The 41,277-nt window shown below is 41.8% G+C and carries 39 protein-coding genes; 30 read left to right on the top strand and 9 right to left on the bottom strand.

Features of this window, described 5'->3' with window-relative positions; translation table 11 throughout:
* The first annotated feature begins 337 nt into the window (after window positions 1-337).
* Window positions 338-751 carry a preprotein translocase subunit SecE gene (gene secE / locus ACNAV8_RS10050; protein ID WP_103854411.1) on the top strand — a complete coding sequence of 138 codons (414 nt, stop codon included), beginning with the start codon at window positions 338-340 and terminating at the stop codon, window positions 749-751.
* Between the two features lies 1 nt (window position 752).
* Complete coding sequence (gene nusG, locus ACNAV8_RS10055) at window positions 753-1,304, top strand: transcription termination/antitermination protein NusG (protein ID WP_103854984.1); 552 nt, start codon at window positions 753-755, stop codon at window positions 1,302-1,304.
* Between the two features lie 404 nt (window positions 1,305-1,708).
* On the opposite strand, the gene ACNAV8_RS10060 is transcribed toward nusG, so the two are convergent.
* Window positions 1,709-1,996 (bottom strand): helix-turn-helix domain-containing protein, encoded by a 288-nt coding sequence (locus ACNAV8_RS10060; protein WP_415777667.1) that lies wholly within the window; start codon window positions 1,994-1,996, stop codon window positions 1,709-1,711.
* Window positions 1,997-2,150: 154 nt separating this feature from the next.
* Between ACNAV8_RS10060 and ACNAV8_RS10065 the strand changes: the two genes are divergently transcribed.
* The 7 genes from ACNAV8_RS10065 to rpoC all read left to right on the top strand — a co-directional run bounded on the left by ACNAV8_RS10065 (window position 2,151) and on the right by rpoC (window position 13,834).
* Window positions 2,151-2,531, top strand: coding sequence for a hypothetical protein (locus ACNAV8_RS10065; protein ID WP_126371128.1), 381 nt, complete (start codon window positions 2,151-2,153; stop codon window positions 2,529-2,531).
* A gap of 152 nt (window positions 2,532-2,683) precedes the next feature.
* Window positions 2,684-3,112, top strand: a complete 429-nt coding sequence (rplK, locus tag ACNAV8_RS10070) for a 50S ribosomal protein L11 (RefSeq protein WP_103854413.1) — start codon at window positions 2,684-2,686, stop codon at window positions 3,110-3,112.
* Between the two features lie 3 nt (window positions 3,113-3,115).
* On the top strand, window positions 3,116-3,805 hold the full coding sequence (gene rplA / locus ACNAV8_RS10075) for a 50S ribosomal protein L1 (protein ID WP_103854986.1): 690 nt from the start codon (window positions 3,116-3,118) through the stop codon (window positions 3,803-3,805).
* A 370-nt stretch (window positions 3,806-4,175) separates the two neighbouring features.
* Complete coding sequence (gene rplJ, locus ACNAV8_RS10080; protein ID WP_103854415.1) at window positions 4,176-4,667, top strand: 50S ribosomal protein L10; 492 nt, start codon at window positions 4,176-4,178, stop codon at window positions 4,665-4,667.
* 51 nt (window positions 4,668-4,718) lie between these two features.
* Window positions 4,719-5,090, top strand: a complete 372-nt coding sequence (gene rplL / locus ACNAV8_RS10085) for a 50S ribosomal protein L7/L12 (RefSeq protein WP_103854416.1) — start codon at window positions 4,719-4,721, stop codon at window positions 5,088-5,090.
* A 354-nt stretch (window positions 5,091-5,444) separates the two neighbouring features.
* Window positions 5,445-9,473, top strand: a complete 4,029-nt coding sequence (gene rpoB, locus ACNAV8_RS10090) for a DNA-directed RNA polymerase subunit beta (RefSeq protein ID WP_103854987.1) — start codon at window positions 5,445-5,447, stop codon at window positions 9,471-9,473.
* A 98-nt stretch (window positions 9,474-9,571) separates the two neighbouring features.
* The gene (gene rpoC / locus ACNAV8_RS10095; protein ID WP_415777679.1) at window positions 9,572-13,834 is read left to right on the top strand and encodes a DNA-directed RNA polymerase subunit beta'; all 4,263 of its coding nucleotides are present in this window, start codon (window positions 9,572-9,574) and stop codon (window positions 13,832-13,834) included.
* 3 nt (window positions 13,835-13,837) lie between these two features.
* Here rpoC and ACNAV8_RS10100 read toward each other — a convergent pair whose 3' ends face one another.
* On the bottom strand, window positions 13,838-14,047 hold the full coding sequence (locus tag ACNAV8_RS10100) for a hypothetical protein (protein WP_415777668.1): 210 nt from the start codon (window positions 14,045-14,047) through the stop codon (window positions 13,838-13,840).
* 110 nt (window positions 14,048-14,157) lie between these two features.
* On the opposite strand from ACNAV8_RS10100, the gene ACNAV8_RS10105 reads away from it, so the two are divergent.
* The 12 genes from ACNAV8_RS10105 (at window position 14,158) to ACNAV8_RS10160 (ending at window position 26,715) form a co-directional block, all read left to right on the top strand.
* Window positions 14,158-14,736, top strand: coding sequence for an acetate uptake transporter (locus ACNAV8_RS10105; protein ID WP_341476370.1), 579 nt, complete (start codon window positions 14,158-14,160; stop codon window positions 14,734-14,736).
* Window positions 14,737-14,907: 171 nt separating this feature from the next.
* A complete protein-coding gene (gene nudC / locus ACNAV8_RS10110) occupies window positions 14,908-15,708 on the top strand; it encodes an NAD(+) diphosphatase (RefSeq protein WP_415777680.1) in 801 nt (266 codons plus the stop codon).
* An 11-nt stretch (window positions 15,709-15,719) separates the two neighbouring features.
* The gene (gene hemE / locus ACNAV8_RS10115) at window positions 15,720-16,784 is read left to right on the top strand and encodes a uroporphyrinogen decarboxylase (RefSeq protein WP_415777669.1); all 1,065 of its coding nucleotides are present in this window, start codon (window positions 15,720-15,722) and stop codon (window positions 16,782-16,784) included.
* Window positions 16,785-16,793: 9 nt separating this feature from the next.
* Window positions 16,794-17,384, top strand: coding sequence for a YjaG family protein (locus ACNAV8_RS10120; protein WP_103855028.1), 591 nt, complete (start codon window positions 16,794-16,796; stop codon window positions 17,382-17,384).
* Between the two features lie 151 nt (window positions 17,385-17,535).
* Complete coding sequence (locus tag ACNAV8_RS10125) at window positions 17,536-17,808, top strand: HU family DNA-binding protein (RefSeq protein WP_017805492.1); 273 nt, start codon at window positions 17,536-17,538, stop codon at window positions 17,806-17,808.
* Window positions 17,809-17,966: 158 nt separating this feature from the next.
* Window positions 17,967-18,749, top strand: coding sequence for a DeoR/GlpR family DNA-binding transcription regulator (locus ACNAV8_RS10130; RefSeq protein ID WP_103855029.1), 783 nt, complete (start codon window positions 17,967-17,969; stop codon window positions 18,747-18,749).
* 41 nt (window positions 18,750-18,790) lie between these two features.
* Window positions 18,791-20,623, top strand: coding sequence for a glutamine--fructose-6-phosphate transaminase (isomerizing) (gene glmS / locus ACNAV8_RS10135; RefSeq protein ID WP_415777670.1), 1,833 nt, complete (start codon window positions 18,791-18,793; stop codon window positions 20,621-20,623).
* 156 nt (window positions 20,624-20,779) lie between these two features.
* The gene (locus ACNAV8_RS10140) at window positions 20,780-22,009 is read left to right on the top strand and encodes an MFS transporter (protein WP_103855030.1); all 1,230 of its coding nucleotides are present in this window, start codon (window positions 20,780-20,782) and stop codon (window positions 22,007-22,009) included.
* A 149-nt stretch (window positions 22,010-22,158) separates the two neighbouring features.
* A complete protein-coding gene (gene ftsE, locus ACNAV8_RS10145) occupies window positions 22,159-22,809 on the top strand; it encodes a cell division ATP-binding protein FtsE (RefSeq protein ID WP_126371162.1) in 651 nt (216 codons plus the stop codon).
* 279 nt (window positions 22,810-23,088) lie between these two features.
* Complete coding sequence (ftsX, locus tag ACNAV8_RS10150; RefSeq protein ID WP_415777671.1) at window positions 23,089-24,003, top strand: permease-like cell division protein FtsX; 915 nt, start codon at window positions 23,089-23,091, stop codon at window positions 24,001-24,003.
* A gap of 324 nt (window positions 24,004-24,327) precedes the next feature.
* A complete protein-coding gene (gene asd, locus ACNAV8_RS10155; protein WP_103855032.1) occupies window positions 24,328-25,443 on the top strand; it encodes an aspartate-semialdehyde dehydrogenase in 1,116 nt (371 codons plus the stop codon).
* Window positions 25,444-25,725: 282 nt separating this feature from the next.
* Window positions 25,726-26,715 (top strand): alpha/beta fold hydrolase, encoded by a 990-nt coding sequence (locus ACNAV8_RS10160; protein WP_103855033.1) that lies wholly within the window; start codon window positions 25,726-25,728, stop codon window positions 26,713-26,715.
* On the opposite strand, the gene crcB is transcribed toward ACNAV8_RS10160, so the two are convergent.
* Together crcB and ACNAV8_RS10170 are read right to left on the bottom strand one after the other, a co-directional pair.
* Window positions 26,675-27,058, bottom strand: coding sequence for a fluoride efflux transporter CrcB (gene crcB / locus ACNAV8_RS10165; protein ID WP_330933947.1), 384 nt, complete (start codon window positions 27,056-27,058; stop codon window positions 26,675-26,677). The genes ACNAV8_RS10160 and crcB overlap by 41 nt on opposite strands.
* Window positions 27,059-27,076: 18 nt before the next feature.
* Window positions 27,077-27,895: a Cof-type HAD-IIB family hydrolase gene (locus tag ACNAV8_RS10170; RefSeq protein ID WP_103855034.1), complete on the bottom strand. Its 819-nt coding sequence runs from the start codon at window positions 27,893-27,895 to the stop codon at window positions 27,077-27,079.
* On the opposite strand from ACNAV8_RS10170, the gene ACNAV8_RS10175 reads away from it, so the two are divergent.
* The 7 genes from ACNAV8_RS10175 to ilvA all read left to right on the top strand — a co-directional run bounded on the left by ACNAV8_RS10175 (window position 27,890) and on the right by ilvA (window position 35,001).
* On the top strand, window positions 27,890-28,153 hold the full coding sequence (locus ACNAV8_RS10175; protein WP_146256864.1) for a hypothetical protein: 264 nt from the start codon (window positions 27,890-27,892) through the stop codon (window positions 28,151-28,153). The two genes, ACNAV8_RS10170 and ACNAV8_RS10175, sit on opposite strands and share 6 nt — an antisense overlap.
* A 94-nt stretch (window positions 28,154-28,247) precedes the next feature.
* Window positions 28,248-29,894, top strand: coding sequence for an acetolactate synthase 2 catalytic subunit (ilvG, locus tag ACNAV8_RS10180; RefSeq protein WP_103855035.1), 1,647 nt, complete (start codon window positions 28,248-28,250; stop codon window positions 29,892-29,894).
* 25 nt (window positions 29,895-29,919) lie between these two features.
* The gene (gene ilvM, locus ACNAV8_RS10185) at window positions 29,920-30,150 is read left to right on the top strand and encodes an acetolactate synthase 2 small subunit (protein WP_103855036.1); all 231 of its coding nucleotides are present in this window, start codon (window positions 29,920-29,922) and stop codon (window positions 30,148-30,150) included.
* Between the two features lie 127 nt (window positions 30,151-30,277).
* Entirely contained in the window at window positions 30,278-30,793 is a 516-nt protein-coding gene (locus ACNAV8_RS10190; RefSeq protein ID WP_415777672.1) for a GNAT family N-acetyltransferase, read from the top strand.
* A gap of 38 nt (window positions 30,794-30,831) precedes the next feature.
* Window positions 30,832-32,673: a dihydroxy-acid dehydratase gene (gene ilvD / locus ACNAV8_RS10195; RefSeq protein ID WP_415777673.1), complete on the top strand. Its 1,842-nt coding sequence runs from the start codon at window positions 30,832-30,834 to the stop codon at window positions 32,671-32,673.
* 92 nt (window positions 32,674-32,765) lie between these two features.
* Window positions 32,766-33,443, top strand: a complete 678-nt coding sequence (locus tag ACNAV8_RS10200) for a DUF1345 domain-containing protein (RefSeq protein ID WP_103855936.1) — start codon at window positions 32,766-32,768, stop codon at window positions 33,441-33,443.
* Window positions 33,444-33,453: 10 nt separating this feature from the next.
* Entirely contained in the window at window positions 33,454-35,001 is a 1,548-nt protein-coding gene (gene ilvA, locus ACNAV8_RS10205; protein ID WP_103855937.1) for a threonine ammonia-lyase, biosynthetic, read from the top strand.
* Between the two features lie 167 nt (window positions 35,002-35,168).
* Here ilvA and gdhA read toward each other — a convergent pair whose 3' ends face one another.
* Window positions 35,169-36,518, bottom strand: a complete 1,350-nt coding sequence (gene gdhA, locus ACNAV8_RS10210; protein ID WP_415777675.1) for an NADP-specific glutamate dehydrogenase — start codon at window positions 36,516-36,518, stop codon at window positions 35,169-35,171.
* Between the two features lie 109 nt (window positions 36,519-36,627).
* Here gdhA and ACNAV8_RS10215 point away from each other — a divergent pair, with 109 nt between their 5' ends.
* Complete coding sequence (locus ACNAV8_RS10215; RefSeq protein WP_415777676.1) at window positions 36,628-36,762, top strand: hypothetical protein; 135 nt, start codon at window positions 36,628-36,630, stop codon at window positions 36,760-36,762.
* 1 nt (window position 36,763) lies between these two features.
* Here ACNAV8_RS10215 and ACNAV8_RS10220 read toward each other — a convergent pair whose 3' ends face one another.
* The 4 genes from ACNAV8_RS10220 to metN all read right to left on the bottom strand — a co-directional run bounded on the left by ACNAV8_RS10220 (window position 36,764) and on the right by metN (window position 40,147).
* Window positions 36,764-37,390, bottom strand: a complete 627-nt coding sequence (locus tag ACNAV8_RS10220) for a YchE family NAAT transporter (RefSeq protein WP_103854439.1) — start codon at window positions 37,388-37,390, stop codon at window positions 36,764-36,766.
* A 171-nt stretch (window positions 37,391-37,561) separates the two neighbouring features.
* Complete coding sequence (locus tag ACNAV8_RS10225; protein ID WP_415777677.1) at window positions 37,562-38,392, bottom strand: MetQ/NlpA family lipoprotein; 831 nt, start codon at window positions 38,390-38,392, stop codon at window positions 37,562-37,564.
* 38 nt (window positions 38,393-38,430) lie between these two features.
* Window positions 38,431-39,120 carry a methionine ABC transporter permease gene (locus ACNAV8_RS10230; protein ID WP_103854440.1) on the bottom strand — a complete coding sequence of 230 codons (690 nt, stop codon included), beginning with the start codon at window positions 39,118-39,120 and terminating at the stop codon, window positions 38,431-38,433.
* Window positions 39,110-40,147, bottom strand: a complete 1,038-nt coding sequence (gene metN / locus ACNAV8_RS10235) for a methionine ABC transporter ATP-binding protein MetN (RefSeq protein WP_103855328.1) — start codon at window positions 40,145-40,147, stop codon at window positions 39,110-39,112. Before metN ends, ACNAV8_RS10230 begins: the two co-directional genes overlap by 11 nt.
* Before the next feature lie 170 nt (window positions 40,148-40,317).
* On the opposite strand from metN, the gene gmhB reads away from it, so the two are divergent.
* Window positions 40,318-40,872 (top strand): D-glycero-beta-D-manno-heptose 1,7-bisphosphate 7-phosphatase, encoded by a 555-nt coding sequence (gene gmhB / locus ACNAV8_RS10240; protein WP_415777678.1) that lies wholly within the window; start codon window positions 40,318-40,320, stop codon window positions 40,870-40,872.
* Window positions 40,873-41,277 lie beyond the last annotated feature (405 nt).

Below are 41,277 nucleotides of genomic sequence, written 5' to 3' on the forward strand. Positions count from 1 at the left end.
CAGTAGGTGCGGGTGTTGTAGCGAAAATCATCAAATAATGATGATTGCTAGGTAACACTAGAAAAGCTAAAAGCTAAGAGAGGGCATCGAAAGATGCCCTTTTGTTTTGCTTGGATTTTGCAATGAAAAATCTGGAAAAAATCACCGCACTTTTGTTATAAAAGAATAAATAAAGTGCGGTATAAATTTTAGGAGTTTTTTCTTTGCGCAGATTTATGTCCTTATTGTATGAAATCACGAAAATTTCTCTTATTTTTAATAGGCAACAAAATAAGAAAATGCTACAATTCCCCGTTCAAAACAGCATCCCGATTTTAATTGAATAATGGATACAATTATGGCGTCAAATATTGATAAAAAGAAACACGCTGAACAAGCGGAACATCTTCAAAAATCGAAAGGACTAAATACCTTTTTATGGCTACTCGGCATTGTCATTATTGCCGTTGCAGCAGTGGGAAATATTTATTTTGCAGATCAATTTTCTACTCCAATCCGCGTGGTTGCGGTAGTGATCTTATTACTTGTTGCTTTGGGAATTTTAGCAATTACGAACCAAGGAACAAAAGCACGAGCCTTTTTAAAAGACTCTAGAACAGAATTAAGAAAAATTGTATGGCCAACACGTTCTGAGGCGATGCAAACAACCTTGATTGTAATGGCTGTTACAATGATTGTTTCCCTAATTTTATGGGGGCTTGATTCTATTATTGTTTCTGTAATTAATTTCTTAACAAATTTGAGGTTCTAAGATGACAGAGAATACTCCAAAAAAACGCTGGTATGTGTTACAAGCATTTTCTGGCTTTGAAGGCCGTGTAGCAGCAACATTACGCGAATATATTAAATTGCACCAAATGGAAGATCAATTTGGTGAAGTGCTTGTGCCGACAGAAGAAGTGGTTGAGAATGTTGGTGGTAAACGCCGTAAAAGCGAACGTAAATATTTCCCAGGCTATGTATTAGTGCAAATGGAAATGAATGATTACACTTGGCAGCTTGTGCGCAGTGTGCCACGCGTAATGGGTTTTATTGGCGGTACGCCAGATAAACCTGCCCCGATCAGCAATCGCGAAGCAGATATTATCTTAAATCGCCTTGAGCAAAATTCTGATAAACCGAAACCAAGAACCGTATTCCAGCCGGGTGAAGATGTACGCGTTAAAGAAGGTCCATTTGCTGACTTTAACGGAACAGTGGAAGAGGTCGATTACGATAAAGGTCGCCTAAAAGTTTCTGTTTCAATCTTTGGTCGTGCAACACCTGTTGAGTTAGAGTTTGGACAAGTAGAGAAAAATAATTAGTGTACAAAAAGGTAAGCAATGCTTACCTTTTTTATTTGGTTTTTATCATTTTGAACAGAATAAAAATATTTGAAACTATTTTTTGTGGAAGCTGTCCTTCTTCTTTCTTGATAAAAGATTCCATTCTGAAAAATGGAATAGTGTGAGGAGGAAGATTTATAGTCTCTAAAAGACAATATTGTTATGTTTTGTTTGAAGCAGAAAACTGTTCAGGTGGTGATTATGAGCTTAGCAAAAGAGTACCACCTCTAAAAGTAATAAAGAAATCTAGTCTCTTGGGAATGTTTTTTAAAGAAAAAATGACCGTATTTTAAAGAAATAAAGGTATTGTTTTATTCTTTTTTCAATAATAGGATAATTTCTTCTAATTGTTTAATCTCTTTCTCTTTTTGTTTTAGCAGTTCTTACTTGTGTGTGATGATAAGCTTGAGTTTTTCATTTTCTTGTGCAACGGCATCGCTGTTTGCATAATATACAGAATTATTTTGGCTATTTTCGCTGAATAAACAAAAAAATCCTTTTTCTGTTGCAGAGTATAATTCAGAAACGTTAATGTGAAAAATTTCAGCAATCTTTTCTAATTTTTCTAGGCTTAATTTTGAAATGCCGCGTTCCAGTTTCGAATATCCATTCAGTGAAATTCCCAACTTCTCAGCCATTTCTTCTTGGGTGAATTGGTTGATTTCTCGCATTGTCCTTACTGTTTCGTGGATTTTCATATTTATCTCTCTTAAGTTGAATTTTTCTTACTAATACGGTCAAATTTAATACTTTGAGTTGGTGTTGTCTATGGTTATAAGAGTATATCATATAATCTCATTAATCATGTATTACATAGAGGTCATTATGGGATTTTTAGGGACAATTTTTTCTACGATAACTAATAAATGGACTGACACAGCCACTTATCTTGAAGCCACAGATTGTAGAGGTGAAGGGCACAGAGTTAGAATTATGAAAGAGGATGGTAAGTTTAGGATTTATCCTAATTACCAGCTTTTGAATTTATTGAAAAAAGATCCAGAGATAATTATGCAATTCTCAGTTAATGGTAGTATATTAAATGCAATGAATTTTAATATGGTAATTAAAGGCGATTATCTTGAGTCTAAATTTGCAAGTGCATTATTATTTGATTTTGAGAGAGTATTATATAAGCATGGGGTGATTCAAATTGGGTTAAATGGAATTAGTGCTGGAATGTATAATAGCAAAGGTTATTTCTAATATTTTTGTTGTAACTCTGCTTAAAGTTATTGTATAATTCGCAGTCTATCACGAGCAAGTCATCTTGCTCGTGGTTTTTTGTAAAGCATCTTTGATGTGTTTCAATTAACGGGGAGCTGAAAAGCGTTATCACCCATAACGAGGAAATTAAAATGGCAAAGAAAGTTCAAGCCTATATTAAGTTGCAAGTTGCAGCAGGTATGGCTAACCCTTCACCACCAGTTGGTCCTGCATTAGGTCAACAAGGTGTGAACATTATGGAATTCTGTAAAGCATTCAACGCACGTACTGAGAGCTTAGAAAAAGGTTTACCGATTCCAGTAGTGATCACTGTATATGCAGACCGTTCATTCACTTTTGTTACTAAAACTCCACCAGCAGCGGTATTATTGAAAAAAGCAGCTGGCATTAAATCTGGTTCTGGTAAACCGAACAAAGATAAAGTAGGTAAAGTAACTCAAGCACAAATCCGTGAAATCGCAGAAACTAAAGCAGCGGATATGACTGGTGCAACAATCGAAACTAAGATGAAATCTATTGAAGGTACTGCGCGTTCAATGGGTTTGGTAGTGGAGGACTAATCAATGGCTAAACTAACCAAACGTATGAAAGCAATCAAAGCGGGTGTTGATTCAACCAAAGCTTATGAAATCAATGATGCGATCGCAGTATTAAAACAATTTACTAGCCCTAAATTCGTAGAAAGCGTTGATGTGGCAGTAAATTTAGGTATTGATGCACGTAAATCTGACCAAAACGTTCGTGGTGCGACTGTGTTACCAAACGGTACAGGTCGTAACGTTCGCGTTGCTGTGTTCACTCAAGGTGCTAACGCAGAAGCTGCGAAAGAAGCGGGTGCAGATTTAGTGGGTATGGAAGATTTAGCAGAGCAAATCAAGAAAGGCGAAATGGACTTTGATGTTGTTATCGCTTCTCCTGATGCAATGCGTGTTGTAGGTCAGTTAGGTCAAATCTTAGGGCCACGTGGCTTAATGCCAAACCCGAAAGTGGGTACTGTAACTCCAAACGTTGCTGAAGCAGTGAAAAATGCAAAATCTGGTCAGGTTCGTTACCGCAATGATAAAAACGGTATCATTCACACCACAATCGGTAAAGCAGACTTCACCCCTGAGCAATTAAAAGAAAACTTACAAGCATTACTAGCCGCCTTAACAAAAGCAAAACCTGCTTCTGCGAAAGGTGTATTTATTAAGAAAGTAAGTCTTTCTACCACTCAAGGTGCAGGCGTTGCAGTAGATCAAAGCAGCCTATAATTTGAGTTTTGAAAACGGCTTATCAAATGGAATAAGCCGTTTTTTATGATTGGCATTTAGATATAAAAATTAATGGTTAGAACTTTTTGTTTACATTGATTATAAATATATCTATAATGCCCGACCTAAATCTGCTTAGGTAGATTTTTGATGGTGCTTACTATCAAGCCCCATCCAAGACCGTAGGCGAAATGATGCGAATCATTTCTTAATTTTAACGCCTGCGTAGATGGTGGACAGACAGAATTTTCTGCTTCTGGACACCTCTTAGCCTCAAAAAAAGAAATTGCCTTGCAGTAAAAGTGCGGTGGATTTTTTGAGATTTTTTAGAAGTTCCGCTTAGGCGGAGTGTATCAGGAGCTAACAGCCAATGGCATTAAATCTTCAAGACAAACAAGCAATTGTTGCTGAAGTAAATGAAGCAGCCAAAGGTGCCCTATCAGCAGTTATCGCGGATTCTCGTGGTGTAACCGTTGATAAAATGACTGAATTACGTAAAGCAGCTCGTGAAGCTGGTGTTTCAATGCGTGTTGTGCGTAACACTTTATTACGCCGTGCAGTTGAAGGCACTGATTACGAGTGCTTAAAAGATGCGTTTGTAGGTCCAACACTTATCGCATTCTCTACTGAACACCCAGGTGCAGCAGCACGTTTGTTCAAAGATTTTGCAAAAGCAAATGATAAGTTTGAAATTAAAGGTGCAGCCTTTGAAGGTAAGATCCAAGATGTTGAATTCTTAGCAACATTACCGACTTACGAAGAAGCAATTGCACGTTTAATGGGTACAATGAAAGAAGCTGCGGCAGGCAAACTTGTTCGCACTCTTGCAGCATTACGCGACAAATTACAAGAAGCAGCTTAATCCAAGCGTTTCTTACCAGGTTTAACTTATTTACTTTAGGAATTGATTGTTATGTCATTAACTAACGAACAAATTATTGAAGCGATCGCTTCTAAATCAGTAACTGAAATCGTAGAATTAATCTCTGCGATGGAAGAAAAATTCGGTGTTTCAGCAGCAGCGGCTGCAGTAGCAGTAGCAGCTGGCGGTGACGCTGGTGCAGCTGAAGAAAAAACTGAATTCGATGTAGTTCTTGCAGCAGCAGGTGCTAACAAAGTAGCAGTTATCAAAGCAGTACGTGGTGCAACTGGCTTAGGCTTAAAAGAAGCTAAAGACTTAGTGGAATCTGCTCCAGCAACCTTAAAAGAAGGTGTAGCGAAAGCTGAAGCTGAAGCACTTAAGAAAGAATTAGAAGAAGCTGGCGCGCAAGTAGAAATCAAATAATTTTGATTTTTCAGCGACCAATTCTGGTTCTAAAAACCCCGATAGTGATATCGGGGTTTTTGTTTATATGATTTTTAGTTGCTTGACTTTTATTTATTTATTCTTATATAATAACCAGCCATTTTTAATTCACTAACCTTTTTGGATTAAAAATATACTGAATAATCACCGTTTTGTTGCGTGAATCAGGCTAGTTTTCTGGTAGTTTGATGGCAACCCGCTCATCAGAAGTAAGGTTCAGAGTGCGGTATCTGAAAACGGATTCATCATTGATATGATAAAAATGCGTGAAAAAATCACCGCACTTTTCTTTTATATCAACTCGGTCTCACTAAAATTTACTGAGGAAAACCAATGGGTTACTCCTATACTGAGAAAAAACGTATTCGTAAAGACTTCGGCAAACGTCCGCAAGTTTTAAATGTACCTTATTTATTAACTATTCAACTTGATTCTTTCGATAAATTTATCCAAAGAGATCCAGATGGTCAGCAAGGCTTAGAAGCGGCATTCCGTTCGGTATTTCCAATTGTCAGCAACAATGGCAATACGGAATTACAATATGTGAGCTATCGCTTAGGCGAGCCAGTATTTGATGTGCGTGAATGTCAAATTCGCGGCACCACTTATGCTGCACCATTGCGTGTGAAATTACGTCTTGTTAGCTATGACAAAGATGCCGCGCCAGGCACAATTAAAGATATTAAAGAGCAAGAAGTTTATATGGGTGAAATCCCATTGATGACAGATAACGGAACATTTGTGATTAATGGTACAGAGCGTGTAATCGTTTCGCAATTACACCGTAGCCCAGGCGTATTCTTTGATAGCGACAAAGGTAAAACGCACTCATCAGGAAAAGTGCTTTATAACGCACGCATTATTCCTTACCGTGGTTCTTGGTTAGATTTTGAGTTTGATCCAAAAGATAACTTATATGCGCGTATTGACCGCCGCCGTAAATTGCCGGCAACCATTATTTTGCGTGCATTAAACTATACAACAGAAGAAATTTTAGACTTATTCTTCGATAAAGTTGTTTTCCAAATTGAAGATAACAAATTATTAATGACCTTAGTGCCAGAAAGATTGCGTGGTGAAACGGCAACTTTCGATATTGTGGCAAATGGAAAAACTTATGTTGAAGTCGGTCGCCGTATTACTGCTCGCCATATTCGCGCCCTTGAAAAAGACAATGTGACTCAGGTTGAAGTACCAACCGAATACATTGTGGGTAAAGTGGCAGCGAAAGATTATGTTGATCTTGAAACTGGCGAAGTGATTTGTCCTGCCAATGGTGAAATTACGCTAGAGATTTTAGCGAAACTCGCTCAAGCAGGTTACAAAACGATCGAAACCCTATTTACTAACGATTTAGACTACGGCCCGTATATTTCAGACACTTTACGCGTTGATCCAACTACTGATCGCTTAAGTGCATTGGTTGAAATCTATCGTATGATGCGTCCAGGTGAGCCGCCAACAAAAGAAGCGGCAGAAGGTTTATTTGATAACCTGTTCTTCTCACCAGATCGCTATGATTTATCTGCGGTGGGTCGTATGAAATTCAACCGCTCTTTAGGCATTGAAGAAACGACTGGTAGCGGCATTTTAAGCAAAGAAGATATCGTTAATGTAATGCGTAAATTAATCGATATCCGTAACGGCCGCGGCGAAGTAGATGATATTGACCACTTAGGTAACCGCCGTATTCGTTCTGTAGGTGAAATGGCAGAAAACCAATTCCGTATTGGCTTAGTGCGTGTTGAGCGTGCGGTGAAAGAGCGTCTTTCTTTAGGTGATCTTGAAGCTGTAACTCCACAAGATTTAATTAATGCCAAACCAATTTCGGCAGCGGTGAAAGAATTCTTTGGTTCATCACAACTTTCTCAGTTTATGGATCAAAATAACCCGCTTTCAGAAGTAACCCATAAACGCCGTATTTCAGCCTTAGGGCCAGGTGGTTTAACCCGTGAACGTGCAGGCTTTGAGGTGCGAGATGTTCACGCAACTCACTATGGTCGTGTGTGTCCAATCGAAACCCCTGAAGGTCCAAACATCGGTTTGATCAACTCTTTAGCGGTGTATGCGCGTACTAACGATTATGGTTTCTTAGAAACACCATACCGCAAAGTGGTAAACGGCCAAGTTACAGAAGAAATTGAATATTTATCGGCCATTGAAGAAGGCAAATATATTATCGCGCAGGCGAACTCAAACTTAGATGATGAATTACGCTTTACCGATACTTTCGTAACCTGTCGTGGTGAGCACGGTGAGTCTGGTTTATATCGTCCAGAAGAAATTCACTATATGGACGTATCCACACAGCAAATTGTTTCTGTGGCAGCAGCGCTTATCCCGTTCCTTGAACACGATGATGCGAACCGTGCTTTGATGGGTGCGAACATGCAACGCCAAGCGGTACCAACCTTGCGTGCGGATAAACCATTAGTCGGTACAGGTATGGAAAAACCGGTGGCGTTAGACTCTGGTGTTGCGGTTGTAGCAAAACGTGGCGGAACAATCCAATACGTTGATGCTTCGCGTATTGTTGTAAAAGTAAACGAAGATGAAACCGTTGCAGGTGAGGCAGGGATTGATATTTACAACCTTGTGAAATATACCCGCTCTAACCAAAATACCTGTATTAACCAAATTCCTTGCGTGAAATTAGGTGAGCCAATTGAACGTGGTGAAATCCTTGCCGATGGTCCATCAACGGATCTTGGTGAACTTGCCCTCGGTCAAAATATGCGTGTGGCATTTATGCCTTGGAATGGTTATAACTTTGAAGACTCAATGTTAGTGTCTGAGCGTGTGGTGCAAGAAGATCGTTTCACCACCATTCACATTCAAGAGCTTTCTTGTGTGGCGCGTGATACCAAATTAGGCTCTGAAGAAATCACTGCGGATATTCCAAACGTAGGTGAAGCGGCATTAAGCAAACTTGATGAATCAGGGATCGTCTATATCGGTGCGGAAGTGAAAGGCGGTGATATTCTTGTGGGTAAAGTTACGCCAAAAGGTGAAACCCAATTAACCCCAGAAGAAAAATTATTGCGTGCGATCTTTGGTGAAAAAGCCTCTGACGTGAAAGACTCTTCATTACGCGTACCAAACAGCGTATCAGGTACGGTTATTGACGTTCAAGTGTTCACCCGTGATGGCGTAGAAAAAGATAAACGTGCCTTAGAAATCGAAGAAATGCAGCTAAAACAAGCGAAGAAAGACCTCGTTGAAGAATTAGAGATCTTAGAAGCAGGCTTGTTTGCACGCGTTCGCAATGTGTTGATTTCAGGCGGAATTGACGCTGCGCAATTAGATCAATTAGAACGCACCAAATGGTTAGAACAAACCCTTTCAGACGAAGCGAAACAAAGCCAGTTAGAGCAATTAGCTGAGCAATATGAAGAACTTCGTAAAGACTTTGAGCATAAACTTGAAGTGAAACGCGGCAAAATTATCCAAGGTGATGATCTTGCGCCGGGCGTATTGAAAGTGGTGAAAGTGTACCTTGCGGTGAAACGTCAAATCCAACCAGGGGATAAAATGGCGGGTCGTCACGGTAACAAAGGGGTTATCTCAAAAATCAACCCAGTTGAAGATATGCCGTATGACGAAAATGGTCAGCCAGTAGATATCGTATTGAACCCACTGGGCGTACCTTCTCGTATGAACATCGGTCAGATCCTTGAAACGCACTTAGGTTTAGCGGCGAAAGGAATTGGTGATCAAATTAATGCAATGATCAAACAAAAACAAGATGTTGAGAAATTGCGTGGTTATATCCAAAAAGCCTACGACTTAGGTGGCGGTTCACAAAAAGTGGATCTTTCAACCTTTACCGATGAAGAAGTAATGCGTTTAGCGCAAAACTTACGCAAAGGTTTACCATTGGCAACGCCAGTATTTGATGGTGCGCACGAAGAAGAAATTAAAGGCTTATTAGAGCTAGGTGGATTGCCAACTTCAGGTCAAATCACCTTATACGATGGTCGCACAGGTGAGAAATTTGAACGTCCAGTAACCGTAGGTTATATGTATATGCTCAAATTGAACCACTTAGTTGATGACAAAATGCACGCGCGTTCAACAGGTTCTTATAGTCTTGTTACGCAGCAACCATTGGGTGGTAAAGCACAGTTCGGTGGTCAGCGTTTCGGTGAGATGGAGGTTTGGGCGCTTGAAGCTTATGGTGCCGCTTACACCTTACAAGAAATGCTCACGGTGAAATCCGATGATGTGAACGGCCGTACGAAGATGTACAAAAACATCGTGAGCGGTAACCAACAAATGGATCCGGGTACACCAGAATCTTTCAACGTAATTATGAAAGAAATTCGTTCACTCGGTATCAACATCGACTTAGACGAAGAATAATCTGATAAGCGAAAGCTAAAGTACGCTCAAGTGCGGTGAAAAAATTCAAAATTTTACACCGCACTTGGATAAGTTTAACTCCGACAGGAGCAAAATCTGTGAAAGACTTAGTTAAGTTTTTAAAAGCACAATCTAAATCCAGCGAAGATTTTGATGTGATCAAAATTGGTTTAGCCTCACCGGATATGATCCGTTCTTGGTCATTTGGTGAAGTTAAGAAACCTGAAACCATCAACTACCGTACGTTTAAACCAGAGCGTGACGGGCTTTTCTGTGCGCGTATTTTCGGGCCAGTAAAAGACTACGAATGTTTATGCGGAAAATATAAACGCTTAAAACACCGTGGGGTAATTTGTGAAAAATGTGGCGTAGAAGTGACACAAGCAAAAGTTCGCCGTGAACGTATGGGTCATATTGAGCTTGCTTCACCTGTTGCTCATATCTGGTTCTTAAAATCTTTACCGTCCCGTATCGGCTTATTATTAGATATGCCGTTGCGTGATATTGAACGTGTACTTTATTTTGAATCTTACATTGTTACTGAGCCGGGAATGACTGATCTTGAAAAAGGTCAATTATTAACGGAAGAACAATATATGGACGCAGAAGACCGTTGGGGCGATGAATTTGAAGCTAAAATGGGTGCAGAAGCGATCCAAGCGTTATTGCGTGATATGGATCTAGAAGTGGAATGTGAAACCTTGCGTGAAGAATTGCAAGAAACCAATTCAGAAACCAAACGTAAAAAAATCACTAAGCGCTTAAAATTATTAGAATCTTTCATTCAATCAGGTAATAAACCTGAATGGATGGTGATGACCGTATTGCCAGTGTTACCACCAGATTTACGTCCATTAGTTCCACTTGATGGCGGACGTTTTGCCACTTCAGATTTGAACGATTTATATCGCCGAGTGATCAACCGTAATAACCGTTTAAAACGCTTATTAGACTTGATCGCGCCGGATATTATCGTGCGTAACGAAAAACGTATGTTACAAGAATCTGTTGATGCGTTATTGGATAATGGTCGCCGTGGCCGTGCAATTACTGGTTCTAACCGCCGTCCATTGAAATCACTTGCGGATATGATCAAAGGTAAACAAGGTCGTTTCCGTCAAAACTTATTGGGTAAACGTGTAGATTACTCCGGCCGTTCTGTAATCACCGTAGGGCCATACTTACATCTACATCAATGTGGTTTACCGAAAAAAATGGCGTTGGAATTATTCCGTCCATTTATTTATGCCAAATTAGAAAGCCGTGGCTTTGCAACCACAATCAAAGCAGCGAAGAAAATGGTTGAGCGTGAAGACGCAATCGTATGGGATATTTTGGCAGAAGTAATTCGCGAACACCCAATCCTATTGAACCGTGCGCCAACTTTGCACCGTTTGGGTATTCAAGCCTTTGAGCCGATCTTAATTGAAGGTAAAGCGATTCAATTACACCCATTAGTGTGTGCGGCGTTCAACGCGGACTTCGATGGTGACCAAATGGCGGTTCACGTGCCATTAACCCTTGAAGCACAGCTTGAAGCGCGTGCCTTAATGATGTCAACCAACAACATTCTTTCACCAGCAAATGGTGAGCCGATTATCGTACCATCACAGGACGTTGTATTAGGTCTTTACTATATGACCCGTGATAAAGTGAACGGTAAAGGCGAAGGAATGTTATTGCAAGATCCACGCGAAGCGGAGAAAGCTTATCGTACAGGTCAAGCGGAATTACATTCTCGTGTGAAAGTGCGTATCACAGAATATGTGAAAGATGCTTCTAACGAATTTGTACCGCAAACCAGCCTTGTGGACACCACAATTGGTCGTGCCATTTTATGGATGATCGCACCAAAAGGTATGCCATTTAGCTTGTTCAACCAAACCTTAGGCAAAAAAGCGATTTCAAAATTAATTAACGAAAGCTATCGCCGTTTAGGATTGAAAGCGAGCGTATTGTTTGCTGACCAAATTATGTACACCGGTTTTGCTTACGCAGCACGTTCTGGTTCATCAGTAGGGATTGACGATATGGTGATCCCAGCGAAGAAATACGAAATTATTTCAGCCGCAGAACAAGAAGTTGCAGAAATCCAAGAGCAATTCCAATCAGGTTTGGTAACAGCAGGTGAGCGTTATAACAAAGTAATCGATATTTGGGCGGCGGCGAATGAGCGCGTAGCCAAAGCGATGATGGAAAACCTTTCTCAAGAAGAAGTGGTAAACCGTGAAGGCGAGCTAGAAAAACAAGCTTCATTTAACAGCATCTTTATGATGGCAGATTCTGGAGCGCGTGGTTCTGCTGCACAGATTCGTCAGCTTGCAGGTATGCGTGGTTTGATGGCGCGTCCAGATGGCTCAATTATCGAAACACCAATTACCGCAAACTTCCGTGAAGGCTTGAACGTACTTCAGTACTTTATTTCAACCCACGGTGCGCGTAAAGGTTTGGCCGATACGGCATTAAAAACGGCGAACTCAGGTTACTTAACCCGTCGTTTAGTAGATGTGGCACAAGATTTAGTGATCATCGAAGATGACTGTGGCACTTACGAAGGTATCGTAATGACCCCATTAATCGAAGGGGGAGATGTAAAAGAACCTCTGCGTGATCGTGTATTAGGTCGTGTGGCGGCAGAAGACATCTTAAAACCGGGTACAGATGAAGTTTTAATTCCGCGTAATACCTTATTAGATGAAAAACTTTGTGATCTGATTGATGAAAATTCCGTAGATAGCATCAAGGTACGCTCTGTTGTAACCTGTGATACCAACTTTGGTGTGTGTGCGAAATGTTACGGACGCGATCTTGCACGCGGACACCTTATCAACCAAGGTGAAGCCGTGGGTGTTATCGCTGCGCAATCAATCGGTGAGCCGGGTACACAGCTAACGATGCGTACGTTCCATATCGGTGGTGCGGCATCTGCGGCAGCGAAAGAATCAAGCATTCAAGTTAAGAATAACGGTACGTTACGTTTAGCCAACGTGAAATTCGTAACGAACAAAGAAGGCAAATTGGTCTTAACTTCGCGTAACACGGAATTAACCATTATTGACGCATTTGGTCGTACCAAAGAGCATTATAAAGTGCCTTACGGTGCAGTGTTAAACAAAGCAGATGGCGATGAAGTGAACGCAGGCGAAATCGTAGCGAACTGGGATCCACATACAATGCCAGTGGTTTCTGAAGTATCAGGTTTCGTGAAATTCGTAGATATTACTGACGGTGTAACTGTAACTCGTCAAACTGATGAATTAACTGGTTTATCTTCAATCGTAGTACAAGATGTGGGTGAACGTGCAACAGCAGGTAAGGATTTACGTCCAACCATTAAACTTGTTGATGCGCAAGGCAACGACATTCTTGTTGCAGGTTCAGATATACCAGCACAGTACACCTTGCCAGGTAAAGCGATTGTTACTCTTGAAGATGGTGCGGAAGTTCACGTGGGGGATTCTCTTGCGCGTATTCCACAAGAATCAGCGGGAACAAAAGATATTACCGGTGGTCTTCCACGCGTAGCGGATCTCTTTGAAGCGCGTAAACCGAAAGAGCCTGCAATCCTCGCAGAAATTTCGGGTATTGTTTCCTTCGGTAAAGAAACCAAAGGTAAACGCCGCTTACTCATCACACCAACTGAGGGTGAAGTGTACGAAGAAATGATTCCAAAATGGCGTCAGCTCAACGTATTTGAAGGCGAAATGGTAGAACGTGGGGATCTTATTTCTGATGGTGCAGAAACGCCACATGATATTCTACGCTTGCGCGGTGTACACGCCGTTACGGATTACATCGTAAACGAAGTGCAAGAAGTTTACCGCTTGCAAGGGGTAAAAATTAACGATAAACATATCGAAGTGATCGTTCGCCAAATGTTGCGTAAAGCCATCATCACTAAAGCGCATGACTCTGAATTCTTAGAGGGTGAGCAAGTGGAAGTAGCACGTGTGAAAATGGTTAACCAAAAACGTGAAGCAGAAGGTAAACCATTGGTTGAGTTTGAACGTGAGTTATTGGGTATCACCAAAGCTTCATTGGCGACAGAATCCTTTATCTCAGCGGCCTCATTCCAAGAAACCACTCGTGTGCTTACAGAGGCAGCCGTGGCAGGTAAACGCGATGAATTGCGTGGCTTGAAAGAGAACGTTATCGTTGGTCGTTTGATCCCAGCAGGTACAGGTTTTGCGTATCACCAACAACGCCAGAAAAACCGTGCAGCAGGTATCATTGAACCTGAACAGCCAACCAAAGCATCAACCATCTCTGATGAAGAAATTGCATCAGAATTTACATTTACCGCAGACGATGCAACCGCAAGTCTTGCTGAAATGTTAAATATGGCGGAAGATGCAGAATAATCGCTAACAAGCAACCAAAAGCCCGAACATTGTGTCGGGCTTTTTTATTTGCACGAATAAATAAGTGCGGTCAAAAATTCGTAAATTTTCTACCGCACTTAGCAAATAAACCGATTTTAATAATGGATAGAACAGAAGATATTGGCTGTACTTTGGTACTACATAACGTTTTGTATGTTTAACAAAGCACATAAAGTGCGGTGAAAAATTCATAAATTTTCCACCGCACTTAAAAAATTATCTTAGCCAAACTTTTCTGCTTCATTTCTACAAAATTGCTTTATTTTCAAAGCAATATCAAGCATAATCCGCCCTTTGATTTTATTAACAAACTAGGAAAACAAATGACAACTCAAACAACAGAAAAATTGGCAAACCCAGGCCCATTAGGGTTATGTGGTTTTGCTTTAACTACTTGGCTATTAAGTTTAATTAACGCAGGCATTTTTGATAAACAAGACGGTATTTCTATTGTGCTTGCAATGGCATTCGCGTTTGGTGGAACGGCACAATTAATCGCAGGCATTATGGAATACCGCAAAGGCAACACCTTTGGTTTCACTGCCTTTATCAGCTACGGCTCATTTTGGTGGTCTTGGGCATTGTTCGTACAATTTATGCCAACAGCCAGCCCTGCATTTTTAGGCTGCTATTTAGCCGCGTGGGGAACATTCACCCTAATGATGTTCATCGCCTCTTTCAGCAAACCCAAAGCCCTGCGTGTGGTGTTCTTTTTCTTAGTATTAACCTTCTACGCACTAGCAATCGGTGATGGTTTTGGCTATCACGGTTTAGTACAAATCGGCGGCTGTCTAGGCCTAATCACCGCACTCAGCGCTTTCTACCTCGCCGCAGCAGAAATGATTAACGAAAATTTCGGTAGAGAGGTTTTACCGATTTAATATGTAAAAGTAGTGCGGAAACGCACTATTTTTTTACGTAAATTTTAATAGTTTTTCATTGATAAAGCGGTAAAATACTCCAAACCCTAATAAGCTTAAACTATTAATCCCCTTAAGCGATTAAACTAGCAACCAAAACCAAAGTGCGGTGAAATTTTTATGAGTTTTTCAATGCGACCTATTGAGCCAGCAACACAAGGTGCTTGGCTTTTAACCCAAGGATCGAATATTTTTCTTATCGAGGGAAAATTGCCCGAAGGAAAGGCGGAGGATTTTCAATTAACGGGGCGTTTGGCGATGGAAATTGGGCGTTGGAATGGCGCGCCGCTTTGGCTTGTTGCCGAGCAGGAAGATGGCCGAGAATATACTTCATTGCGTAGCCAGCTTCATTTGCCAGAAGCACAATTTAATTTGCTCAATCGTGGCGTGGAGATTAATCATTTTCTGAAAACCCATCGCTTTTGTGGGAAGTGCGGTTCAAAAATGGCAATGACAAAAGAAGAATTAGCTGTGCAGTGCAAAAATTCTGCCTGTGGATACCGCACTTATCCCGTGATTTGCCCTTCGATTATTGTGGCAGTTCGCCGTGGTAAGCAGATTTTGCTCGCCAATCATCAGCGTCATCAACAGGAAAAAATGTACACCACGTTGGCGGGATTTGTGGAAGTGGGGGAAAGTTTTGAGCAAACCGTGCAACGGGAAGTGTTTGAAGAAACTGGGATTCAGGTGAAAAATATTCGTTATTTTGGCAGCCAGCCTTGGGCGTTCCCCAATTCTCAAATGGTAGGATTTTTAGCCGATTATGCGGCGGGTGAAATTCGCTTACAAGAAGCAGAACTGCAAGATGCTCAATGGTTTAATTATGATAAACCCTTGCCAAATTTGCCGCCACAAGGCACTATTGCGTTGAAATTAATTAATGCCACACTGGCACTTTGTGCCGATGATGATAAAAGTGCGGTAGAAAAATAAAGGAATTTAAGATGTTTGAATTAAAAAATGATCGTCATTTGCGTGCGCTTCTGCGCGAACCTGTGGATATGACCCCCGTTTGGATGATGCGCCAAGCAGGGCGTTATTTGCCAGAATACAAAGCCACGCGTGCGCAAGCAGGGGATTTTATGTCCCTTTGTCGCAATGCAGAGTTGGCTTGCGAAGTGACACTACAACCTTTACGCCGCTATGATTTAGATGCCGCCATTTTGTTTTCTGATATTCTCACCATTCCTGATGCAATGGGGCTAGGATTGAGCTTTGGCGCAGGCGAGGGGCCTAAATTTGCGCGCCCTATCGAAAATAAAAGTGCGGTGGAAAATTTGCCAATTCCCGATCCGGAACAAGAATTGCAATATGTGATGAATGCGGTGCGCACCATTCGCCGTGAACTCAAAGGTGAAGTGCCGTTGATCGGTTTTTCTGGCAGCCCTTGGACGCTTGCCACCTATATGGTGGAAGGGGGCAGTAGCAAAGCTTTCACAAAAATCAAAAAAATGCTTTATACCGATCCACAAACCTTGCATTTGTTACTCGATAAATTAGCGGATTCCGTTGCCCTTTATCTCAATGCACAAATTAAAGCGGGTGCGCAATCAGTGATGATTTTTGATACTTGGGGCGGTGTGCTAGCTCATCGTGAATACCTTGAGTTTTCGCTGCAATATATGCAGAAAATTGTGGAAAATCTCATTCGTCATAATGAAGGGCGTAAAGTGCCGGTTACCCTCTTTACCAAAGGTGGCGGCTTATGGTTAGAAAATATCGCCAATACAGGCTGTGATGCAGTGGGCTTGGATTGGACAGTGGATCTTGCAGATGCCAAAAAACGTATCGGGCATAAAGTGGCGCTACAAGGCAATATGGATCCTTCTGTGCTTTATGCTTCACCAGAGCGCATTGAACAAGAAGTGCGGTCGATTTTAGCGGATTTTGGCGAAGGCAGCGGCCACGTTTTCAATCTCGGACACGGTATTCATCAAGATGTGCCAGAAATCAGCCCGAAAATTTTTGTGGACGCAATCCATCAATATTCTCAGCCTTACCATAAATAAGGATAAACAATGCGAAATCCTATTCATAAACGCTTAGAAAATTTAACCAGTTGGCAACATCTCACTTTTATGGCGTGTCTGTGTGAGCGAATGTTGCCGAATTTTCAGCTTTTTTGCCAAGTTACGGAACAGCCCGCGCAAAGCCGAATTTATCAAAATATTCTGAATTTAACCTGGGAATATTTAACCGTGAAAGATGCCCACATCAATTTTGATAATCAGCTCGAAAAATTTGAGGCGATTATCCCTGATGTGAATAATTATGATTTTTATGGCGTTGTACCTGCGATTGAGGCCTGCGAGGCACTTTCTGAATTATTGCATAGCCTAATTGCAGGTGAAACCTTAGAGCACGCCGTGCAAGTGAGTTTGATTTCTTTACAAACTGTTATCGGATTATTAGAAACCAATTTAGACCGAGAATTATCCGAGCAAGAACTCAAAGCAAGTGAAGAAATTGAACAAGAATTAGATGTGCAATGGCAGATCTACCGTGCGCTGCGAGAGAGCGAAGAACGCGATGTTTCCTTGATTTTAGCGCTTAAAAATGAAATTCGCGCAGAAGGAATCTCAAATATTGGTATAGAAATTAGCCAATAATGTGATTTAGATTACATTTTTGCTATTTATTGCTTTGCTTTATATAGAAGTTGATTTATTCTTTACCACACTGTGCATACAGTATTTATTATTGAGTTAGGCGTATCCTAACACTGTTAATTTAATCACAAAATAGAGAAGGTACTAATTTATGAACAAAACGGATTTAATTGATGCAATTGCAAGTGCAGCAGAGTTAAACAAAAAACAAGCTAAAGCTGCATTAGAAGCAACTTTAGATGCTATCGCAGGTAGCTTAAAAGCAGGTCAGCCAGTTCAATTAATCGGCTTTGGTACATTCAAAGTGAACGAGCGTAAAGCGCGCACAGGTCGTAATCCACAAACTGGTGCAGAAATCCAAATTGCAGCATCTAAAGTGCCTGCATTCGTTGCTGGTAAAGCATTAAAAGACGCGATCAAATAATTAATTGCCCTTATTTTTCTAACCCTGCATAATGCAGGGTTTTTTGTTTATACGATTTAGAAAAACAGTTGTTTTGTTTTCCTTAACGAATTTTCTATTTACATTTCCCTTTTCTTTCTATAATATTCCGAACCGAAATTTAGATCTAATTTAAGATTATGAAACGAAACATTCAGCCTAGAAATACGCAACAACGCCGTCATCGCATTGTGCAATTATTACAAAGCCAAGGCGAAGTGAGTGTGGAACAGCTTGTGCAGCTATTTGAAACTTCAGAGGTAACAATTCGCAAAGATTTGACCGCACTTGAAGCCAATGGTGTGTTGGTACGCCGCTATGGTGGGGCGATTTTAATGCCGCAAGAGTTACTTGATGAAAGTCAAGATGAACATCTTTCAAAACGAAAGTTAGCGATTGCTAAAAAAGCGGCGGAACGCATTGCGGATCATAATCGCATTATTATTGATAGCGGTAGCACCACTGCGGCATTGATCAATCAGCTCAATAAAAAGCAAGGCTTAGTGGTGATGACGAACTCCCTTTCCGTAGCCACTCAACTGCGTGCTTTAGAAAATGAGCCAACGCTGTTGATGACAGGGGGAACTTGGGACACGCGTTCTGAATCTTTCCAAGGGCAAGTGGCGGCGCAAGTGTTGCGTTCATACAATTTTGATCAGCTCTTTATTGGTGCGGATGGCATTGATTTAGAGCGTGGCACGACCACCTTTAATGAATTAGTGGATTTAAGCCGTGTAATGGCGGAAGTTTCCCGTGAAGTGATTGTGATGGTGGAATCACAAAAAATCGGCAGAAAAATGCCAAATATCGAATTAACTTGGCAGCAAATTGATGTGTTAGTCACGGACGATTTGCTCGCCGCTGAAATTAAACAACAAATTGAAGCACAAGGCGTGGAAGTGATCTGCGCAAGTGCGGTGTAAATTTTTCAACTTTTTTATTTTCTAACCAGAGAGGACATTTTATGTGTGGAATTGTGGGTGCAGTAGCACAACGTGATGTAGCAGAAATTTTAGTCAATGGCTTACATCGTTTAGAATACCGTGGTTATGATTCAGCGGGTATCGCGGTGCTAGATGCAAATCATCATATGCAAATCGTACGCCGTGTAGGTAAAGTAAAAGCCTTAGATGAAGCCCTTGAAGCCCATCCAATTTTAGGGGGAACAGGCATCGCTCACACCCGTTGGGCAACCCACGGCGAGCCATCAGAAGCCAACGCTCACCCACATCGTTCTGGCAAAATTGCGGTGGTACATAATGGGATTATCGAAAACTATGAAGAATTGCGTGAAGAATTACAAAAACGCGGTTATGAATTCCTTTCGCAAACCGACACCGAAGTGATCGCCCACTTAGTAGAGTGGGAGTACCGCACAGCTAGCTCATTATTAGAAGCGGTGCAAAAAACCGTGGCTCAGTTGCGAGGGGCGTATGGCACAGTGGTAATGCACCAAGATGAACCTGAGCATTTAATCGTAGCACGTTCTGGCAGCCCATTGGTTATCGGTTTAGGCGTGGGGGAAAACTTCCTTGCTTCCGATCCTTTAGCGTTATTAAGCGTAACACGCCGTTTCATTTATTTAGAAGAAGGCGATGTGGCGGAAATTTCTCGCCGTGATGTACAAATTTTTGATGCGCAAGGCAATGCTGTTGAACGAGAAATGCACGAAGGGCATTTTGAAGCCGATGCAGCAGACAAAGGGCAATATCGCCACTATATGCAAAAAGAAATTTTTGAACAGCCTGTTGCGATTATGAACACCTTAGATGGCCGTATCGTTAATGGTAAAGTCAATATTGATGCCATTGGCCCTAATGCAGCAGAAATCTTGAAAAAAGTGGAACACGTTCAAATTGTGGCGTGCGGAACCTCATACAACGCAGGAATGGTGGCTCGCTATTGGTTTGAATCCATTGCAGGCGTAAGCTGTGATGTGGAAATTGCGTCAGAATTCCGCTATCGCAAATTCGTTACTCGCCCAAATAGCCTGCTTATCACCCTTTCTCAATCGGGTGAAACCGCAGATACCTTGGCCGCATTACGCTTAGCCAAAGAATCAGGCTATATGACGGCAATGACAATCTGTAACGTGGCAAGTTCTTCTTTAGTGCGTGAATCAGATTTCGCCTTTATGACCCGTGCGGGCGTGGAAATTGGCGTGGCATCAACCAAAGCCTTCACCACTCAATTAACCTGTTTATTATTATTAAATGCGGCAATCGGACGCTTAAAAGGCACAGTGAGCGAAGAGCAAGAACATCACATTGTACAGACTTTACAACGTTTGCCAGCGCAAATTGAAAGCGCATTAGTTTACGATAAACAAATTGAAAAATTATCTGAAGATTTTGCTGATAAACACCACACCCTATTCTTAGGACGTGGCGAGTTTTACCCAATCGCAATGGAATCTGCCTTGAAATTGAAAGAAATTTCCTACATTCACGCAGAAGCCTATGCAGCTGGAGAATTAAAACACGGCCCACTGGCTTTAATTGATAGCGATATGCCGGTGATTGTGGTTGCACCAGAAAATGATTTACTTGAAAAAGTGAAGTCAAACATTGAAGAAGTGCGCGCCCGTGGCGGTCAGCTTTATATCTTTGCTGATCACGATGCAGGTTTTAGCGATGGTGAAGGCTTTAAAACCATCGTGTTACCAAAAGTGGACGAAGTAACCGCACCAATTTTCTACACTGTGCCGTTACAATTGCTTTCTTACCATATCGCCTTAATCAAAGGAACAGACGTGGATCAACCGCGTAACCTTGCGAAAGCGGTAACGGTGGAATAATCTTTCAAACAGCCTTGTAATGATTTGCAAGGCTGTTTTTTTATTTGCTTACGACTGCCAAATTAACTACACTATGTGCGCTTTTTAAGGCACACTTTTAGCAAACTTCCTTTCTTAACACTTTAAAGGCTACCCGTGAGTAGCAAAAGGACATCTATGAACAACAAAGTAAATGATTATGGCTGGAAAGCCTTGATCGGCTCTGCCGTGGGCTATGCAATGGACGGCTTCGACTTACTCATTCTCGGCTTTATGCTCAGCGCAATTTCTGCAGATTTAGCGCTCTCAAGCGCACAAGCAGGCTCCTTGGTTACTTGGACATTAATCGGCGCAGTGGCGGGTGGCATTATTTTCGGCGCATTAAGCGATCGTTATGGCCGTGTGCGAGTATTAACTTGGACAATCGTGCTATTTGCCGTGTTTACCGGCTTATGTGCGCTCGCACAAGGTTATTGGGATTTATTAATTTACCGAACTATTGCCGGCATTGGCTTAGGCGGTGAATTTGGTATTGGAATGGCATTAGCGGCGGAAGCTTGGCCTGCTCGCCATCGTGCAAAAGCCGCTTCTTATGTGGCATTAGGCTGGCAAGTGGGCGTGCTAGGTGCAGTATTGCTTACACCATTATTATTGCCAATCATTGGCTGGCGCGGAATGTTTATTGTGGGCATTTTCCCTGCTTTTGTGGCGTGGTATTTGCGAGCGAAATTACACGAACCTGACGTTTTTACCGAAAAACAGACCGCACTTTCCGCCACGACACAATCAAAATGGCAGGCATTCCGCCAATCTTTCCAATTATTAGTGAAAGATAAACAAACCGCCAAAGTTAGTCTAGGAGTGGTGGTTCTGACTTCCGTACAGAATTTTGGTTATTACGGCATAATGATCTGGTTGCCTAATTTCCTATCTAAACAGCTTGGCTTTAGCTTAACCAAATCTGGCGTTTGGACGGCGGTAACCGTATGCGGAATGATGAGCGGCATCTGGATTTTTGGTCGCCTTGCGGACAAAATCGGACGCAAACCAAGTTTTCTGCTTTTCCAACTTGGCGCAGTGATCAGCGTGATTACCTACTCACAACTGACTGATCCAAACGCAATGCTGATTGCAGGAGCCTTTCTCGGAATGTTCGTAAATGGAATGATGGGCGGCTACGGTGCATTAATGGCAGAAGCCTACCCAACTCAAGCCCGAGCAACTGCACAAAATGTGCTATTTAATATCGGGCGTGCGGTTGGTGGTTTCGGCCCTGTGGTCGTCGGTGCTGTGGTGGCAAGTTATTCGTTTTCCACCGCGATTGCGTTCCTTGCGCTGATTTATGTAATCGATATGATCGCCACCATTTTCTTAATTCCAGAATTGAAAGGCAAAGCCTTGGATTAATCGGTAAAAATGATGAGTTGTTTGGTTATGCTCATCATTTTTTTTCTGGATTGACAATTCCTTACATTTAACCCATAAATTTCTGCTCAAAAAATAAGAATATCCGTTATAATCATTCGCTTAACATAAAAAGAAAAGAGATAACAACGATGATACGCTTTGAAAACGTCAGCAAGGCTTATTTAGGTGGCAAGCCAGCCTTGCAGGGATTAAACTTTCATCTTCCGGTTGGGAGTATGAGCTATGTTCTCGGGCATTCTGGCGCGGGGAAAAGTACCCTATTGAAACTTATTATGGGTATGGAGCGTGCCAATGGCGGGCAAATTTGGTTTAACGGACACGATATTACACGCCTGTCTAAACACGAATTGCCCTTCTTACGCCGCCAAATTGGTATGGTGCATCAAGATTATCGTCTGCTTGCCGATCGTTGTATTGTGGATAATGTGGCGTTGCCGCTTATCATTGCGGGGATTCACCCAAAAGAAGCACAAAGCCGAGCCTTAGCGGCGTTAGATCGCGTTGGCTTGCGTGATCGTGCTAATCACTTACCAATCCATTTATCGGGTGGTGAACAACAACGTGTCGATATTGCCCGCGCCATTGTGCATAAACCACAATTATTGCTCGCTGATGAGCCAACAGGGAACTTAGATAACGCCCTTTCGCTGGATATTTTTAATTTATTTGAAGAGTTTAATCGTCTTGGAATGACTGTGTTAATTGCCACGCACGATATTAATATTGTTCAACAAAAACCAAAACCTTGTTTAATTTTAGAACAAGGCCATTTACGTTAGGGCTTGTTGATAATTCATTGTGCATTTGAGTTATCGTTTAAAATTAGCGCAATCGTGGCGCCTTTCAAAACTAAGAGTGGTTCTCTTGGTGAGAACGGTAACAAAGAGTGTGCTAATTTTAAACCTAACCCGAAGGGCTGAGGCTATTTTGCGTGATAGCAATGTTGAATGTGGTTCGTTTAGCCTAACTAAACGTCCGCGCGTTCGCCTTGTTCTCACAAAAAATAGCCATCAGCTCAAATGTACAATGAATTATTAACGAACCCTAAGGAAAGCCCAATGAGTTCTCGTCCAATCAATGCTTCTTGGTGGGTACAAACCCATTATGTGCTAAGAGCCGTGCTGGCAGATCTAATTAAGAAAAAATATGCGACCTTATTAACCATTATTGTTATTGCCGTTTCGCTGACTGTGCCAACGGTGAGCTATTTATTGTGGAAAAATATTCATCAGGCCACCACGCAGTTTTATCCTGAAAGTGAACTAACGGTTTATTTGCATAAAAATCTTACAGAAGCTGATGCCAATTTAGTGGTGGAAAAAATTCGCCAACAAGCAGGAGTGGAAAGCCTGAATTATGTTTCTCGCCAAGAGAGCCTTAATGAGTTCAAAAATTGGTCTGGCTTCACTGAGGGCTTGGATATTTTAGATGATAATCCATTGCCTGCGGTGGTGATTATTAAACCTGCCAAGGACTACAACGAAAGTCAAAAACGCAATGAACTGCGGGAAAATCTCGCCAAAATTAAAGGCGTGCAAGAAGTGCGTTTAGACAATAATTTAATGGAAAAACTCACCGCACTTTCGTGGCTTATCGCCCATATCGCAGTGGTTTGCACCATTTTGATGACCATTTCTGTTTTCCTTGTGATTGGCAACAGTATTCGTTCTGATGTGTACAGCAACAAAGCCAATATTGAAGTAATGAAATTGCTTGGTGCAACGGATCAATTTATCCTACGTCCTTTCCTTTATACAGGAATAATTTATGCTGTGCTGGGCGGATTATTTGCCTGCATTTTCAGTGCCATTGTGATTGGTTATTTCACCAGTGCGGTGAAATATGTAACAGACATTTTCGCCGTAAACTTTGAGCTACACGGCATAATGATCGGTGAGTTGCTCTTTCTACTCGCAATGTGCGCGCTGGTGGGCTACACCGCAGCTTGGTTATCGGCGAAAAAATACAGCTAATCTTTACGTTTTCTTTGCGCTTTCTTTTAATCCCCTTTGCTCTATGACAAAGGGGATTTTTCTTTTCCTTTCCTGCATCTTTCGGATTTTTTCAACGAGTGGTCAGTGAAATTAAAAATTCTTTGTTGAAAGATCAATTATTCGCAACTTTTTTAGAAAAACGCTTGCTTTTGTTTACGCTATCTTGTACGTTTTTTTGCACGGTTTAACGTAATTAATTTCCTGTGAATTAAAGCCGAATGGTTATTTCTTTTAACCCTTTTTTCTGTGCATAATTCACTCAGATTTTATTTTCAACACAACATTACTTATAAGGAAAATTTTATGCAAAACGTTGGTTTTATCGGTTGGCGTGGAATGGTTGGCTCGGTGCTAATGGATCGTATGCAACAAGAAAATGATTTCGCGAACATCAATCCTATCTTTTTCACCACTTCACAAGCAGGTCAAAAAGCGCCTGTATTTGCAGGTAAAGATGCGGGCGTGCTAAAAGATGCCTTTGACATCGCTGAATTACAAAAATTAGATATTATCGTTACCTGTCAAGGTGGTGATTACACCAACGAAGTGTATCCAAAATTAAAAGCAACAGGCTGGAACGGCTATTGGATTGACGCCGCTTCTGCATTGCGTATGGACAAAGATGCAATCATCGTGCTTGATCCAGTAAACCAAAACGTGATCAGCGAAGGGCTAAAAAATGGCGTGAAAACCTTTGTTGGCGGAAACTGTACAGTAAGTTTAATGTTAATGGCGCTAGGCGGTTTATTTGAGCGTGATTTAGTGGAATGGGTATCTGTTGCCACTTACCAAGCGGCCTCTGGTGCGGGTGCGAAAAATATGCGTGAATTATTGGTGCAAATGGGTGAGTTAGAAGATTCTGTTAAAGCAGAATTAGCCGATCCCGCTTCATCAATTTTAGACATTGAACGCAAAGTAACAGCAAAAATGCGTGATGCGTCATTCCCGATTGATAACTTCGGCGCACCGCTTGCAGGCAGCTTAATTCCTTGGATCGACAAATTATTGCCAGAAACAGGGCAAACCAAAGAAGAATGGAAAGGCTACGCAGAAACCAACAAAATTTTAGGTTTAAGCGACAATCCAATTCCAGTGGAGGGTTTATGCGTGCGTATCGGCGCATTACGCTGCCACAGCCAAGCATTCACCATTAAGCTGAAAAAAGATTTACCATTAGACGAAATCGAGCAAATTTTGGCTTCTCACAACGAATGGGTGAAAGTGATTCCAAACGACAAAGAAACCACCTTGCGTGAATTAACGCCTGCTAAAGTAACCGGCACATTAAGCGTACCAGTGGGACGTTTACGCAAATTGGCAATGGGGCCTGAATATCTTGCTGCTTTCACTGTTGGTGACCAATTATTATGGGGCGCAGCAGAACCTGTTCGCCGCATTTTAAAACAGCTAGTGGCTTAATTTTTAAGTAACAAAACCCATAGAGAAGCACCGCACGGCTGAAAATAAAGTGCGGTGCTTTTTTTGTGAATTTTTTAAGGCGGATTGAATGGGTAACCTGTTTTATTTCCCTTTGAATGTTGATCTGGCTGCTGGACAAAAATAATGAAAAAAACCACCGCACATTTAAAAATGTGAGATTTTATCAACAAGCAAGGAAGTCTGATGTGGCATTAATCTTCTATCTTTCTTGCACGCTTTCCTTTATGATCGGGACATCTTTGTTTTATTGATGGTAAGCTGATGTCAAATTGCCTATATCGAGAACCCCATTTTTGCCGCTTTGCGTTGCAGCAATTAATGCCCTTTGTGGATCAATTTCCTATCCAATATTTAACAGGTAAACAGGGTTGCCAAATTGCCTATCGCCATTTTTTGCACGCCGACAGCTCGCCAAGTGCGGCGCGAAAATTGATGATTTTAGTCAATGGACGGGCAGAGAATATGCTGAAATGGTCGGAATTGGCTTATGATTTTTATCAATGGGGTTATGATGTGCTGCTTTTCGATCACCGTGGGCAGGGCTATTCGCAGCGTTTATTAGCGGATAACGATAAAGGCTACATTGATGAATTTCGCTTTTACTGCGAGGATATGGACGCGCTCATCAAGCAGATCACTCAGCATTCTGATTATTCGCAACAATATCTACTCGCTCATTCTTTAGGCTCGTTGATTTCGGCTTATTATTTAGCGAACTATGATCATCATATTCAAAGTGCGGTGCTTTCTTCGCCATTTTTTGGCTTGCCAACTAAGCATTTATTGCGCGATGAGCTGATTATTAATTTGATGATGTTATTCGGGCAAGGGCAGCGCTATGTGTTTGGCAAGAGCGCCTATAAACCTGCCAATCTGGATCAAAATGAACTCAGTTTTTGCAAAACCAGAATGAAATGGATGAACCGTATTAATCGTTATTTTCCTGAATTAAGCCTTGGTGGGCCAACATTCCGCTGGGTGCATTTGTGTTTAACCGCAATTAAAGGGCTGGAAAAAATTTTGTCGCGCATTGAAATTCCCGTTTTAGTTTTGCAAGCTGGCAAAGAAAAGATCGTAGAAAATGCACAGTTGGAAAAATTGGTCGCCTGCTTGCCAAAAGGGCAACTCATCACGGTGGAAAATGCCAAACACGAGATTTTGTTTGAACGGGATAAAATTCGCGCCGAAGCCTTAAGCGCGGTGCAAGCCTTTATTTCCAATAACGGTACAATAGCACACCAAACAGCGTAAACAGCAGACTGCCGCCAAGATGCAAAACAATAATTGCCAGCGCAGATAGCCATTTTTCCGTTAAAAAATCATTCACTACTTCAGCGGAAAAAGAAGAAAAGGTGGTGAGGCTGCCTAAAAATCCAGTAATCAAAAATAATCGCCACTCGCTAGAAACTTGTGGATATTGCCAAAGTAAGGCGATCAAAATGCCGATTAAAAAACAGCCGAGATAATTGGCGATAAGCGTGCCAAAGGCAAGAAAAGAAAACAGCGGATTTAGTAATTCGCTCAAGCCCCAACGAGTGCAAGCGCCGATTGCAGCACCGCTACTTATGATTAGTAAAGATTGCCAAATCGCCATTTTTACCTGCTTTCTGACTTAATACACACTAAAGGTAGCACGCAAATAGCTCGCTACTGCTTCGTGGCGGTTCAAGCCAATTTGCTCTAACTGCGGACAAGCCTGCACCAAGCGTGGATCAGCATTGCCCATAATGCAACCTTTGCCCACTTCGCTGAGCATTTCTATATCATTCATACCATCACCAAAGGCAAGGCACGCGCTCAAACCGTATTCACGCCCTTGTACCACTTGGGCAAGTGAGGTGGCTTTTGACACGTTTTTATTCATAATCTCTAAACACTGCGGCGTGGAATAGGTGATATAAATCGCGTCACCAAAACGCGCTTTTAAATGCGCCTCAATCGGGGCGAGATCAGCGGGCGTACGGCCAATAAAAAACACTTTTTCCGTGCCACGTCCGTGGTGATGTTTGAAATCCACCACTTGATACATAAAGCCTGAATCTTGATGATATTTGGCTAATTCTGGCATATCAATGCTTATAAACCAGCCATCATCTTGATAACTATTGGCGAACACATTTTTTTCATCATAAGGGGTTTGCATTATTTCCATTGCCATTTCATCAGGCAAACTGTTGCTAAGCAGCAACTTGCCTTGAAGATTATGCGCCCTTGCACCATTTGACGTGATAAGTACCGCATTATCTAGCTTTACCTTGCCGACAATATGCGCCACATCTTCATACTTTCGCCCCGTGGCGAGAATAATATCAATCTTTTCTTGCGCTAATTTTTCAAGGGTTTCAATAGTAAAATCACCGATAACGTGATCCCCATTGAGCAATGTGCCGTCTAAATCTGAAACCACAGCACGAAATGGTCGATTTTGCATAGTCAAACTCCTTCAACAAAACGGGAGTATGATAGCAAATTATGCGAAAAAATGACCGCACTTTTTATTTTCTCAGGAAAACGATTGCGAAATGTAAAAAATTCCTTGATTTCTATTTTGAATGTGGTATCAATAACAGCATTAAAAGCGGAATGCTTAAATCGGATTCAGGCAATGACAAAATTTTATTCTCTTATTGGCATTATTATTAACCTCGTGGTGGTGAACACTGCGGGGTTTTGGCTTGCTAACAAATAGAATAAATTTATAACTCAATTTGTATATAGAAAGCCCCTCGCAGAGATCTTCGAGAGGCTTTTTTTATAGCGATTAATAACCAGAAAGGTGGAATATGAACGGTGCAAGATTAGTAACGGAGTGCTTGAAAGCACACAATGTGGATATTGTATTTGGTTATCCAGGTGGGGCGATAATGCCAGTTTATGATGCCATTTATGATTCGGGTTTGGAGCATTTGCTCTGTCGCAATGAGCAAGGCGCGGCAATGGCGGCCATTGGCTATGCCAGAGCCAGCGGGAAAACAGGGGTGTGTATCGCCACATCAGGCCCTGGGGCAACCAATTTAATCACGGGATTAGGCGATGCCTTAATGGATTCCATTCCTGTGGTGGCTATCACTGGCCAAGTTGCTTCGCCATTGATTGGTACAGATGCCTTCCAAGAAGCCGATGTTCTGGGCTTATCCCTTGCTTGTACAAAGCATAGTTTTATTGTGCAAAGTATTGATGAATTGCCAGAAATTATCGCCAAAGCTTTTCAAATTGCCCAAAATGGTCGCCCTGGCCCCGTGTTAATTGATATTCCTAAAGACGTTCAATTTGCTGAAACGGATCTCAAACCCTTCACCATTCCTGTTGAAAAACCAACCGCACTTGATCATTCGCAAGTCGAACAAGCCCTTGAGTTATTGAAAAATGCAAAACGCCCGATTGTGTATGTGGGCGGCGGCGTGGGAATGGCGAACGCCGTGCCAGCCTTGCGTGCGTTTTTAGCCACCACAGAAATCCCAAGTATTTCCACCTTAAAAGGCTTGGGCGCAATTTTGCCTGAAACCCCTTATTATATGGGAATGGTTGGAATGCACGGCACCAAAGCCGCCAATTTAGCGACACAAGAATCGGATTTATTATTGGTGTTCGGGGCAAGGTTTGACGATCGAGTAACAGGGAAATTAGACACCTTTGCCCCAAATGCTAAAGTGATTCATTGTGATATTGATGTGGCAGAATTAGGCAAACTACGCCGTCCAGATGTGGCGTTGCGTGGTGATTTAAGAGAAGTATTCCGTGCCTTAACAATGAAATTAGATTTGGCAGATTGGCATAAAGAAATCAATAAGTTAAAACAAGATTTTGATTTCCGTTATGCTGAAAATCAAGGCAAACAACCGATTAACCCTTGGTGGTTGCTTAACACCGTTTCTAATCAAAAAGCGAAAAACGCCATTGTGGTTACCGATGTGGGGCAACATCAAATGTGGTCAGCACAGCATATGAAACATTATGCGCCTGAAAATTTCATCACTTCAGCTGGATTTGGTTCAATGGGCTTTGGCTTGCCAGCGGCGATTGGTGCGCAGAAAGCACGTCCAAATGATGATGTGATTTTAATCACTGGTGATGGTTCATTAATGATGAACGTGCAGGAACTAGGTACAATTAAACGTGGCAAAACGCCGGTAAAAATCATTTTATTAGACAACCAGCGCTTAGGAATGGTGCGTCAATGGCAAACCCTATTCTTCCAAGCGCGCCATAGTAATACGATTTTAGATGACAACCCTGATTTCGTGACCCTTGCTTCTGCCTTTGATATTAAAGGCGAGCGCATTGAATCTGGCGAAGAAGTGCAAGCGGCATTAGATCGTTTGTTCGCGAGCGAAGGGGCGTATTTATTACATATTTGTATCCCTGCGGAAGAAAACGTGTGGCCACTTGTGCCACCAAATGCCTGTAACGTGGATATGCTTGAAGAATAATAGAAAAGGAATTGTGGGGAACATTATGCAACAGTATGAATTATCAATCCGCGCCAACAGACGCCCAGAAACCTTAGAGCGTTTATTGCGCGTAATGCGTCATCGCGGTTTTGAAGTGATTAAATTACAAACTGAAAGCCAACAACAAGAAATCGCCTTTCACGTTGTAGTGCAAAGTGAAAGAGCGGTGGAATTATTGGTAAATCAATTAGTTAAATTGCCTGATGTATTCAAGATAAAACAAGGCTATCAATGAAAACATCTGATACTCGCGGTAACCTATCATCCAAAAGGATCGTAATTCGCCGCTACAAAATGGATGATGATTAATATCAACGCATTATGTATAAAGTGCGGTGGATTTTTTGTAGGAAATTATTGAAATGAATATCCGTTTTTCAACTCCAAAAGATAGTGTTGCTATTTATCAGCTCGTCAAGCAAGCGTTTAAAAACGCAGAACATTCTGATGGCACGGAGCAAGATTTGGTGCAACGTTTATGGACAAGTGATTCTTTTATTCCTGAACTCTCGTTAGTTGCGGAACAAGATAAATGTTTACTTGGCTACATTTTATTTACACGGGTTACTATTGGTGAAGATCAAGCTTTAGCACTCGCACCGCTTGCCGTTTTGCCAGAATTTCAGCGGCAAGGTATTGGGAAAAAGTTAATTACTGCAGGGCATCATCATGCTAAACAGCTTGGCTATTCTCATATTATTGTATTAGGCGATCCGCAATACTATGGAAAATTTGGTTATCTTCCCGCAAGCCAATTTAATATTTATCCGCCTTTTGAGGTACCTGATCACTATTTTATGGGGATAAAATTAGATTCATTTGCACAAGCTCTTGAAGGCATTGTGCAATACGATAGCGCATTTCAGTTAGAAAGTTAGCTTACACATTTATAACAAAGATAAAAGTTGGAGAGATTATGCCTAAATTACGTTCCGCGACCAGCACACAAGGTCGCAATATGGCAGGGGCGCGTGCATTGTGGCGTGCCACAGGAATGAAAGAAAATGATTTTGGTAAGCCGATTATCGCCGTAGTCAATTCTTTCACCCAATTTGTACCGGGCCACGTTCACCTAAAAGATATTGGACAATTAGTCGCACAACAAATTGAGCAAGCAGGCGGTGTAGCGAAAGAATTTAACACCATTGCCGTTGATGATGGCATTGCAATGGGACACGGCGGAATGCTGTATTCCTTGCCTTCTCGCGATTTAATCGCCGACAGTGTGGAATATATGGTAAATGCTCATTGTGCAGACGCGATGGTGTGTATTTCTAACTGCGATAAAATCACCCCAGGAATGTTGATGGCCGCGCTGCGCTTGAATATTCCAACGATTTTCGTTTCTGGCGGCCCGATGGAAGCGGGAAAAACCAAACTTTCTGATCAAATCATCAAATTAGATTTGGTGGACGCTATGGTGCAAAGTGCGGATAAAAATGTGTCAGATTCTGATGTGGAAGCCATTGAGCGTTCAGCCTGCCCAACTTGTGGTTCTTGCTCAGGAATGTTCACCGCAAACTCAATGAACTGTTTAACCGAAGCCTTAGGCTTAAGCCTGCCGGGTAACGGTTCTTGCTTGGCAACCCACAAAGATCGTAAACAATTATTCTTAGATGCGGGCAAACAAATTGTTGAACTTTGCCAAAAATATTATCAGCAAGATGATGAATCCGTATTGCCACGTTCCATTGCCACTAAGCCAGCGTTTGAAAATGCAATGAGCTTAGATATTGCAATGGGCGGCTCAACCAATACCGTATTGCATTTATTGGCAGCAGCGCAAGAAGCGGAAGTGGATTTCACTATGGCAGACATTGACAGACTTTCTCGCCGCGTGCCTTGTTTAAGTAAAGTAGCGCCGAACACCGCCAAATATCATATGGAAGATGTACATAGAGCGGGTGGAATTATGGCTATTTTAGGCGAGTTAGATCGTGCAGGATTGCTTGATAACCAAACTCGCACCGTATTAGGTTTAAGCCTAGCTGAGCAAATTGCCAAATACGACATTATGCTCACTCAAGATGAAGCCATTCGTGAATTCTATCGCGCAGGGCCTGCGGGCATTCGTACCACACAAGCCTTCTCACAAGATTGCCGTTGGGACAGCCTTGATGACGATCGTGAGAACGGCTGTATTCGCAGTAAAGCCTTTGCTTATAGCCAAGACGGCGGATTAGCAATGCTTTCTGGCAATATCGCCTTGGACGGTTGTATTGTAAAAACCGCGGGCGTTGATGAATCCATCTTAAAATTCACAGGAAAGGCCATTGTTTTTGAAAGCCAAGAAGATGCGGTAAATGGCATTCTCGGCGGCAAAGTGCAAGCAGGACACGTTGTGGTTATTCGTTACGAAGGGCCAAAAGGTGGGCCGGGTATGCAAGAAATGCTTTACCCAACCAGCTATTTAAAATCAATGGGCTTAGGCAAAGCCTGCGCATTATTAACTGACGGCCGTTTTTCTGGCGGTACATCAGGCTTATCTATCGGACACTGTTCGCCAGAAGCCGCAGCAGGCGGAACAATCGGCTTGGTGAAAGACGGCGATACCATTGAGATCGATATTCCAAATCGCTCAATCCAATTAATGGTATCGGAACAAGAATTGAGCGCACGCCGCGCAGAACAAGATGCGAAAGGTTGGAAGCCAGCAAATCGTCAGCGTGAAGTGTCTTTCGCACTCAAAATGTACGGCTATTTCGCCACTTCGGCGGATAAAGGTGCGGTGCGAGATCGCTCCAAATTAAGCGACTAAATAAAATGGCCGCACCTGTAAATCAAAGTGCGGTCGTTTTTTCGCGAATTTTTATAATTTCTGCCTAAATTTAGGCATACAAGGAAAGCAAAATGCAAAAAATGCTAAAACAGCATATTAAATTTTTCACCAGTTTGATCTTGGTGGTTCTCTCTTTTATGGCATTTCGCCTACTCTCGCAAGGCGATATTAGTACCGATCTCATTTATTCTTGGGATATGGGAATGAGCCTATATTTATTTTGGACATTTTGGACAATTCGCCAACAGCATCGTCATCGCGAGCAGATGACCGCAGTGCTACAAGAGCGCCAAGCAGGGACAAAAGCAATGTTCATCATCGTGAGCGTGATTATCGGTGCTTGTATTGTGGCATTGGTTCGCTTAGTGAGCATTGCACAAAATCTTCCGCCAATGGAAAAAGCGTGGCATATCACTTTAGCGATTATTTCCATTTTCCTTTCTTGGTTGGTGATCCATATTCTGTTTGCTATTCGCTATGCTCATTTGTTCTATCACGCGAAAGTTAGCGGTGAACCAATGCCACTGCAAATTCCACAAAGCAATGGGCAAAATGGCTATCAAACCGAGCCAAATTACTATGATTTTATCTACACCGCCTTGATTATCGGCACATCAGCACAAACGGCCGATGTGATGTTTTCTTCAAGAGCGGGGCGAATTTTGGGCGGAATTCACAGCATTGTCGCCTTTATTTTCAACGTAACCGTGCTTTCCTTATTAATTAACATTATTTCTGGTTTTATTTAAGGATAATAAAATGACAACCCTTGCATTTAACAATCCCACTCCGAGCGGAGATGATTATTTAAAAACCATTTTGAAACTGGGATCTGTGGTGTATCAAGCCGCGCAAACAACCCCTTTGCAACCGATGGATAAACTTTCCGCACGGTTGCACAATCAGGTTTTAATTAAGCGTGAAGATCGCCAGCCTGTGCATAGCTTTAAATTGCGTGGCGCTTATGCAATGATCGCCGCCTTAAATGATGAACAACGCCAAGCTGGCGTGATTGCGGCTTCTGCGGGCAACCACGCGCAGGGTGTGGCACTATCCGCCAAATTACTGGGCTTGAAAGCATTAATCGTGATGCCACAAAATACGCCGAGCATTAAAGTAGAGGCGGTGCGTCATTTTGGTGGAGAAGTGCTACTTTACGGGGCAAACTTTGATGAAGCCAAAAGTAAGGCGATTGAACTTTCTAAAAGTAAAAATATGACGTTTATTCCCCCTTTCGATCACCCTTTAGTGATCGCAGGGCAAGGGACATTGGCGCTTGAATTGTTACAACAATCGTCCAATATCGACCGCATTTTTGTGCCAGTGGGCGGGGGCGGCTTAGCCGCAGGGGTTGCCGTGCTAATCAAACAATTAATGCCAGAAATTAAAGTAATCGGCGTGGAAAGCAAAGATTCAGCCTGCCTGTATCACGCCTTAAAAGCTGGGCAACCAGTGGATTTAGAGCGAGTGGGCTTATTTGCCGATGGCGTGGCAGTAAAACGCATTGGCGATGAAACCTTCCGCTTATGTCAGCAATACCTTGATGATGTGGTGCTGGTGGACGGCGATGAAATTTGTGCCGCAATGAAAGATATTTTTGAAAACGTACGTGCAATTGCAGAGCCGTCAGGGGCGGTATCGCTGGCAGGGCTAAAAAAATACGTCAAAGAAAATAATATTCAAGGGGAAACCTTGGTGAATATTTTATCGGGCGCCAACCTAAATTTCCATACGCTACGTTATGTGTCTGAGCGTTGCGAAATTGGTGAAAAACACGAAGCAATGCTCGCCGTAACCATTCCGGAGGAAAAAGGCAGTTTCTTGCGTTTCTGTCATTTGCTTGGCGATCGTGCCGTTACGGAATTTAACTACCGCTATGCGGATCAAGCGCAAGCCTGTATTTTTGTCGGGGTGAGAATTCGTGGTGAAGATGAGAAAAATGAAATTATCGCGCAGTTGCAACAACAGGGCTATTCCGTGATGGATCTGTCTGATGATGATGTGGCGAAAACTCACATTCGCTATATGATCGGCGGACGCTCATCAAGTAAAGCCAAAGAACGCTTATACAGTTTTGAGTTCCCAGAACAAAAAGGCGCGTTACTTAAATTCCTCGAAATGCTTGGCACGCACTGGAACATCTCACTGTTCCACTACCGCGCCCACGGCGCAGACTACGGCAATGTGCTTGCAGGTTTCCAACTAGATGAAAACGATGAAATTCGCTTCAACGCCCATTTGGAAGAATTAGCCTATACTTATCAAGACGTTACCAACAGCCAAGCGTATAAGTATTTTTTGGGATAAGTTAAAACACAAAAAAGAAAAACTACCGCAACGAAAGTGCGGTGGTTTTTTTATGCATTTTTATGAATAAAAAGAAAGGGAGGTTTTTCCTCCCTTTGCTTTAATCAGCACATTAATGTCCTTTCGCTCTGCTTGCTTAGTCCATAATGTGTTTTGCCCTTTAAGGATTAGTAAACGCCTTGCGCTAACATTGCATCTGCAACTTTTACGAAGCCAGCGATGTTTGCACCAGTTACATAATTGATGTTCGCTTGGCCTTCCACCGTACCGTATTTTTTACAGTTTGCGTGAATGTCGAGCATAATTTGTTTTAATTTTGCGTCCACTTCTTCCGCTGTCCAGTATAGACGTTGTGAGCTTTGCGCCATTTCTAAGCCAGATGTTGCCACGCCACCTGCGTTTGCTGCTTTACCTGGGCCGAATAATACGCCAGCTTCAAGTAATGCGTCTGTTGCTTCGATAGTGGTTGGCATATTTGCGCCCTCTGCCACAAGTTGTACGCCATTGGCGATTAATTTTTGTGCGTCAGCAAGGTCTAGCTCGTTTTGCGTTGCACAAGGTAAAGCGATGTCTGCTTTCACGCTCCAAGGACGCTCACCTGCAACATATTGTAAGCCGAATTTTTCTGCGTAATCTTTCACGCGTCCACGTTGTACGTTTTTGATCTCCAGTAACGCAGCTAATTTTTCTGGAGTGAAGCCAGCTTCATCATAAACATAACCAGAGCTATCAGAACAAGTAACAACTTTCGCACCAAGTTGTAATGCTTTTTCGATGGCATATTGTGCAACGTTACCTGAACCTGAAACCACAACGGTTTTGCCTTGGAATGATTGATTTTTTTCTTCAAGCATTGCTTGTGCGAAATAAACTAAGCCATAACCTGTTGCTTCTGGGCGAATTAAGCTACCACCGAATGACAATCCACGCCCTGTGAATACACAACCAGCTTGGTTTGATAATTTTTTCATCATACCAGCAAGATAGCCCACTTCACGACCGCCAACACCGATGTCCCCTGCTGGTACGTCTGTGTCTGGGCCAATGTGGCGATAAAGCTCAGCAATTAATGCTTGGCAGAAACGCATTACTTCACCGTCAGATTTGCCTTTAGGATCGAAGTCTGAACCCCCTTTACCACCGCCCATTGGCAATGTAGTTAATGCATTTTTGAAGATTTGCTCAAATCCTAAGAATTTTAAGATAGATTGGTTTACCGATGGGTGGAAACGCATTCCGCCTTTAAATGGCCCGATCGCGCTGTTGAATTGTACGCGGAAAGCACGGTTTACTTGCACTTGTCCTTTGTCATCTGTCCACGCCACGCGGAATTGGATTAAACGCTCTGGCTCAACAAGACGCTCCAAAAGCGCTTGCGAACGATATTGTGGATTTTTCTCTAAGAATGGCCAAATTGAAGTGAACACTTCACGCACCGCTTGTAAAAACTCTGGCTGGTGTCCATCGCGTTGTTCAACTTTGGCTAAAAATTCTTCTAATGAGCTAACTTGTGACATAGTTTACTTCCTTTATGTGTGTATGATGTTGATAAATTTATTATTAGAATGGCTAAAGTCTGGCGTTGCAGCCTTTAGATAAGCCTCAGAAACTGGCTTGGGAATTACTATGCAACAAAAAGGGGGAATATTGCAAATATTTTTTTATAAAAAAATTATTTTTTATATGGGATTTGATGATTATCAAAAAAGTGCGGTGATTTGTGAAAAATTTCTAAAAAAAACACCGCACTTTAAGAAATGAATTAGAAAAGATGAAGGTTTTTAATTCCTTCCACAATAATTTCAACGCCTAGCGACATCAAGATTAAGCCCATAATACGGGTGATAACGTTTGAGCCAGTTTTGCCTAATTTTTTAATTAACGGCTCAGAGTAGCGTAATAAAATGTAACAACACAAGCCAAATAGTGCGATGGTGAGTGATGTGTAAACATAATCCATCACAGTAGTTTGATTTGAGCCAAACACGATGGTTGCGCTGATGGAGCCGGGGCCTGCCATAATCGGCATTGCTAATGGCACAACGGCGATGTTGTTGTAATCGTCAAAGTTTTCCGCTTTTTCTTCTTTATTGATTTTATGATCACCGATTTTACCGTTAATCATTGTGAGCGCAATCATTGCTACCAAGATCCCTCCCGCAATACGGAAAGAGTTAATGGAAATATGAAAGGCTTCTAAAATCATATTGCCAAAGAAGAAGCTAACTAACAAAATTACAGAAACAGAAAAACAAGTAATCAACCCTGTTCGATTTTGTTGAGCGGGTGTTTGGTCGGTCGTCATTGAATAAAAAATTGGAATAACCCCAATTGGGTTTACCAAGGCAATAAGACTGACAAAAAATTGAATATAAATTGCGAGATCCATAATAATATAGAATGAAATAGTGAAAATAGGGACGTTATTATAGGATTGATTGAGCAAATCAACAAGAAAAGTGCGGTGGTTTTTTGCTGAGAAAATACCAAATCCGCAGAAAAAATGACGCCCCTGAATCCTCAGGGGCGATGGTATAAAATTGATTAAAGAAGAAAGGGATTACCAGCCTTTAACTACACCGTCTTTGAAGTATTTTACTGCTTCTTGGTACACTTCGTCAGTTTGGTAAGCTTTCACGAAGTTTTTCACTGCATCGCTGTCTTTGTTGTCTTCACGCGCAACGATAATGTTCACATAAGGGGAATCTTTATCTTCCACAAACACGCCGTGTTCTTCAGTATTTAAGCCTACTTGACCCGCGTAAGTGTTGTTCACCACGGCTAAATCTACATCATCTAAGGCACGCGCTGCAACTGACGTATCCACTTCTTTAATTTGTAGATTTTTCGGATTTTCTACGATGTCTAAAGAGGTTGCGAATAGGTTAGTGTTATCTTTTAATTTAATTAAGCCTTGTTTTTCTAATAAAATTAATGCGCGCGCAAGGTTACTTGGATCATTCGGTACGGCAATGATGGCACCATCTTGGAGTTCGTTTATATTTTTAATTTTTTTCGAATAGCCAGCTAATGGATAAACGAAAGTATTACCCACAATCACAAGATTTTTGTAACCGTGTTCTTGTGAATCTTTATCAAGATAAGGTTTGTGCTGCATTGCGTTAAGATCTAAATCACCGTTGCTTACCGCTGGGTTTGGTAATGAATATTCGTTAAACTCAACGAATTCTACATCTAAGCCATATTTTTCTTTTGCCACTTTCGCTGCAATTTCAGCCACTTGATGCTCAGGGCCAGACATTACGCCCACTTTAATTTTTTGTGCAGCAGGTTGTGCTGCGGCGGTTTCGGTTTTTTTGTCATCTTTACAAGCAGTTAGCGCTAAAACTGATGAAAGTGCTGCAACAGTGAATAATTTTTTAAAGTTCATTTTACTTTCCTTTTTAGTGAGTTAAGTTGATGTTGAGATTAACGATGATCGAAATGATCCGCTAATTTGTTACCGTATTTTTCGCATAACATCACGATAAGTACGATGATAATTGTGGAAACCCAAAGCACATAAGGCATATTACGGTGTAAGCCGAACGAAATCGCGGTGTTACCTAAACCACCGCCGCCTACCGCGCCTGCCATTGCGGAATAACCAATCAGCGTGACTAAGGTGAGTGTCATTGCTTTAATCAGAATTGGCAAGGCTTCAGGCAAATAAAAGCGTGTTACCAACTGCCAAACGTTTGTTCCCATTGCTTTGGCGGTTTCCGTTAAACCCGTTGGAATATCGCCTAAGGCGTTTACCGTTAAACGTGCGTAAAATGGCAATGCGGCAACACTTAACGGAATGATGGCCGCCGTTGTACCTAAGGTTGTGCCGACTAAGAAACGCGTTACTGGCATTAAATCGAAGAGCAAAATAATGAAAGGAATAGAACGCCCAACGTTAATAATCACTTCTAAAGTGCGGTTCAATTTTTTATTATTTAGGGTTTGTCCTTCTTTGGTTAAGAAGGTGATAATGCCCAGTGGCAAGCCAAATAGCACGGCAAAAAAGGTGGCCACAAGGCTCATATAAACGGTTTCAAATGAGCTATTGGCGATAAGCTGCCACACTTGTGGGGTAAGTTGGCGGGAAAATTCCGCACTAAATTCAGTCCACATAACCTAATACCTCCACACGAACATTATTTTCCATTAAATAAATCTTAGCTTGTGTAATGGCATCTTCGTTGCCTTCCACTTCTGCGATGGTAAAACCAAATTTCACGCCACCCGCATAATCAATTTGCGAGGTGAGAATACTTAAATCCACCCCAAAACGTTTAGAGGCTTGTGAAAGTAAAGGAGCATCCACTGAACGACCAGTAAATTCAAATTTAATGATTGGCCAAGCATTTGGGTGTTTTGGCGTTGGCGATAATTTTTCCAAATATTCTTCAGGCAAATTAATGTGGAATGTTGAGCTAATAAATTGCTGTGCCAACTCGGTTTTAGGATTAGAGAAAATCTCACTGACCGAACCTTGTTCCACTAAACGCCCTTTATCAATCACTGCCACTTGATCGCAAATGCGTTTTACCACGTCCATTTCGTGCGTGATCAACAAAATAGTGATACCTAAAGTGCGGTTGATTTCTTTTAATAATTTTAAAATTGCTTGCGTGGTGGCGGGATCTAACGCGCTGGTTGCTTCATCGCACAGTAACACTTTGGGATCACTTGCCAATGCACGCGCAATTGCAACACGTTGCTTTTGTCCACCTGAAAGATTGGCAGGGTAAACATCGCGCTTTTCACTTAATCCCACTAAGGAAAGCAGCTGTTCCACTTTTTGTTTAATATGGGCTTTGCTTTCACCGGCTAATTCCAACGGCAACGCGATGTTGCCATAAACGGTGCGCGAACTGAGCAAATTGAAATGCTGGAAAATCATTCCAATATTACGGCGTTCTTGAATGAGTTGGCTGTCTGACAAATGCGTTAATTCTTTGCCATTTACCACTACCGAACCCGACGTTGGGCGTTCCAACAAGTTCACACAACGGATAAGCGTACTTTTCCCTGCACCAGATGCGCCAATCACACCACAAATTTGCCCTTTAGGAACGTGAAGATTGACATTATCAAGTGCGGTGATTTTTTTATCCGCAATGTCAAAAATTTTGTTAAGGTTTTCTAGCTTAATCATATAAGCCCTTTCTAATATGCTTAAATTTAAGTTTTTCTGTATTTTAGACGTCTAGATTGCTATGTCAATATTTATTCACAACATTTTTAGAATGTTCAGCTATTAGTTAGAACAAAATTAAGTCATAATTGAGCGAAATAGCAAGAATAAAGATAAACAAGGATCAAAACGTGAATAAAGCAATTTTTCTAGATCGAGATGGCACGATCAACATCGATCACGGCTATGTACATCAAATTGATGACTTCCAATTTATCGAAGGAAGTATTGAAGCCTTGCAGCAGTTAAAAGCGATGGGCTATTTATTGGTGCTAGTGACGAATCAATCAGGCATTGCGCGCGGTTATTTTTCGGAACAACAATTCCTACAACTCACGGAATGGATGGATTGGTCACTGGCAGATCGTGGTGTGGATTTTGATGGCATCTATTATTGTCCTCATCACCCTGAGGGTAAAGGTGAATATAAAGAAGATTGCGATTGTCGCAAGCCAAAATCAGGAATGCTATTGCAAGCGATTAAAGAATTGCATATTGATCCCGCGCAGTCTTTTATGGTGGGGGATAAAAAAGAAGACATGCAGGCAGGCAAAGGGGCAGGCGTAAAAACCTGTGTTTTGGTGCGAACAGGAAAAGCAGTAAGCGAAGAAAGTGAAAAATCTGCAGACATTGTGATAAATAGTGTGGCGGACTTACCAGCGTTAATAAAAAAGCTTAAGAATTAAAATCAAGTGCGGTAAAAAATTTGCTAATTTTCCACCGCACTTTGCCTGATAATTCAGCAGTGTGAGTTCAAAATAATCAGTTGCAATGATTTTTCGTGTTTTTTGCGATTTTTTTGCAAAAAGGGGTTGCAAAGATTTTTCAGATGCCTATAATACGCCGCACACAACGACGCGACGTTGTAGAAATTGAAAGATACACATCGCGTCGTTATTTTTTGCTCTTTAACAATCAATCAGACAATCTGTGTGGGCACTTGTTGATTCTGGAAAAATTTAAAAGATTTAGAACAATTAGTGCTTAACTGAAATTCATAGTGATTTTTAATAAAATCATAGAGCTTTGTTAGTGTACGAATTGAGAAAGATTAAACTGAAGAGTTTGATCATGGCTCAGATTGAACGCTG

The sequence above is a fragment of the Avibacterium endocarditidis genome, assembly GCF_965138825.1.
GTDB lineage: Bacteria > Pseudomonadota > Gammaproteobacteria > Enterobacterales > Pasteurellaceae > Avibacterium > Avibacterium endocarditidis.

Excerpts from the sequence above, each read along its gene's own strand:
- ACNAV8_RS10130 (WP_103855029.1), top strand. The coding sequence starts at position 17,967 with ATGAAACGAAACATTCAGCCTAGAAATACGCAACAACGCCGTCATCGC.
- ACNAV8_RS10220 (WP_103854439.1), bottom strand. The coding sequence starts at position 37,390 with ATGGATCTCGCAATTTATATTCAATTTTTTGTCAGTCTTATTGCCTTG.
- ACNAV8_RS10125 (WP_017805492.1), top strand. The coding sequence starts at position 17,536 with ATGAACAAAACGGATTTAATTGATGCAATTGCAAGTGCAGCAGAGTTA.
- secE (WP_103854411.1), top strand. The coding sequence starts at position 338 with ATGGCGTCAAATATTGATAAAAAGAAACACGCTGAACAAGCGGAACAT.
- ilvG (WP_103855035.1), top strand. The coding sequence starts at position 28,248 with ATGAACGGTGCAAGATTAGTAACGGAGTGCTTGAAAGCACACAATGTG.
- ACNAV8_RS10160 (WP_103855033.1), top strand. The coding sequence starts at position 25,726 with ATGTCAAATTGCCTATATCGAGAACCCCATTTTTGCCGCTTTGCGTTG.
- ACNAV8_RS10120 (WP_103855028.1), top strand. The coding sequence starts at position 16,794 with ATGCGAAATCCTATTCATAAACGCTTAGAAAATTTAACCAGTTGGCAA.
- rpoB (WP_103854987.1), top strand. The coding sequence starts at position 5,445 with ATGGGTTACTCCTATACTGAGAAAAAACGTATTCGTAAAGACTTCGGC.
- ACNAV8_RS10200 (WP_103855936.1), top strand. The coding sequence starts at position 32,766 with ATGCAAAAAATGCTAAAACAGCATATTAAATTTTTCACCAGTTTGATC.
- ACNAV8_RS10065 (WP_126371128.1), top strand. The coding sequence starts at position 2,151 with ATGGGATTTTTAGGGACAATTTTTTCTACGATAACTAATAAATGGACT.
- ACNAV8_RS10215 (WP_415777676.1), top strand. The coding sequence starts at position 36,628 with ATGCAACAAAAAGGGGGAATATTGCAAATATTTTTTTATAAAAAAATT.
- ACNAV8_RS10230 (WP_103854440.1), bottom strand. The coding sequence starts at position 39,120 with ATGTGGACTGAATTTAGTGCGGAATTTTCCCGCCAACTTACCCCACAA.
- ftsE (WP_126371162.1), top strand. The coding sequence starts at position 22,159 with ATGATACGCTTTGAAAACGTCAGCAAGGCTTATTTAGGTGGCAAGCCA.
- crcB (WP_330933947.1), bottom strand. The coding sequence starts at position 27,058 with ATGGCGATTTGGCAATCTTTACTAATCATAAGTAGCGGTGCTGCAATC.
- ACNAV8_RS10190 (WP_415777672.1), top strand. The coding sequence starts at position 30,278 with ATGAATATCCGTTTTTCAACTCCAAAAGATAGTGTTGCTATTTATCAG.
- ftsX (WP_415777671.1), top strand. The coding sequence starts at position 23,089 with ATGAGTTCTCGTCCAATCAATGCTTCTTGGTGGGTACAAACCCATTAT.
- ilvM (WP_103855036.1), top strand. The coding sequence starts at position 29,920 with ATGCAACAGTATGAATTATCAATCCGCGCCAACAGACGCCCAGAAACC.
- rplK (WP_103854413.1), top strand. The coding sequence starts at position 2,684 with ATGGCAAAGAAAGTTCAAGCCTATATTAAGTTGCAAGTTGCAGCAGGT.
- hemE (WP_415777669.1), top strand. The coding sequence starts at position 15,720 with ATGTTTGAATTAAAAAATGATCGTCATTTGCGTGCGCTTCTGCGCGAA.
- asd (WP_103855032.1), top strand. The coding sequence starts at position 24,328 with ATGCAAAACGTTGGTTTTATCGGTTGGCGTGGAATGGTTGGCTCGGTG.
- ilvA (WP_103855937.1), top strand. The coding sequence starts at position 33,454 with ATGACAACCCTTGCATTTAACAATCCCACTCCGAGCGGAGATGATTAT.
- ACNAV8_RS10225 (WP_415777677.1), bottom strand. The coding sequence starts at position 38,392 with ATGAACTTTAAAAAATTATTCACTGTTGCAGCACTTTCATCAGTTTTA.
- rplA (WP_103854986.1), top strand. The coding sequence starts at position 3,116 with ATGGCTAAACTAACCAAACGTATGAAAGCAATCAAAGCGGGTGTTGAT.
- metN (WP_103855328.1), bottom strand. The coding sequence starts at position 40,147 with ATGATTAAGCTAGAAAACCTTAACAAAATTTTTGACATTGCGGATAAA.
- ACNAV8_RS10170 (WP_103855034.1), bottom strand. The coding sequence starts at position 27,895 with ATGCAAAATCGACCATTTCGTGCTGTGGTTTCAGATTTAGACGGCACA.
- rplJ (WP_103854415.1), top strand. The coding sequence starts at position 4,176 with ATGGCATTAAATCTTCAAGACAAACAAGCAATTGTTGCTGAAGTAAAT.
- ilvD (WP_415777673.1), top strand. The coding sequence starts at position 30,832 with ATGCCTAAATTACGTTCCGCGACCAGCACACAAGGTCGCAATATGGCA.
- rplL (WP_103854416.1), top strand. The coding sequence starts at position 4,719 with ATGTCATTAACTAACGAACAAATTATTGAAGCGATCGCTTCTAAATCA.
- gdhA (WP_415777675.1), bottom strand. The coding sequence starts at position 36,518 with ATGTCACAAGTTAGCTCATTAGAAGAATTTTTAGCCAAAGTTGAACAA.
- ACNAV8_RS10140 (WP_103855030.1), top strand. The coding sequence starts at position 20,780 with ATGAACAACAAAGTAAATGATTATGGCTGGAAAGCCTTGATCGGCTCT.
- nudC (WP_415777680.1), top strand. The coding sequence starts at position 14,908 with ATGCGACCTATTGAGCCAGCAACACAAGGTGCTTGGCTTTTAACCCAA.
- glmS (WP_415777670.1), top strand. The coding sequence starts at position 18,791 with ATGTGTGGAATTGTGGGTGCAGTAGCACAACGTGATGTAGCAGAAATT.
- ACNAV8_RS10100 (WP_415777668.1), bottom strand. The coding sequence starts at position 14,047 with ATGAATTTTTCACCGCACTTTATGTGCTTTGTTAAACATACAAAACGT.
- nusG (WP_103854984.1), top strand. The coding sequence starts at position 753 with ATGACAGAGAATACTCCAAAAAAACGCTGGTATGTGTTACAAGCATTT.
- ACNAV8_RS10060 (WP_415777667.1), bottom strand. The coding sequence starts at position 1,996 with ATGCGAGAAATCAACCAATTCACCCAAGAAGAAATGGCTGAGAAGTTG.